52 protein-coding genes and 1 riboswitch (1 of these 53 only partly in view) are annotated in these 56,097 nt (G+C 67.2%); of the genes, 22 read left to right on the plus strand and 30 right to left on the minus strand.

The features are described 5' to 3' along the window. Positions 1-237 (plus strand): transposase (locus AC1D2F_RS08970; RefSeq protein ID WP_476966564.1); only part of this gene is annotated, 237 nt, incomplete at its 5' end. Here the strand turns inward: AC1D2F_RS08970 and AC1D2F_RS08975 are convergent. After that, entirely contained in the window at positions 234-824 is a 591-nt protein-coding gene (locus tag AC1D2F_RS08975; RefSeq protein WP_476966565.1) for a TetR/AcrR family transcriptional regulator, read from the minus strand. The genes AC1D2F_RS08970 and AC1D2F_RS08975 overlap by 4 nt on opposite strands. Before the next feature lie 118 nt (positions 825-942). Between AC1D2F_RS08975 and AC1D2F_RS08980 the strand changes: the two genes are divergently transcribed. Further along, entirely contained in the window at positions 943-2,865 is a 1,923-nt protein-coding gene (locus AC1D2F_RS08980) for a primary-amine oxidase (protein WP_414645565.1), read from the plus strand. Between the two features lie 9 nt (positions 2,866-2,874). After that, complete coding sequence (locus tag AC1D2F_RS08985; RefSeq protein WP_476966566.1) at positions 2,875-3,339, plus strand: hypothetical protein; 465 nt, start codon at positions 2,875-2,877, stop codon at positions 3,337-3,339. A 39-nt stretch (positions 3,340-3,378) separates the two neighbouring features. Here AC1D2F_RS08985 and AC1D2F_RS08990 read toward each other — a convergent pair whose 3' ends face one another. Further along, positions 3,379-6,828 carry a DEAD/DEAH box helicase gene (locus AC1D2F_RS08990; protein WP_476966567.1) on the minus strand — a complete coding sequence of 1,150 codons (3,450 nt, stop codon included), beginning with the start codon at positions 6,826-6,828 and terminating at the stop codon, positions 3,379-3,381. A gap of 196 nt (positions 6,829-7,024) precedes the next feature. Here AC1D2F_RS08990 and AC1D2F_RS08995 point away from each other — a divergent pair, with 196 nt between their 5' ends. Then, positions 7,025-7,936, plus strand: coding sequence for a DMP19 family protein (locus AC1D2F_RS08995; protein ID WP_476966568.1), 912 nt, complete (start codon positions 7,025-7,027; stop codon positions 7,934-7,936). A 114-nt stretch (positions 7,937-8,050) separates the two neighbouring features. Here the strand turns inward: AC1D2F_RS08995 and AC1D2F_RS09000 are convergent, their stop codons facing one another. Further along, entirely contained in the window at positions 8,051-8,578 is a 528-nt protein-coding gene (locus AC1D2F_RS09000; RefSeq protein WP_229994319.1) for a COG4315 family predicted lipoprotein, read from the minus strand. 188 nt (positions 8,579-8,766) lie between these two features. On the opposite strand from AC1D2F_RS09000, the gene AC1D2F_RS09005 reads away from it, so the two are divergent. Together AC1D2F_RS09005 and AC1D2F_RS09010 are read left to right on the plus strand one after the other, a co-directional pair. Continuing rightward, a complete protein-coding gene (locus AC1D2F_RS09005) occupies positions 8,767-9,267 on the plus strand; it encodes a sigma-70 family RNA polymerase sigma factor (RefSeq protein WP_229994318.1) in 501 nt (166 codons plus the stop codon). After that, positions 9,264-9,947 (plus strand): anti-sigma factor family protein, encoded by a 684-nt coding sequence (locus AC1D2F_RS09010; RefSeq protein ID WP_364748593.1) that lies wholly within the window; start codon positions 9,264-9,266, stop codon positions 9,945-9,947. The genes AC1D2F_RS09005 and AC1D2F_RS09010 overlap by 4 nt, the downstream gene beginning before the upstream one ends. A gap of 2 nt (positions 9,948-9,949) precedes the next feature. Here the strand turns inward: AC1D2F_RS09010 and AC1D2F_RS09015 are convergent, their stop codons facing one another. Continuing rightward, positions 9,950-10,756, minus strand: coding sequence for a DUF1206 domain-containing protein (locus AC1D2F_RS09015; RefSeq protein ID WP_364748591.1), 807 nt, complete (start codon positions 10,754-10,756; stop codon positions 9,950-9,952). A gap of 104 nt (positions 10,757-10,860) precedes the next feature. After that, positions 10,861-11,817 carry a tRNA (guanosine(46)-N7)-methyltransferase TrmB gene (trmB, locus tag AC1D2F_RS09020; protein WP_364748588.1) on the minus strand — a complete coding sequence of 319 codons (957 nt, stop codon included), beginning with the start codon at positions 11,815-11,817 and terminating at the stop codon, positions 10,861-10,863. A 103-nt stretch (positions 11,818-11,920) separates the two neighbouring features. On the opposite strand from trmB, the gene AC1D2F_RS09025 reads away from it, so the two are divergent. Further along, the gene (locus AC1D2F_RS09025) at positions 11,921-13,183 is read left to right on the plus strand and encodes an MFS transporter (protein ID WP_476966569.1); all 1,263 of its coding nucleotides are present in this window, start codon (positions 11,921-11,923) and stop codon (positions 13,181-13,183) included. A gap of 110 nt (positions 13,184-13,293) precedes the next feature. Here the strand turns inward: AC1D2F_RS09025 and AC1D2F_RS09030 are convergent, their stop codons facing one another. Both AC1D2F_RS09030 and AC1D2F_RS09035 read right to left on the minus strand, forming a co-directional pair. Further along, complete coding sequence (locus AC1D2F_RS09030) at positions 13,294-14,583, minus strand: MFS transporter (RefSeq protein ID WP_229994069.1); 1,290 nt, start codon at positions 14,581-14,583, stop codon at positions 13,294-13,296. Between the two features lie 23 nt (positions 14,584-14,606). Next, positions 14,607-15,872 (minus strand): M20 metallopeptidase family protein, encoded by a 1,266-nt coding sequence (locus tag AC1D2F_RS09035; protein ID WP_476966570.1) that lies wholly within the window; start codon positions 15,870-15,872, stop codon positions 14,607-14,609. 212 nt (positions 15,873-16,084) lie between these two features. On the opposite strand from AC1D2F_RS09035, the gene AC1D2F_RS09040 reads away from it, so the two are divergent. Further along, positions 16,085-17,116: an Lrp/AsnC family transcriptional regulator gene (locus tag AC1D2F_RS09040; protein ID WP_229994105.1), complete on the plus strand. Its 1,032-nt coding sequence runs from the start codon at positions 16,085-16,087 to the stop codon at positions 17,114-17,116. A gap of 302 nt (positions 17,117-17,418) precedes the next feature. Then, positions 17,419-18,774: an MFS transporter gene (locus AC1D2F_RS09045; RefSeq protein ID WP_476966660.1), complete on the plus strand. Its 1,356-nt coding sequence runs from the start codon at positions 17,419-17,421 to the stop codon at positions 18,772-18,774. A 103-nt stretch (positions 18,775-18,877) separates the two neighbouring features. Here AC1D2F_RS09045 and cycA read toward each other — a convergent pair whose 3' ends face one another. From cycA to AC1D2F_RS09065, 4 genes are all read right to left on the minus strand, one after another. Then, positions 18,878-20,383 carry a D-serine/D-alanine/glycine transporter gene (cycA, locus tag AC1D2F_RS09050; protein ID WP_229994071.1) on the minus strand — a complete coding sequence of 502 codons (1,506 nt, stop codon included), beginning with the start codon at positions 20,381-20,383 and terminating at the stop codon, positions 18,878-18,880. A gap of 514 nt (positions 20,384-20,897) precedes the next feature. Then, the gene (locus AC1D2F_RS09055; RefSeq protein ID WP_229994072.1) at positions 20,898-21,104 is read right to left on the minus strand and encodes a CsbD family protein; all 207 of its coding nucleotides are present in this window, start codon (positions 21,102-21,104) and stop codon (positions 20,898-20,900) included. Positions 21,105-21,306: 202 nt separating this feature from the next. After that, a complete protein-coding gene (locus tag AC1D2F_RS09060; protein ID WP_229994073.1) occupies positions 21,307-22,020 on the minus strand; it encodes a class I SAM-dependent methyltransferase in 714 nt (237 codons plus the stop codon). 17 nt (positions 22,021-22,037) lie between these two features. Beyond that, positions 22,038-23,078: a class I SAM-dependent methyltransferase gene (locus AC1D2F_RS09065; protein ID WP_364748572.1), complete on the minus strand. Its 1,041-nt coding sequence runs from the start codon at positions 23,076-23,078 to the stop codon at positions 22,038-22,040. A 198-nt stretch (positions 23,079-23,276) separates the two neighbouring features. Between AC1D2F_RS09065 and AC1D2F_RS09070 the strand changes: the two genes are divergently transcribed. Beyond that, the gene (locus tag AC1D2F_RS09070; protein WP_229994075.1) at positions 23,277-23,594 is read left to right on the plus strand and encodes a hypothetical protein; all 318 of its coding nucleotides are present in this window, start codon (positions 23,277-23,279) and stop codon (positions 23,592-23,594) included. Between the two features lie 343 nt (positions 23,595-23,937). After that, positions 23,938-25,842, plus strand: coding sequence for a DEAD/DEAH box helicase (locus AC1D2F_RS09075; protein WP_229994076.1), 1,905 nt, complete (start codon positions 23,938-23,940; stop codon positions 25,840-25,842). A 123-nt stretch (positions 25,843-25,965) separates the two neighbouring features. On the opposite strand, the gene AC1D2F_RS09080 is transcribed toward AC1D2F_RS09075, so the two are convergent. The 5 genes from AC1D2F_RS09080 to AC1D2F_RS09100 all read right to left on the minus strand — a co-directional run bounded on the left by AC1D2F_RS09080 (position 25,966) and on the right by AC1D2F_RS09100 (position 29,568). After that, complete coding sequence (locus tag AC1D2F_RS09080) at positions 25,966-26,616, minus strand: MBL fold metallo-hydrolase (protein WP_229994077.1); 651 nt, start codon at positions 26,614-26,616, stop codon at positions 25,966-25,968. Between the two features lie 21 nt (positions 26,617-26,637). Further along, positions 26,638-27,648 (minus strand): aldo/keto reductase, encoded by a 1,011-nt coding sequence (locus AC1D2F_RS09085; RefSeq protein ID WP_476966571.1) that lies wholly within the window; start codon positions 27,646-27,648, stop codon positions 26,638-26,640. A gap of 178 nt (positions 27,649-27,826) precedes the next feature. After that, positions 27,827-28,249 (minus strand): DMT family transporter, encoded by a 423-nt coding sequence (locus AC1D2F_RS09090; RefSeq protein ID WP_229994107.1) that lies wholly within the window; start codon positions 28,247-28,249, stop codon positions 27,827-27,829. Beyond that, complete coding sequence (locus tag AC1D2F_RS09095; RefSeq protein WP_476966572.1) at positions 28,250-28,573, minus strand: DMT family transporter; 324 nt, start codon at positions 28,571-28,573, stop codon at positions 28,250-28,252. A gap of 9 nt (positions 28,574-28,582) precedes the next feature. Then, a riboswitch (guanidine-III (ykkC-III) riboswitch) is annotated at positions 28,583-28,650 on the minus strand. Positions 28,651-28,827: 177 nt separating this feature from the next. Next, on the minus strand, positions 28,828-29,568 hold the full coding sequence (locus tag AC1D2F_RS09100; RefSeq protein ID WP_476966573.1) for a FadR/GntR family transcriptional regulator: 741 nt from the start codon (positions 29,566-29,568) through the stop codon (positions 28,828-28,830). 244 nt (positions 29,569-29,812) lie between these two features. Between AC1D2F_RS09100 and AC1D2F_RS09105 the strand changes: the two genes are divergently transcribed. The 4 genes from AC1D2F_RS09105 (at position 29,813) to AC1D2F_RS09120 (ending at position 33,962) form a co-directional block, all read left to right on the plus strand. Next, positions 29,813-30,928 carry an ABC transporter ATP-binding protein gene (locus AC1D2F_RS09105; RefSeq protein WP_476966574.1) on the plus strand — a complete coding sequence of 372 codons (1,116 nt, stop codon included), beginning with the start codon at positions 29,813-29,815 and terminating at the stop codon, positions 30,926-30,928. A 5-nt stretch (positions 30,929-30,933) separates the two neighbouring features. Then, a complete protein-coding gene (locus AC1D2F_RS09110) occupies positions 30,934-32,121 on the plus strand; it encodes an ABC transporter substrate-binding protein (protein WP_476966575.1) in 1,188 nt (395 codons plus the stop codon). Positions 32,122-32,203: 82 nt separating this feature from the next. Then, entirely contained in the window at positions 32,204-33,121 is a 918-nt protein-coding gene (locus tag AC1D2F_RS09115) for an ABC transporter permease (protein ID WP_476966576.1), read from the plus strand. A 13-nt stretch (positions 33,122-33,134) separates the two neighbouring features. Next, positions 33,135-33,962 carry an ABC transporter permease gene (locus tag AC1D2F_RS09120; protein WP_476966577.1) on the plus strand — a complete coding sequence of 276 codons (828 nt, stop codon included), beginning with the start codon at positions 33,135-33,137 and terminating at the stop codon, positions 33,960-33,962. Here AC1D2F_RS09120 and AC1D2F_RS09125 read toward each other — a convergent pair. After that, the gene (locus AC1D2F_RS09125; protein WP_229994085.1) at positions 33,959-34,651 is read right to left on the minus strand and encodes a HutD/Ves family protein; all 693 of its coding nucleotides are present in this window, start codon (positions 34,649-34,651) and stop codon (positions 33,959-33,961) included. The two genes, AC1D2F_RS09120 and AC1D2F_RS09125, sit on opposite strands and share 4 nt — an antisense overlap. A 169-nt stretch (positions 34,652-34,820) precedes the next feature. On the opposite strand from AC1D2F_RS09125, the gene AC1D2F_RS09130 reads away from it, so the two are divergent. Further along, positions 34,821-35,423, plus strand: coding sequence for a phosphoribosylanthranilate isomerase (locus AC1D2F_RS09130; protein WP_364748560.1), 603 nt, complete (start codon positions 34,821-34,823; stop codon positions 35,421-35,423). 31 nt (positions 35,424-35,454) lie between these two features. On the opposite strand, the gene AC1D2F_RS09135 is transcribed toward AC1D2F_RS09130, so the two are convergent. From AC1D2F_RS09135 to AC1D2F_RS09170, 8 genes are all read right to left on the minus strand, one after another. Further along, positions 35,455-36,183, minus strand: coding sequence for a hypothetical protein (locus AC1D2F_RS09135; RefSeq protein ID WP_364748557.1), 729 nt, complete (start codon positions 36,181-36,183; stop codon positions 35,455-35,457). 71 nt (positions 36,184-36,254) lie between these two features. Beyond that, on the minus strand, positions 36,255-36,434 hold the full coding sequence (locus tag AC1D2F_RS09140; protein WP_364748554.1) for a hypothetical protein: 180 nt from the start codon (positions 36,432-36,434) through the stop codon (positions 36,255-36,257). Next, positions 36,431-36,808: a hypothetical protein gene (locus tag AC1D2F_RS09145; RefSeq protein WP_229994089.1), complete on the minus strand. Its 378-nt coding sequence runs from the start codon at positions 36,806-36,808 to the stop codon at positions 36,431-36,433. The genes AC1D2F_RS09140 and AC1D2F_RS09145 overlap by 4 nt, the downstream gene beginning before the upstream one ends. Then, positions 36,798-38,693: a hypothetical protein gene (locus tag AC1D2F_RS09150; RefSeq protein ID WP_364748549.1), complete on the minus strand. Its 1,896-nt coding sequence runs from the start codon at positions 38,691-38,693 to the stop codon at positions 36,798-36,800. The genes AC1D2F_RS09145 and AC1D2F_RS09150 overlap by 11 nt, the downstream gene beginning before the upstream one ends. Before the next feature lie 8 nt (positions 38,694-38,701). Continuing rightward, positions 38,702-40,792, minus strand: a complete 2,091-nt coding sequence (locus AC1D2F_RS09155; RefSeq protein ID WP_229994091.1) for a glycosyltransferase — start codon at positions 40,790-40,792, stop codon at positions 38,702-38,704. 11 nt (positions 40,793-40,803) lie between these two features. Next, positions 40,804-41,904, minus strand: a complete 1,101-nt coding sequence (locus AC1D2F_RS09160; protein ID WP_229994092.1) for a hypothetical protein — start codon at positions 41,902-41,904, stop codon at positions 40,804-40,806. Between the two features lie 99 nt (positions 41,905-42,003). After that, on the minus strand, positions 42,004-43,002 hold the full coding sequence (locus AC1D2F_RS09165; RefSeq protein ID WP_229994093.1) for a glycosyltransferase family 2 protein: 999 nt from the start codon (positions 43,000-43,002) through the stop codon (positions 42,004-42,006). A 1-nt stretch (position 43,003) separates the two neighbouring features. Then, positions 43,004-43,855, minus strand: coding sequence for a glycosyltransferase family 2 protein (locus tag AC1D2F_RS09170; RefSeq protein WP_229994094.1), 852 nt, complete (start codon positions 43,853-43,855; stop codon positions 43,004-43,006). A 593-nt stretch (positions 43,856-44,448) separates the two neighbouring features. Between AC1D2F_RS09170 and AC1D2F_RS09175 the strand changes: the two genes are divergently transcribed. Further along, on the plus strand, positions 44,449-45,174 hold the full coding sequence (locus AC1D2F_RS09175; RefSeq protein ID WP_229994095.1) for a glycoside hydrolase family 16 protein: 726 nt from the start codon (positions 44,449-44,451) through the stop codon (positions 45,172-45,174). A 58-nt stretch (positions 45,175-45,232) separates the two neighbouring features. Here AC1D2F_RS09175 and AC1D2F_RS09180 read toward each other — a convergent pair whose 3' ends face one another. Further along, positions 45,233-46,354, minus strand: a complete 1,122-nt coding sequence (locus tag AC1D2F_RS09180; protein WP_476966578.1) for a metallophosphoesterase — start codon at positions 46,352-46,354, stop codon at positions 45,233-45,235. A gap of 323 nt (positions 46,355-46,677) precedes the next feature. Between AC1D2F_RS09180 and AC1D2F_RS09185 the strand changes: the two genes are divergently transcribed. The 3 genes from AC1D2F_RS09185 (at position 46,678) to AC1D2F_RS09195 (ending at position 48,329) form a co-directional block, all read left to right on the plus strand. After that, the gene (locus AC1D2F_RS09185) at positions 46,678-47,229 is read left to right on the plus strand and encodes a YceI family protein (RefSeq protein WP_229994097.1); all 552 of its coding nucleotides are present in this window, start codon (positions 46,678-46,680) and stop codon (positions 47,227-47,229) included. A gap of 143 nt (positions 47,230-47,372) precedes the next feature. Continuing rightward, positions 47,373-47,786 (plus strand): YccF domain-containing protein, encoded by a 414-nt coding sequence (locus AC1D2F_RS09190; RefSeq protein WP_229994098.1) that lies wholly within the window; start codon positions 47,373-47,375, stop codon positions 47,784-47,786. Positions 47,787-47,855: 69 nt separating this feature from the next. Then, a complete protein-coding gene (locus AC1D2F_RS09195) occupies positions 47,856-48,329 on the plus strand; it encodes an SRPBCC family protein (RefSeq protein WP_364748535.1) in 474 nt (157 codons plus the stop codon). Between the two features lie 58 nt (positions 48,330-48,387). On the opposite strand, the gene AC1D2F_RS09200 is transcribed toward AC1D2F_RS09195, so the two are convergent. The 3 genes from AC1D2F_RS09200 to AC1D2F_RS09210 all read right to left on the minus strand — a co-directional run bounded on the left by AC1D2F_RS09200 (position 48,388) and on the right by AC1D2F_RS09210 (position 51,418). Then, complete coding sequence (locus AC1D2F_RS09200) at positions 48,388-49,257, minus strand: DUF4031 domain-containing protein (protein WP_229994100.1); 870 nt, start codon at positions 49,255-49,257, stop codon at positions 48,388-48,390. 92 nt (positions 49,258-49,349) lie between these two features. After that, on the minus strand, positions 49,350-50,687 hold the full coding sequence (locus AC1D2F_RS09205) for an FAD-binding oxidoreductase (protein ID WP_229994101.1): 1,338 nt from the start codon (positions 50,685-50,687) through the stop codon (positions 49,350-49,352). Positions 50,688-50,926: 239 nt separating this feature from the next. Next, positions 50,927-51,418, minus strand: a complete 492-nt coding sequence (locus AC1D2F_RS09210) for a carboxymuconolactone decarboxylase family protein (protein ID WP_229994102.1) — start codon at positions 51,416-51,418, stop codon at positions 50,927-50,929. Between the two features lie 818 nt (positions 51,419-52,236). Here AC1D2F_RS09210 and clpB point away from each other — a divergent pair. Next, positions 52,237-54,894: an ATP-dependent chaperone ClpB gene (gene clpB, locus AC1D2F_RS09215; RefSeq protein WP_229994103.1), complete on the plus strand. Its 2,658-nt coding sequence runs from the start codon at positions 52,237-52,239 to the stop codon at positions 54,892-54,894. 140 nt (positions 54,895-55,034) lie between these two features. Here clpB and AC1D2F_RS09220 read toward each other — a convergent pair whose 3' ends face one another. Further along, a complete protein-coding gene (locus AC1D2F_RS09220; protein WP_476966579.1) occupies positions 55,035-55,862 on the minus strand; it encodes a septum formation family protein in 828 nt (275 codons plus the stop codon). Positions 55,863-56,079: 217 nt separating this feature from the next. Here AC1D2F_RS09220 and AC1D2F_RS09225 point away from each other — a divergent pair, with 217 nt between their 5' ends. Next, positions 56,080-56,097: the start of a DUF3073 domain-containing protein gene (locus AC1D2F_RS09225; protein ID WP_018774150.1), read on the plus strand. 216 nt of this gene lie beyond the right edge of the window; only the first 18 of its 234 coding nucleotides appear in the window; its start codon is at positions 56,080-56,082; its stop codon lies beyond the right edge, outside the window.

The following is a 56,097-nucleotide window of genomic DNA, read 5'->3' on the forward strand; positions in this document are numbered from 1 at the left end:
CGCTCCCGCTCCGACCAGGAAGCGAACCGCAAGCGACGGGGCAGCAAGGGCGGAAGACCTGTGGGTCTAGACAAAGATGCCTACAAACGCCGGAACGTCGTCGAAAGGGCCTTCAACGTATTCAAGCAATGGCGCGGGCTCGCCACCCGATACGACAAGCTCGCCCTCACGTACCGCGGCGCCGTCGTCCTTCGCGCGATCACCGTCTGGCTCAAAGTATTAGGAGACACGCCCTAGCAGCCCAGCAAGGTCAGGAAGCCCTCCAGCTGCTCGTTCAGCCCTAGCTCCACCTGGCCTTCGGGGGCGAGTGCCGCCGCGATCTGCGCCCCGAGGAGGAAGTTGAGCAGTTGCCCGGCCAGCGCGGCGTCGGCGACGGCTGTGGTGACGGCGCCGGATTGCCGCGCATGGGCAAGGTGCTGACTGATCGATGCAAGCCACTGCTGCATCGAATCCCGGTGGATCCGGGCCTTGCCGGGATCGTTGATGGCCTTTTGCCAGAAGGGAATGACGATCCGGGCCTCGTTGATCCGCTCCTCATCCAGGGGCAGCACCTCGACACAAAACGACCTCAAAGCCGCCAGGCCGGACTGCCCGGCGGTGACTTTCGCGATGCGTTCGTTGGTGCGGTTGAAGACGTGCCCGAACGCGAACGTCAGCAGGTCATCCTTTGTGGGGAAGTACGGTTTGAGGGCCCCGTTCGCGAAGCCGGCCTCGAGGGCGATTTCGCGCATCGTGGCGCTTTCAATGCCGAGCCGGGCGATGGTCCGCCACGTGGCGTCGACGAGTTCGAGCCGCCGCTGGTCGTGGTCGACAATCTTTGGCACCGGATAGCTCCCCAATTTTCTTGCGTCGGACTCTTGTGGCACAGCTTACATTTCCGTATTCTCTACAACTATAGAAAATAAAGTTCCGACCCGCCAGGGTCCCCGAACGAAGGCCGTCATGATGACCGCACTAACCGACATCCGCACCCCGTGTAGCCCGTACAGTCTGGCCACGAACGCCGAAATCACCGCAGTCCAAAGCATTCTGCGCACCGCGGGCCTGCTGGGCGAGACCAAGCGCATCGCGTACCTCGGCCTCGTGGACCCCACCAGGAACGCGCCGGCGGGAACCGAGGACCGCCGGTTCCGGGTCTTCCTGCACGACATCTCCGGAGGGAGGCCGGCCGACGTGACCGTCTCGGTTTCCAGCGGCGCGGTGATTTCCGCCGTCGAGCTGGACACGGTACTGACCGGCGAGCTTCCTGTCCTGGAGGAGGAGTTCGAAGTCGTCGAACAACTCCTGGCCACGGACCAACGGTGGCTCAAGGCGCTGGCCGGCCGGGGCCTGGACGTCAGCAAGGTCCGCGTCGCCCCGCTGTCCGCCGGGGTGTTCGAGTACCCGGAGGAACGTGGCCGCCGGATCCTGCGTGGCCTGGCCTTCGTGCAGGATTTCCCCGAAGACAGTGCCTGGGCGCACCCCGTGGACGGGCTGGTGGCGTACGTCGACGTCGTCAGCCAGGAAGTCACGCAGGTGCTGGACACCGGCGCCGTCCCGGTTCCCGCCGAACACGGAAATTACACCGATCCGGAACTCACCGGCCCGCTGCGCACCACGCAGAAACCCATCAGCATCACCCAGCCGGACGGACCCAGCTTCACCGTCACCGGCGGCAACCACGTCGAATGGGAAAAGTGGAGCGTCGACGTCGGCTTCGACGTCCGCGAAGGCGTGGTGCTGCACAACCTTGCCTTCCAGGACGGCGACCGCAAACGGCCCATTATCAACCGGGCATCCATCGCCGAAATGGTGGTCCCGTACGGGGACCCGTCGCCGATCCGGTCGTGGCAGAACTACTTCGACACCGGCGAATACCTCGTGGGCCAGTACGCCAACTCGCTGGAACTGGGCTGCGACTGCCTCGGCGAGATCACCTACCTCAGCCCCGTCATCAGCGACGCCTTCGGCAACCCCCGGGAAATCCGCAACGGCATCTGCATGCATGAGGAAGACTGGGGAATCCTGGCCAAGCACAGCGACCTCTGGACCGGGATCAACTACACCCGCCGCAACCGCCGCCTGGTGATCTCCTTCTTCACCACCATCGGCAACTACGACTACGGCTTCTACTGGTACCTCTACCTCGACGGCACCATCGAGTTCGAGGCCAAAGCCACCGGCGTCGTCTTCACCTCCGCCTACCCGGAAGGCGGCTCGGCCAACATCTCCCAACTCGCCCCCGGCCTGGGCGCCCCGTACCACCAGCACCTGTTCAGCGCCCGCCTGGACATGGCGATCGATGGCTTCACCAACCGGGTCGAGGAAGAAGACGTGGTCCGGCAGGCCATGGGCGAGGGCAACGAACGCGGCAATGCCTTCTCCCGGAAACGCACCGTCATTGCCCGCGAAGCCGAGGGCGCGCGTGAGGCCGATGCCCGCAGCGGCCGGACCTGGGTCATCTCCAACCCGCAGTCCCGGAACCGTCTCGGCGACCCCGTGGGATACAAGCTCCACTCCCAGAACCAGCCCACCCTGCTAGCCGACCCGGAGTCCTCCATCGCACGGCGGGCCGCCTTTGCCACGAAGGATCTCTGGGTGACCCGGTTCGCGGAGGAGGAGCGTTACCCCACAGGCGACTTCGTCAACCAGCACGCCGGCGGAGCCGGGCTGCCGCAGTATGTGGCACAGGACAGGGAGCTGGACGGCCAGGACATCGTTCTGTGGCACACTTTCGGCCTGACCCACTTCCCGCGTCCCGAGGACTGGCCCATCATGCCGGTGGACACGGTCGGCTTCAAGCTCCGGCCCGAGGGCTTCTTTGACCGCAGCCCCGTGCTGGATGTGCCCGCGAGTGCACAGCCGGCCGGCCACTGCCACAGCTAGCCCGGCGCCATGAGCGTTGCAGGCGGCGTGGGCGTTGCGGGCGGCGTGGGCCGGCGGGGCGGCATCGTTTTCCATTCGCGGATCTGTTCCGCCGTGACGGCGGCGTCGTGCCTTACCCACCTGGGGCTTGCCGCCGGGAACCAGCACGGGACATGGCTGAACCTGCTCATGCTCGCCATGGTGGCAGTGTGCCTGCCGTGCGTCGTGCACATCTGGCGCCACGGAAGGATCACGGCCCTGCGCCAGGTGATGGCCGCGGCGCTGGCCATGACCGGGGTGCACGCGGTCCTGCTCCTCGGCACCGGATCCGGCGGCTCGGGCCACCTTCACTCCGGAGCGGGAACCGCTGCCGCAGTGGCCGGAGCAGTGCCCGCAGGCTCCGGGGCGCTGCTGGCGGTCATCGCGCTGGAAATGACGACGGCGCTGCTCGCCGCGACTCTCGTGGCCCGGTTCCGCGCACAGGCCCACGACTGAACAGTGTTAGTCGTTGAACAGTGTCAGTCGTGAACCGCGTCAGTCGTTGAACAGCCCCGCGAGGTCTTCCGCCGTCAGTGCGGAGCCGGTGAGCGCATCGCCTTCCATGACGTCGGCGAAGAGCTGGGATTTCTTGGCCTTGAGCGCCATGACCTTCTCCTCGATCGTGTCCTTGGCGACGAGCCGGTAGACCATGACGTTCCGGGCCTGGCCGATCCGGTGGGTCCGGTCCACGGCCTGGGCCTCCGACGCCGGGTTCCACCAGGGGTCCAGCAGGAACACGTAGTCGGCCTCAGTCAGGTTCAGGCCGAAGCCGCCGGCCTTGAGGCTGATGAGGAACACCGGCGCGGCGCCGTTCTTGAACTCGTTCACGACGTCGGTGCGGTTGCGTGTGCCGCCGTCGAGGTAGCAGAACTCGATGTTCTCCTCGACGAGCCGCTCCCGGACCTTGCCCAGGAAACCGGTGAACTGGCTGAAAATCAGGGCCCGGTGTCCTTCGGCCACCAGGTCCGCGAGCTGCTCGAACAGGACATCGAGCTTGCTGGAGCGCACACCGGACAGTGACGGATCGATCAGCGAGGGATCCAGGCTCAGCTGCCGGAGCAGGGTCAGTGACTGGAAGATGGTGAACCGGTTCTTGTTGACATCCTCGATCAGGCCCAGGATCTTTTGGCGCTCCCGCTGCAGGTGCGTCTGGTACACCTTCTGGTGCCGTGGATTCAGCACGACTTCCAGGATCTGCTCCTGCTTGGGCGGCAGATCCCGGATGACCTGCTCCTTGGTGCGCCGCATCATGAGCGGCCGGACCCGCCGCCGGAGCTTGTCCAGCTGCCCCTTGTCGCCGTTCTTCTCCACGGGCTTCTGGTAGTACTCGGCGAACCGTTTGGGGCTGGAAAAGAGTCCGGGGGCCACGATCGAGGTCAGCGCCCAGAACTCCATCAGGTTGTTCTCCAGCGGGGTGCCCGTGATGGCGAGTTTGAAGGCGGCCGGCAGTTTGCGGGCGCACTGGTAGGCCTTGGACTGGTGGTTCTTGACGAACTGCGCCTCGTCCAGGACCAGGCCGGCCCAGGCCTGGGAGGCGTAGGCCTCGTAGTCGATCCGGAACAGGGCATAGGAGGTGATGATGATGTCGGCGCCGGCCATCGCCTCGGCCGGATGCGAGCCGCTCTTGGCGAAGGTTTCGCCGATGGCGCGCACGCTCAGTCCCGGCGCGAACCGTGCCGTCTCCGCCTCCCAGTTGCCCACCACGGAAGTGGGGGCGACGACGAGAAACGGGGCGGTCCCGGCGGAAGGGCCCGCCGAGGATTGGCCGGCAGGGAGTGCGTCGGATTGTGCATCGGGGTCTGCAGCGGTCCCGGCGGCGTCTTTCGCGGCGCAGATCAGGGCCAGGGCCTGCACGGTCTTGCCCAGGCCCATGTCGTCGGCCAGCACGCCGCCGAGGCCGTGGCGGTACAGGAAGCTCAGCCAGTTGAAGCCCTCCAGCTGGTACGGGCGCAGCTCGGCGTTCAGCGTCCCGGGCAGGGGAAGGCCCTTGATGCCGCCTTCGAGTAGGCCACCCACGGACTCGCGCCACGCGGCCGCCTGTTCGTCGACGATGCCGAGGTGAGCCAGCTCGTCCCACAGCCCGGCCTGGAAGCGGCTGATCTGCAGCGGAGCGTCCTTGTCGCCGGGGTTGTCCTGCAGGGAGCGGGCCTCGTCGATCAGCGCCCGCAGCTGGTGCAGCTCTGGCAGGTCCAGCGAGAAGTACGCCCCGCTGGGCAGCAGCATGCGGGTCTGGCCGGCGGCGAGGGCGGAAAACAGCGCCGCGAAGGAAACCGGCTGGCCCTCCAGGGTGATGACGATGCCCAGATCGAACCAGTCGCGGCTGTCCGTCGCCTTTGTGGAGATCGCCACCACCGGGGCTTCTTCGGCTTCGCGGTAGTCAGCAATCTCGCCGGACGTATCCACGGAGACGTCGGGGAGGTCGCGGAGCCGGGGAAGCACGTCCTCGGTGAAGGCTAGCGTGTCCAGTCCGGCCAGTTCTGCCGTGGCTGCCAGGCGCGGCGTGCCCCAGCCGCCGGTCGCGGATTCGCCCAGGGCCGGTACCACGTCCCAAGGTTGCCCGACCCCCTCAAGGATGCGCGCCTCGGCGGGGTCGTCCCGGTAGCCGTGATCGCCCGGATGCCGCCACAGCGGCTGCGCCGTGACGAGGTTCCCGGACGTGTAGTGCCATTCCCAATGCAGCCGGACCCGGTGGTCCGCCCCGTAGTTGGCCAGCAGGGACAGGGTGGGGACCGCAAGGGTTGGCAGTTCCACGGACTCGTCGGAGGCGGTGACCCGGGCGGTCTGCTTGAGCTTGGGGTAAAAGCCGGTCAGGAAGCGGCTTTCGTCCCGTGCGGGGATGTGCAGGGTGGTCCCGCCCGTGACGAAGGTCAGCAATTCCTCGCTGAGGCCGCTTTCCAGCGGGGCAAGGGTGATGACGGGGTCGGCGGGGGCGATGCCGGGCAGGGTGTCGCCGTCGGAGGCCAGGAAGATCCCGTGCGCGGGGCGGCCGATGGTCCCGACCGACGCCGGATCCACCACTTCGCCTTCGACCGTGATGGTCGGCGCGAGCTCGAGCCCGCCGTCGTCGCCGCCGGTGCCGAATCGCGCCAGGTTCAGCCCGACGGCGGCAGGCTGCTCGACGAACCGCACCGCCTCGTCGCCGCGACTGTGGACCAGGGCGACGCCGATCTTCTTGGCCTGGGACAGCAGGCTCCACAGGTTCTTGCCGGCGTAGGTGTTCAGTCCCAGCCACAGTCCGGTGCCGGAGTGCTGGCGGTTCGCCACGGCTGTGTGCGAGGCGAGGAATTCCTGCATCCACTCAACATGTGCCTCGTTGCATTCGCGCCGGTAGTTCAGGTAGCTCAGCGTGCTCCAGGAGACATCACCGCGGATCCACTTGCCCTTGGCCCCCATGATGACGGGGCGTGCCTTGAGTTGGCGGACGCTGCGGAGCGGATCGCGGCGACCCGTGTAGGAGAAGTGGGGGGCGGGTTCCTCGACGTCGAACTGGAGTGCAAGCGGGGTGCCGTTGGCGGACGGCGTGATCCCCGGGTGGGCGATCAGGGGGCCAAGGGCCTGCTCCCAGTCGGCCATTTCCGGCGGCGCGCTCTGGCGGGACAGCCGTGTACCCTCGGCGGGCGCCAGCAACTGCAGCCGGGTTGCTGGGTTGTCTTCGGCCGCGAAGAGCAGGGCCGCCACGTGCTTGCAGTCCTTGCGGACCGGGCAGCTGCAGACGCCCACCGTGCAGCTCCATCCGCCCGCCTTCCGGACAAGCTTCGCCGTCGTGGAATAGGGCACGTCGGAACCGCCCCGCACTTTGCCCAGCAGCAGGCCGGTGGCGGCATCGAAGGAGATCCCCGACACGCGGCTCCCCATGGCGTAGGCGAGTCCGGCCGCGAGGGAGCGGTCGTTGATCGCGGGAGTCTGAATTGCCAGTGCCGCACTCTCGTCCGGATGGGATGGCATGTGCGCGCTACTTTCGGCAGGTGGTCATCTGATCCATCTTACCGAGCCTTCGCAGGCGCTGGAACTTCGCAGGTGGCCGCGGAACCGCCGCTCAAACTTCGCTTGACGTTCAACTGGGGCTCGGCTGCCCGCCGTGAAGACGGACCTACCGTGGAGAGGTCCGGAGTATCAGCAGTGCCAGCAGTAAGGATTCCGCATGACCAACGGTGTGCCCACCAATCAGTCCGCCCACAACTACCCGACCGTGCTGACCACGGAAAGCCTCAAAGGCGGAAGCCAGGACGTTGTCGACGCGAACGTCAACGTGGTCAACGCCATGTTCGAGGAGTTGCTGGACGCGGACGAGATCTCCCCGGCCGCGCTGCGCAGTTACTACGTGGACTTCTACCTGACGCAGGCGCTGGCCCGAGGCTTCGCGCAGTACGTGTTCACGGCGCCCGAACGGGAGGAAGTCGATCCCTACGTCCGCGAAGGCCTGGCGGCCATGGGTGCCGCCGCGCACCTGGATCTCTTCAACCGCACGGTGGCCGCCTTCGGCGCCCTGACCGACACCGACGTCGACACTTACCTCGACGGCGGCAGCGGCTGGGACGCCGGAGGCGACACAGAAGGAGAAGAACCGGGGGACGGAGTCTCCGACGCCGTTCGGCGCATCGAAGAACTGGACGAGGAATTCGAATCGGTCCTCGCAACAGAGGACATCGCGGCGCTGAACGCCGCCTGGCTGCGCGGCCAGGCGGACTTGCTGATCCTTGGCGACGACGACCTCGACGTCCACATTGCCGGGCGGGTGGCCCGGCTTTCCGATCTCGCGGAGCGCCAGGCGGCAGCCGCCGAGGAAGCGCTCCTGGATGCGCCGGAGTTCGAACAGATTATCCGGGAGCTGTGCGACATTGCCGGCCACAGCCTGGAGCGGATCACCATGGGCGATCCGAACTACGAGCACAACGGGGAAACCACCCTGGCCTGGCACTTCACCACGGAACAGGGCGAATTCCTCATGCTCGAAGACGACGTCGAGGCCTTCATGCTCAACCCCCGGACCCAGGAAATCCTCGCGGCCGTCGAGTTCGAAGAAGCCGTGCAGTTTGAAGAGGCAGGCGCGTAAGCGGTCTTCCCCCCGGTACGGCCGGCGCCTGCCCCCAAAAACAGGCGCCGGCAGTACGCCGCCCGGTTCGCCGGGTCAGAAGAGCCGGACTGGACGGATCCGCGGCCTGTGAGCCTACCCTGCGGGCGGTGCGGTGATCATCTCCCCGGAGGGCGCCACGAGGTACCAGACTCCACCGACGCCCTGGCCCGTGATGTCTCCCGCGGCCTTGTCCTTTTCGTAGTAATAGATCGGCATCCCGTTGATGGTCACCTGCATCTTTCCATCGGCCGTGGGGATGGTTCCGACCTTGCCGGTGACGCCGTTAACGGTGGGGGTCGCCGTCGTCGAGGTGACCGGGGGCCACGCCACCAGGCAGTCGCCGGTGCAGGCGCTGGTCCCGGAGTCCTTCGTGTCCTTGGTGAAGTAATAGACACTCAGTCCTTGGCCGGCCACCACGATCTGGCCCGCCTTGGACTCGCCCACCGAGAGCTCCGCAGCGGACATGGACGCGGGGGCCGAAGTCGCCGGTGCGCTGGATTCTGCGGGAGCGGAGGTGGCCGGTGCCGCCGATGTCGGCGTCGTGGTCGTTCCGCCGCCGCAGCCGGACAGTAGCGCGGCAAGGGCGAATGCGGACAAGCCAATGCTGAGGTGCTTCTTCATTTGCTGCTCCTAGGCTCGAGCCAGCCCAACTCGGAGGCCGGCGCTACGAGATACGACGCCATTGAGCGCGGAATGGTTCAAGGCGGAGCTGACATGTTTATGTCGGGGCTGTCCTGGGGGCACACTGAACTATTGGGTGCGCCCGTACGTCGTACAGGGGCAGAACAAGAAATCCCGGGAGGTGGGACATGCCGCTGGACGAAGACGTCGTGGCTGCTATTTACCGCGACCATGGGACGGCCTTGAAGCGCTTCGTCCTTAGCGCCTCCCGGGATCCGCAGCTCGCCGACGACGTCGTCCAGGAGACCGTGCTGCGGGTCTGGCAGCAGGCGCCGCAGATCACCGGCAGCCTGCGCAGTTACCTGTTCCGAACGGCCCGCAACATCATGATCGACAACTACCGCAAGGCCCAACGACGTCCGCAGGAAGCCGGCGAACGCGATGTCCCGGACGTTGCGGACGGCGCCGGGCGCATCGATGACCTGCTCAACAAGGTCCTGATGGAGGAGGCATTGCTGCGGCTCAGCGCGGAGCACCGCGAAGTCCTTGTGGCGCTCCACTACCGCCGCTACACAGTCCAGGAGGCATCCGCCCAATTGAAAGTCCCCAGCGGCACGGTGAAGTCCCGGGCGTTCTACGCCGTGCGGGCCCTACGGACGATCCTCGACGAAATGGGGGTGCAGCGGTGAACGGGACCGAGCTGCATCAACTCCTCGGCGCGTATTTGCTCGGCGGGCTGGAGCCAGCCGAGGCCGCAGCCTTCGAACAGCACCTTGCCGTGTGTGCCGACTGCCGCCAGGAGCTGGACGATCTCGCCAGCCTCCCCGCGCTGCTCGACGCGATCCCGGTGTCCGACGCCATCGCGCTCACCGCGGCGGCTGCGGCTGCCCGCGAGCGGGCACTTGTTCCGCCGGAACCGGTACCTGTCCCGCGCCGGCTCCTGGACGAGCTCGCCGCCCGCCGCCGGCGAGTGCGGCGCCTGTGGGCGACGGCCGTGGCCGCAGCCGCCGCCGCATGCCTGGTGCTGGGGGTCATGGCCGCTCCGCTGCTGAACCAACCCGCCAAACCGGACGCGAGCTATTCCGTTGAGGCCAGCAGCGGACTTGAGGTTACGGTGGGGCTTGTCAAGAAAACCTGGGGCACCGAGCTGGCGGTGGACGGACGGAGCCTGCCCCACGACGGGACCCTCTCGCTGTGGGTGAAGGACCGTGACGGCGGCGAAGACCGTGCCTGCGCGTGGACGGCGACGCCGAGCGGCAGGGTGCGGATCACGGGGGCGACGCCGGTGCAGCTGGCCAGGATAGCCAGTGTCGAGATGCGCGACGAGCAGCAGCAGACCGTAGCTGTTATCGCCGTGCCTCAGGGCTAGCCCTACATCTTCGCGAGCTTGGCGCGCACCGCCATGTAGATGCCGTAGCAGATCAGGCCGACCCCCACGGCGGCCAGCAAATACACACCGAACGGCTGCTCCCGCAGGGCCTTCAGGCTGCCGTCGAGCCCGGTTGATTGTTCGGGGTGCGCCGTCACCGTGGCGATGATGATCAGCAGGCCCACGAGCAGCAGGGCGAAGCCCTTCGCGACGTAGCCGACGACGCCGATGACCGTCACAGCAGTACGCGCCTGCTTCTGGGCCGGCATGCGCAGGTACTTGAGGAAGGACTTCCGGAAGCCGCGGATCGCGTAGACGATCCCCGTGACGGCTACCGCGGCGCCGATGACCATCAGGAGCGCCACGCCGCCCGGGGCCTTCATGAGGTTTACGGTCATATCGGAAGTTGACTCACGGTTATCGGAGCCGGCCCCGGTGGCGACCGACGCCAGCGTGAGCGCGAAAAAGGCGTACACCACGGCCTGCAGGGCTGCCTTGAGTTTCTTGCCGACCTTTTTCTTGGTCGGCAGGTGCCCGAAATCGAAAATCGCGTCGGATGCTTGCCAGATGGCCAGCGCAACGCAGGCGGCAAAAGCGGTCCAGAGCAGCAACGGCCCGGCCGGCTGCGCGGCGAGCTCTTCCACCGCGCCGCTGACGTCGGCCTGGCCCCGGCCACCCATGGCGAGCCGGATCGCGACCAGCCCGATCAGGAAGTGCAGCAACCCGGACACAGCGAAACCGGCCCGTGCTGCGATTTCGAGGGGCTTCGAATTGGTGACGTCCTCGGCGACGTCCGCGGCGTCCTTCATTTCTTCTTTGATGATCGTTTCCTTAGTGCTACCCAGCGTGGTTCGTTCCGTAATCGTGCCACGCCAAGCCGCTCAGGAACAGATGCCTGCGGGGCCCGGGGTGCCTAAATTCTGCGGTAGCTGAGATCGAAGATCAGGCGCCCGGCCTCGTGCGCCTTGTTCTCGAAGCTGGTCAGGATCCGGCCGTGAAACCGCGGCGCCCAGCCGCCGGTTCCGTCGACGCCCTCGTTGGGCCCGGTGTGCTCGGTGCTGACGGGTGCCCGGCCTTCCTTGACGGGCGCCCCGCCCACGCGGGACTCGACGCCGGATTCCCACACCTGGGTCAGGGGGCTGTCAGCACCGGCGCGTTCACCCTCGTGCAGGTTCTCGAACTCCGCCGAGCCCGCCATGACCTCGCGGACGTGAACGGCGTAGTTGGACCAGTCGGTCGCGATCCGGAAGATGCCGCCGGGCTTGATGGCCCGGGCGGCGAGATCCACGAAGTCCGGCTGAATGAGGCGGCGCTTGTGGTGCCGGGACTTGTGCCACGGGTCCGGGAAGAAGACCCATAGTTCCGTGACGGAGCCGGCGGGGAGCATGGTCGCGAGCACCTCGGGGGCGTTCGCCTCCACTACCCGCACGTTGCTCAGTTTGCGGCTGTTGATCTTGATCAGCGTGTTGGCCAGGCCGGGGGTGTAAACCTCCACGGCAAGGAAGTCATTGTCCGGGTTTTCCTCCGCGGCGTGGCATACGGCGTCGCCCAGTCCGGAGCCAATCTCCACAATCAGCGGAGCCGTCCGGCCGAATTCGGCCTCCGCGTCGAACATGTAGTCCGGGTGCACTGAGGTGTTGGCGACATGGCGGGGGACCTCAACCGCCCAGCGGTCCGCGTGCTCCTCCCATGCGGCCTGGCGGCGGCCCTGCAGGCGCGTGCCGCGGCGCACAAAGCTCACCGGACGGCCTCCGTACGTGCCGAACGAGGCCTGGCTGCCGGGGGTCACGGGGCGCGGAAGTCGGGTCTCTTCAGGGGTGCCGGGATCCGGGTCTGCCGGGGTGCCGGGGGATTCTGGGGATTCGCTCATCCCTACCAGAATAGTTGAGTTTGCGGGGCCGGGGCGCCCCCGGGGGGACCCCGCGACCTCCCGGCGAAGGGGCGGCGGGACGGGGCCTGCAAGAATTGGGCGGGTGACTTCAGCTGGGAAAACTGACGAGCAGGACCTTTCGGCCAGCGTTGCTGTCCGGGATGACACACCCGGAGCGCCCCGCGCCCCCGGCCGCCGCATGCTCGCGTACATGGGCCTCTGCCTTGTCCTGATCGGGCTGAATCTCCGCACCGTGTTTTCGAGCTTCGCGGCGGTACTGCCCGAGGTGACGGCCGACGCCGGGCTTCCGGCCTGGGCGGTCGTGCTGCTGACCACTGTGCCGGTGACGCTGCTGGGTGTGTTCGCCCCGCTGGCCCCGTGGCTGGCGCGCCGGTTCGGCGCCGAGCGTGTGCTGCTGGGTGCCATGGCTGTGCTCACGGCCGGGCTGCTGCTGCGGCCCGTGGAGCTGCCCGCGGCCGGCCATCTGCCGGCCCTGCTCGCCGGAACCGCCGCGTGCGGCGCCGCGATTTCGCTGTGCAACGTGCTGCTTCCCGGGGTCGTCAAGCGTGACTTCCCGCACCGCCTGGGCCTCATGGGCGGCCTGTACACCACGGCCATCTGCGCCTCGGCCGCCCTTGGTGCGGGTTTCACGTTCCCGGTTTTCCGCGCAACAGGGCAGTGGACGGCCGCGCTCTGGTTCTGGGCGCTGCCGGCCGGCGTCGTCCTTCTCTTGTTCCTGCCGCCGGCGCTCCGGGCAGGTCCCGGCGGGCCGCCGCGGCCAGCCGGAGGCGTCAGCGTCTGGCGCTCCGCCGTGGCCTGGAACGTGACTGCGTTCATGGTCCTGCAGGCCATGATGTCCTTCAGTGTCTTTGCCTGGCTGGCCCCGATCCTGCGCGAACGCGGCGTGGACGGCGGCACGGCCGGCCTGATCGTCTCGGCCTCGATTGTGCTGCAGATGCTGGGCTCGCTGTTCGCGCCTGCGCTGGCCACGCGGTTCCGGGACCAGCGCGGCATCAACACGGCCGTGGCGCTCATGACCGGGGGAGGGTTCGCTTTGAGCATCTTCGGCCCCCTGGACTTGATCTGGCTGTGGACCGGGCTGCTCGGCCTGGGCCAGGGGAGCCTGACCGCCGCGGCGCTGACCCTGATCATGGTCCGCACCCGCGACGGGCACACCGCGTCCCACCTCTCCGGGATGATGCAGGGCGTGGGCTACGGGCTTGGCTCCAGCGGCACCCTCCTGGTGGGCCAACTCCACCAGTCCACCGGGTCCTTCGCCGCAGCGGGCGTGCTGTTCTTACTGGTGGGCTCGCTCGCCGCCGTGTTCGGGTACAGGGCCGGGCGCGACCGTTTTGTCGGCGGTTGACCGCCCTGCTGCCCCCCAACTGACCCCAAAAACACGTTGAGCTATCAGTTGTTGCTGTCCTGAGCCTTCCAGAACAGCAACAACCGATAGCTCAACCTGGCGGGACAGGATCAGAGGGTGAGGTCCTTGCCCTTCGTTTCCGGGATGGTGAAGACGAACATCGCGGAGATGGCGAGGAGAATCACGGCGTACACGTTGAACAGCTGGGGCATCTGCACGGTGGTGCCGAGCCACTGCTGGAGATAGGGCGCGGTTCCGCCGAACACCGCTACGCAGATGGAGTAGGGGACGCCGACGCCCACCGTGCGGATGCTCGTGGGGAACAGTTCGGCGTACACGGCCGGGACGATCGCCGCGCTGGCGGCGATGAAGATCAGCATGACGGACATGCTGACGGCCAGCTGCCAGGCGGAATCCTTCAGCAGGGCGGTCATCGGAAAGTGCATGACGCCTGCGCCGATTGCACCGGCCCACAGCACTTTCTTGCGTCCGATCCGGTCGGACAGCCTGCCCCAGAACGGCAGCGCCGCGATGAATACGATGTTGCCGATCACCCCGGCCCACAGGGCCTCGCCGCGGTCAATCTTCAGGGCGGTGGTGGCGTAGCTGGGGGCCACGACGCCCCAGATGTAGTAGATGACGGTCAGGCCGACGGTCAGGCCGATCACCTGGAGGGCCTGCTTGCGGTGGCGGACGATCTGCGGCCAGATCGGGGCGCGCTTTTCCGCAGTGGCTTCGCCCTCAAAGACGTCCGTTTCATGCAGCCGTGACCGCATGATCAGCGCGTAGAGACCCATGGCCGCGCCGATCAGGAACGGGATGCGCCAGCCCCACGCGTTCATGACCTCGGTGCTCAGGGTCATGTTCAGCACGGCACCCAGCAGGGTTCCGAACAGGATTCCCACAGTGCCGGACGTGTAGATCAGGGTGGCCCAGAAGCCGCGGTGTTCCTTCGGCGCCATTTCGGACAGGTACGTCTGCGACGACGGCAGCTCGCCGCCATGCGCCAGGCCCTGGATCAGGCGTGCCACCAGGAGCGTGAGCGATGCCCATACGCCGACGGCCGCGAACGTCGGCGCGATGCCGATCATCAGGCTGCCCACCGACGCGAGCCCCACGGCCAGGGTCATGGATGCCTTGCGGCCGATCCGGTCACCGATCCACCCGAACAGGAAGCCGCCGAAAGGGCGGGCAACGAAGCCGACGGCGAAAATTGCCAGCGTGGACAGCACCGCGGACGCAGGATCCGACTTGCTGAAAAGCTGGCTGGCGATGAACGGCGTGAACGTGGCGTAGATGGCCCAGTCGTACCATTCGACAGCGTTGCCGATGCCGGTGCCGATGATCGTCTTACGGGTGGACGTCCGGGTCGCCAGCGGCGTGCTCGCGGTTGTAGTCATGGTCTTCTCCCTCAGGGGGTGGGCTAGGAAAGGGTGGAGGAAGCGGCGGTGTTGGCCGCGGCGGGAGCATCGGCCGCCGCAAGTGCGGCCAGCCTCGAAATGGCGAGTTCCGCATAGAGCGCGGCGCCGTCGGCCAGCACGCCGTCGTCGAACGTGGCGTACGGGGAGTGGTTGAACGCGGATGCGGCGTGGTCGGCGTCCCGGGGGACGGCGCTCAGCCCGATGAACGTGCCGGGGACCTCGGCGAGAACCCTGGAGAAGTCTTCGGAGCCGCTCAGTGGAGTGGCCCAGCGGGCGAGCCGGGAATCGCCGAACAGGCCCTCGATGACGTTTTCCGCGGTGTGCGTTTCGTCCTCGTCCGTGATGGTGAGCGGGTATTCCTGCTGGTAGTCGATGTCGACGTCGAGGCCGTGCGCCGCCGCGATTCCCTTCAGCAGGCGCGGCACGGCGTCCATCATTTTCTGCCGGGATTCCTCGGAGAAGGTCCTGATGGTGGCCTCGATGCGCGCGGTTTCCGGGATGATGTTGCGCTTGGTGCCGGCCTGGAGGACCCCCACGGAGAGGACTACGGGATCGAACATGTTGAACTGGCGGGTGACCATGACCTGGAGGGCGGTGACCATTTCGGCAGCCGCCGTCACGGGGTCCTTGGCAGAGTGCGGGGCAGACCCGTGGCCGCCGGCGCCGAGCACGGTGACCATCAGGCCGTCGGAAGAGCTGAGCATGACGCCGGGCTTGGTGCAGAACGTCCCGTGCGGTTCCAGGGCGGAAAACACGTGCATGCCGTAGGCGGCGTCCACACGCCGGCCGGCGGCATCCAGCACGCCTTCGCGGATCATGTGGCTGGCACCGTCGAAGCCCTCCTCGCCGGGCTGGAACATCAGGACGACGTCGCCGGCCAGCCGGTGCCGGCGTTCGGCCAGGAGCGTGGCGGCCCCTGCCAGCATGGAAGTATGCAGGTCGTGGCCGCAGGCGTGCATGGCGCCGTCGATCCGGGACGTGTAGTCCACGCCTGTTTTCTCCTGGACGGGCAGGCCGTCCATGTCCGCCCGCAGCAGCACGGCCGGGCGGGAGCCGGCGCCGGTTCCGGACGCCTGGCCGCGAAGTACCGCGGTGACCGACGTCGTGTCCTGGCCCAGGGTGATCTCAAAGGGAAGCCCGTCCAGGGCTTTGAGCACCTTTTCCTGGGTGCGGGGCAGCGTCAGGCCGATCTCGGGTTCCCGGTGCAGTTCATGGCGGAGCCGGGCAAGGTCCGCCTGCATTTCCCGGGCATCTGCGGTGATCGGCACGTGTTCTCCTTGTTTGTCGAAATCTTGTTTGTCGAAGTCGCTGGGTTGTGGCACTGGCTTGGGATTTAGATTGTGATTTGGCTTGGTTCGCGTCCGGTGAGGACGTCCTGCGTCTATTCTCAAGTGACATGGTTCACATGCGGTTCAAGGCCAGAAAAAATGCAAAAAAGTGCCGCCACCGCAGGTTTCGTGCACGAATAAAGGGAAGAATGATGGAACTCAGCGAGGACGACCTCGCCCTGATCAACGTCCTGCAGATTGCCCCGCGCCTGAGCTGGGCGGATGCAGCCCAGGTGCTGGGCGTTCACGCCACCACGCTCGCCGCCCGCTGGGAGCGGCTGCTGGCATCTGGCGTTTCCTGGGTCACGGCCCACCTGATCGGCGACCCTCAGCAGATGTGCCTGGCATTCGTCGCCGTGGACTGTGAAATGCACCGGCGCGAGGAAGTCACCGCCAGGCTCGCCGAGATGCCGGAAATCGTCACGGTGGAGGAGGCGGCCAGCAACCGGGATCTCATGCTGACCGTCATTACGCCCTCCCTGGACGATTTCAGCCTGAAGGTCATCTCGCGGCTGAAGGAGATCGACGGCCTCCTCAAATATCAGACCGCCCTGTGCACCAGGTTGCACGCGAGCGGCGGCTCCTGGCGGCTCAATGTGTTGAGCCGCGCACAGCAGGCTGCCGTGCGGGCATTGGCCGGCCACGAGGCCACCGGGGTTGCCCGGGCTGCCGCCCGGGAAGCGCTGCCGGACAGCCACCTGGCGCTCCTGCCGTTCCTGGCCAGGGACGGACGGGCCACGGCGGCGGACATTGCCCGCGGGCTGGGCAGGCACCCCGCCACCGTCCAGCGCCAGCTCAACCGCGTGCTCGCCAGCGGCATCCTGTCCTTCCGGTGCGAGGTGGCCCAGAAGTTCTCGGCCTTCCCCGTGACCTGCCAATGGTTCGTCAATGTCCCCGCGGGGCGGCACGAGGCAGCCGCAGCCGAGCTGAGGACCATGCGGAACGTACGGCTCAGCGCCTCCACCACGGGGCCCACGAACTTCGTGATCATCATGTGGCTGCAGTCCCTGGCGGACGTCATGAACATCGAGGTGGCGCTGCAGCAGAAAGTGCCCGGGATCGTGCTCGTGGAAAGCGTCGTCATGCTGAGCACCGTCAAGCGCGTGGGCTGGATGCTGAACCCGGACTCAAGGGCAAGTGGCGCCGTCGTGGTTCCGGCCCAGGGGTCCGACGCGGCAGGCTGACCGCGGCGTACCCACCGGGGCTGACTGACAGCTGAGAACCGGGGCACGGCGTGCCGCGGTTCCAAGTTGTGGCATGCTTCCCGTAGGCGCCCTGCACCTGCTTCACTTGCTGCGTCAGGAGCCGCGCCGCCAGCCCCGTTCCCGCCCGGACTGGCCTTGACCTCAAGCCGAGTTGAGGTTTTAGGGCTGCGTCCATGTCTACCGATCAGGTCCCGCCCGTGTCCCGAACCGACCCACCATTTCAGAAATCCAGTCCGAAACCCGTCCCGGAATCGGCCGGAATTTTCCACCGCAGCTACCTGATGGTGACACTCGGCGCCTGCGCGCTGGTGTTCCTGGCGGCCTTCGAATCCCTGGCGGTGACCACCATCATGCCGCTCGTCAGCCGGGAACTGGACGGCGCGAGCCTCTACGCATTGGCCTTCGCCGGACCGCTGGCCACCGGGGTGATCGGCATGGTGGCCGCAGGAAGCTGGTCGGACCGCAAGGGGCCGGTGGCGCCGCTCCTGGCCGCGGTGGGCATGTTCGTGCTCGGCCTGCTCATCGCCGGTACCGCCGGAACCATGCCGGTCCTTGTGTCCGGGCGGCTCGTGCAGGGACTCGGCGGGGGCGGGCTCACCGTGGCCCTGTACGTTGTCATTGCCCGGGTCTACCCGCCGGTCCTGCATCCGAAAATCTTCGCCGCCTTCTCCGCGGCCTGGGTCATCCCGTCCCTCGTGGGTCCGTTCGCGGCCGGCGCCGTGGCGCAACTGGCGGGCTGGCCGTGGGTCTTTCTCGGCGTGGTCGGACTCGTGGTCCCTGCCCTGCTCCTGACGGCCCCGGCCCTTCGCGGTCTGAACGGAAGCTCCGGCGCCGCCGCCGAAGATTCCCCGGGAAGCGTGGAGACCGCAGCCGGCGGCCCGCCGGGCGGCCTTGCAAAGCTGGGGCTGGCGGCGCTGGCAGCGCTCGCCGTGCTGGGCCTGAACCTGTCCGCCGCGGTACCGGGGGCCGGCGCGGTGCTGGCGGCGGCCGCCGTCGCCGTCGCACTCCTGGCCGTCCGTCCCCTCATGCCGCGCGGAACGCTGACCGCCCGGCGCGGCCTCCCGAGCGTGATCCTCACCCGCGGGCTCGCGTCCGCCGCCTTCTTCGGCGCCGAGGTGTACCTGCCGTACCTGCTCGTGGAACGCTACGCCTTCGCCCCGACGTTTGCAGGCCTCACGCTCACCGGCGGCGCCATCGCCTGGGCGGCGGCCTCGGCCATCCAGGGCAGGCTGGGGACCCGCCTGGAGCACCGGAGGGCGGTGCGGATCGGCTCGGCCCTCGTCCTTGGCGCCGTCGTCCTGGCCCTCGTGACAACGGTGCTGGCCTGGCCGGCCTCCGTCGCGATCGGGGGCTGGATCTTCGCCGGGGGCGGGATGGGCCTGATGTATCCGCGCCTTAGCGTCATGACCCTGGCCCTCTCCACCAAGGACACCGAGGGCTTCAACAGTTCGGCCATGTCCATTTCGGATTCCCTCGGCGGCGCCCTGGCCCTCGCCGGCACTGGGATCGTGTTCGCCGCATTCGCGACGGCGACTCCGTCGGCCTCGTTTGCCGGAGTCTTCGCGCTCACTGCGGTGATCGGCGTCGCCGCCGTGGCCGTCGCCCCGCGCGTGGCCGCCGTCAGGACAACCATGTAACGGGCACGGCACCATAACGGCACGGCACCGTAACGGCACGGCACGGCAAAGGAGCCCCGGCCGGATGATCCGGCCGGGGCTCCTTGTGTATCAGAAGTAAGGGTCAGGCAGCCGCGCGGGCTTCCTCCTGTGAGCGGACGGCCTTCCATTCCACAATCCGGGCCTGCTGCAACGGGGTTTTCCGGTTGAAGTGCCAGGCCGCACCCAGCAGCAGGAACCACACGGGTGTCACGAAGAGTGCCAGGCGGGTGTCATCGGCCTGCGCCAGCGCCACCAGCATGAAGACGAAGAACGCGAGCACCACGTACGGCATGAAGGCGGAGCCGGGCATCTTGAAGGCCGAAGCCTCGTGCAGTTCCGGCCGCCGGCGGCGGAAGGCGATGTAGCTGATCAGGATCATGGACCACACAAACATGGTCAGCACGGAGGCCACGGAAGTGACGATCGTGAACGCGCCGATTACGGAGTCGCCGGCATAGAGCAGGACCAGACCGGCCAGCAGGAAGATGCAGGAGAACAGCAGCGCGTTCTGCGGTACCTTGCGGATGCTGAGCTTTCCGAATGCCTTGGGCGCGTTCCCGTCCTGGGCCAGGCCGTAGACCATCCGGGACGTTGAGTAGATGCCGGAGTTGGCGCTGGAGGCGGCGGAGGTCAGGACCACAAGGTTGATGACCACTGCGGCGATCCCCAGTCCGGCCAGGGTGAACATGCCGATGAACGGGCTGCTTGCGGGGTCGATGGTGCGCCACGGATTGACCGCCATGATGACCACCAGGGCGCCCACGTAGAAGAGGAGGACGCGGACCGGGATGGAGTTGATAGCCCGCGGCAGGTTCTTCTCCGGGTCCTTGGTTTCGGCGGCGGCTGTGCCCACCAGTTCGATCCCGGCGAAGGCGAAGATGGCGATCTGGAAGCCGAGGACGAAGCCGAACATGCCGTGCGGGAACATGCCGCCGTCGTTCCACATGTTGGCGAGGTTGGCTTCGGCCCCGTTCGGGGACGTGAAATGGGTGGCGATCATGACCGCGCCGGTGATGATCAGGGCCACGATGGCGACCACTTTGATGATGGCAAACCAGAACTCCGCCTCACCGAACGCCTTCACGGTGGGGAGGTTCAGGAGGATCAATACCACGGGCGTGAGCAGCGCCGGGATCCACAGGGGCGTGCCGGGCGCGAGCTTGTCCACGTATCCGGCAATGGCGACGATGTCCGCCACCCCGGTGACTACCCAGAAGAACCAGTAGGACCAGCCGGTGAAGAAGCTGGCCCAGGGGCCGAGCAGGTCGCCGGCGAAGTCACTGAAGGATTTGTAGTTCAGGTTGGAGAGCAGGATCTCGCCCATCGCACGCATCACGAAAAACAGCATGAAGCCGATGATCATGTAGACGAAGATGACGGACGGCCCGGCGAGCGAGATGGTCTTTCCGGAACCCATGAACAGGCCGGTGCCAATTGCGCCGCCGATGGCGAGCAACTGGATGTGGCGGTTGCCGAGGGCGCGGGCGAGGTGCGGCTCGCGGCTCCCGGCGCCGGAGTCACCGTTGGCGGAGGCGGCAGTGTCAGATTCTGAAATGGCCGGAGCGGCCGAGGTGGTGCGTTCAGACATGAGGCTTCTTCCTTGTCACAGGCGGTCGCCCCGGGCGGGGGTTCCGCAGTGCGGGCCGCACAGATCCGTCAGTGTGTGACGGAGGTAACAGTTTTGGCGGGTAAATCAAGGTTAGGGCCGGTATTTCGCGGTCCGTGTTGTCGCGACGGCCCGCGCCGGTGGCCCGGCCGGCCGGTGATCTGCCGTGGCGCTCCCGGCGGAACGGACCTCCCGGAAGGCGCCGGAGCGGGTCCGGAGCCCACATCCTTCGCGGGCCCTAGGGGAATATGCGGCGCCGGCACGGCCCGCCGCCTGCCGGCTCCGGTTTCGCGTTTCCGCAAATCAGCCGCCCGTGGGCAGGTTCGACAACTGTCGATCATCTTAGCTTCAGTTGTCGTCCGCTGTCCTTTGTCACATTTTTGCGCGGCGACAACTGCGACGACGGCGGAAACGGAACGGCCCCGCCTTGGGCGGGGCCGTCCCGTTGCGGGGCCATCCCGTTGCGGGGGTCAGCTGCGGGTTTCAGTAACGCGGCTCAGCTGCGGGTTTCAGTAGCGCGGCTCAGTAGCGCGGTTAAGTAGCGCGGCTCAGCAGGGCAGTTCAGTTGCGCCCGCTTGGGCCGGGCCTGCTCATGCTGGCCATCGCGCTTGAGGTCCTCATTGCCAGTCATCGTGCCGGTACCTTCTTTGGCTGCACCGATGTGGTGGATGACCGTGAGTTTGGCCTTGCCGTCGATTCCCATGATGTTCCCTTCCCCTGATTGCTAGGTCATGCGGTGTTGCTGTACGTCCACAGGGCCAACGGGCGCGGTCAGTTCCAGCCACATTGGGGATTCGGAACAGAACCCGAAGTGGATGGCCCGGCAGTGTATCGATTTCGAGGGTGGGTTCAGCGACGGCGTCCGCGATCCCGGGGGATGCTCCCTCGACCGATTGCCCGGCAGCCTACTGGGCCGCCAGGCGGGTGGCCCGCAGCACGGCATCCGTGAGGGACACTGCCTCGCCCTCGGGCCCGATGGCGCTGCGTTGCCGGCTGTCCAGGGCCGCGACGCGCCACAGCGGCTCCTCGATCCGGAGCTCCCGGGCAAGGTCCTCGGCGGTGAAGAACTTCTCCGGCGTATGGTGCGCGCCCCACGGAGGCAGCCCGTCGGGGTGATGGCCGACGATCAGCAGCGTCCCGCCGGTCCGCACCGCGGCCGCGGCGAGCTGCAGTGCCTGTTGCCACGGCATCTGGGTGGAATGCAGGAACTGTGCCGTGACGAGGTCGAACAGCCGGTCCGGGACCCACGTGGCAAGATCCTGCTGCACCCACTCGATGGAAGCATCCTGGCCGTGTTCCCGGGCGTGGACGGCCGCACGCTCCAGGGCGACGGCGGAAACGTCCAGGCCCGTCACGGTCCAGCCGCGGGCAGCGAGCCAAATGGCGTCCGCACCTTCGCCGCACCCCAGATCCAGGGCGTCGCCGGGAGGCAGGTCCGCCACCTCCGCGACGAGTTGCGGGTTCGGATCCCCGCTCCACATCTTGGGGCGGCTGCTGTACTTTTCATCCCATATCCTGGCCGCGGTGCCGGGCGCCGCATGCTCGGCGGCGTCGTGCTCGTGGCTGGGGGTGTGGCTGTTTCCTTGCCTGTGGCTCTGGCTCTGGCTGCGTTTTGTCATGGTTTCCCCTCATCTCGTTAGTCCGACGGGTTTGGCTGGCGGTCTTCCTGCGGGCCGTGGCCGGCACCGGGCGCCACGGCGGGCGCCACGACGGCGGTGACGAACCCGGCCGGCGCGGACCGCCGTCGGGTCTCCCGGCCGAAATTCCGGTGCTCCTCCAGGACCAGCCCGAAGGACCCAACAAAGTCCGCGGCGCTTTTCCTCGCCGGGGGAGTGTTGTCGATGCCAAAGGTCAGCGGCTCGCCGACGAATCTCGCCGCAGCCCGGGCGTACCGCATGTAGGGCGAACGCGAGGCGATGGTTTCCCTGGAGAAGTAGTCAAAGGCCACGACGCTGCCCGGGGCGGTGCCGGCGATCCTGCGCAGTGTTGCCTCGACCGAGTCGCGGTCCAAATACATGGTCACCGCTTCCCACAGGAACAGTGCTGGCCTGCCGGGGTCGAAACCCGACGCCACGAGCTTGTCCATCCAGTCCTCGGTCTCGAAATCGGCGGACACGTAGGTGGCCAGGCGTGCCGACAGGCCCGCTTTCTCGAGCATCGCGAGTTTGTAGGCCTGCGTCCTTGGCAGGTCGATTTCAAAGCAGCGCACACGGTCCTTTGATGACAGCCTGAACGCCCGGGTGTCGAATCCCGCACCGAGGACCACCAGTTGGTCAACTTCGGCCAGATGCCGCTGGAGGGCAGCATCGTAGTAGCTGGTCCGTGCTGTCGACTGATGGCGCATCGGTGCCCGCCCTTGGTACGGATAGCGGTAGATCCTGGGAACGAATCCCGTCAGCAGGTGTCCCACGAGCGTGGGGGCCGTCTCCAGCCGGAACCCTTCCTGGGACACATTCGGCATGACCGCCATGAGCCGGGCCGCAGGCTCATCCGCCCTCGTCCCCAGCCGGTGCTGCATGTAGCGCGTGTAGAGGGAGGCGAACAGTGTGGCCGAAACGCCCGCACGCCGGCTGTAGTTAAGCAGTCGGGGGACTGATGCGGCATAGCCGGCCGCCCCTAGGGGCAGCAGCGCCACTTGGATGACCCGAAAGAAGCCAGCGGCGAGAATTCCCGGCATCGTGCCCCGTCTCCTCTCGTCGCCTTGCCCGCCCACCATGCTCCTCCGGGACGCAATGGTGGTCAATACACGCTCTGGGCTTGCCTTAGAACGACATGAAGGCGGAGGGACACGTAGAAATCACCCCCCGGAAACGAATCCGAAACCTGTGTCGTGAATGCTGGGCACAAGACATTGAACACTGGGGAGGCAATGATCATGGACGTTGATGAAGCACGGAAAATCCGCAGCTCCGCTGAATTGAACGTAGGGGACCAGATCGAGGCTTGGCACAACGGGAAGCTCTTCCACCGGGGCGCGGTAACCCAGACCGTCACGGGCGTGGACCTGTTTTGGATCCTGGATGCCCGGACGGGATCCCGCCGGCTCATCGACGCCGAGGCGCTCGTGATCCTGCGGCCCGCTGGACCCGGCTCGGCCGAGGCGCCGTCACGGGCACCCGCCCACACTTCCGCCCGCACGCCCACCGAGACGTCCCACATGCCGCTGTTCCAAGCCCCCAGCCTGGCCGGCTAGGAGCCGAGCCGATGGCCCCGGATACGGGACCCTGCCCCGCCAGATGGTAGACTACTAAAACTTGATGTGCAGTGATGCCCACTTTGATTCGGTTGACCGACTTCGGTCCGTCAACGGGATCCCTGCCGGTTTCCTTCGGGAATCCACACGCAGGCAGTGGGATTTTTTCATGTGAGAGGCACATCCTGCGTCGATGAACGCGTTCCATTTGGTCCCGGCGGCCGCTTGCTGAAGTTTGGCAACAGCCCGGTTGATCACCTGACTTTTCTTCGGCGAACCCTTGAGCCAACCGGCATCGGGGGCCGATATCCGCACGGATACCGCCTGAAAGACTTTGAAACACATGACTACATTTGCTGCCCTCGGCACGCCCAAAGCACTTGCCGACACCCTGACCGCCCAGGGGATCGTGGAGCCCTTCCCGATCCAGGTCAAGACCCTCCCTGACACCCTGTCCGGACGCGACGTCCTGGGCCGCGGCCGCACCGGCTCCGGCAAGACCATCGCATTCGCCATCCCGCTTGTGGCACGCCTCGCCGAGCGGGAAGCCAAGCACTTCCGCAAGCCCGGCCGCCCGATGGGCCTGGTCCTGGCCCCGACCCGCGAGCTGGCCACGCAGATCAACGCGACCATCGAGCCGATGGCCAAGGCCATGGGCCTGACCACCACCGTGATCTACGGCGGCATCTCCCAGGCCCGCCAGGAAAAGGCCCTGCGCGCCGGCGTCGACATCGTCATCGCCTGCCCGGGCCGCCTGGAGGACCTGATCCGCCAGCGCATCCTGACCCTCGAAGCAGTCGAAATCACCGTGCTGGACGAGGCCGACCACATGGCCGACCTTGGCTTCCTCCCGGTGGTCAAGAAGCTCATGGACATGACCCCCACCCAGGGCCAGCGCCTGCTGTTCTCCGCCACCTTGGACAACGGTGTGGACAAGATCGTCCAGCGCTACCTGTCCAACCCGCTGACCCACTCCGTGGACGACCCGCAGGCCGCGGTGACCACCATGGAACACCACGTGCTGGTGGTCAACGACCAGACCGTCAAGAAGCAGCTGATCGTCGAGCTCGCCTCCGGTGCAGGCCGCCGCGTGCTCTTCATGCGCACCAAGCACCACGCCCGGAAGCTGGCCAAGACCCTGACCGACGCCGGCATCCCCGCCGTCGATCTCCACGGCAACCTCTCGCAGAACGCCCGTGACCGCAACCTGGCCGAGTTCTCCTCCGGCGACGTCCGCGTCCTGGTGGCCACCGACGTCGCGGCCCGCGGCGTCCACGTCGACGACGTCGAGCTGGTCATCCACGTGGATCCGCCCACGGAGCACAAGGCGTACCTGCACCGCTCAGGCCGTACTGCCCGCGCCGGTTCCGACGGCACCGTGGTCACGCTGACCCTGCCCGAGCAGCAGTCCGACGTCAAGAAGCTGATGAAGGCTGCCGGCGTCGAGGTCAACTTCGAGCGCGTCACGGCCAACTCCCCGCTGGTTGCTGAACTGGTCGGCGAAATGGCCGACAAGATCGATCCGCGTACCCGCGCCGCGCTGCTGGCCGCCAAGGCCGCGCAGCACGGCGGCGGCACCTCCACCGGTGCCAACGCCGAGCGCAAGCGCGCCCGCCGCACCACCCAGGCAGCACCCACCGCGGGTGGCCGGGGCGGCCGTGGCGGACGTGGACGCGTCGGAGCCGAGGCTCCCCGGACCGATCTGCCGCGCGCCGAGCGCCGCGCCGTCGCCTACGAAGGCAAGGCCGCTGCCCGCAACGCCGCCGACCGTGTCGCCGAGCAGAACCAGGACCGTGCCGATGCCGAGCGCGCCGAGCGCCGGAATGCGCGTGGCCGTGGCCGCGTGACCGCCTACGGGCACCACAACGATGTCCCGGCTGCCGGCGGCCGTGCCGCGGCCGGCCGCGGTTCGGACGGACGCGCCGCCGAGGGACGCAGCGACGCCCGGGGCGCTTCGGCTCCCCGCAGCGGAGCACCCCGCACGGGAGGCGCTCCCCGCACGGGCGCTTCGGCCGGCGGCCAGCGCGGCGGACGTCCGGCAACCGGGCAGCGTGCAGCTGCTGGCGCCAAGTCGGCTGGGAGCAAATCCGGAGGCAGCGCGGCTGTCTGGTCCTCCAACACCGGTGGCACCTCCGGCGGATCCTACGCCGGCGGCGGCAACGGCCGCTCCGGTGAGGGACGTCCGGCCCGCGGCGCCGGCCCGCGCCGCGCGTCGGCTCCGGCCTCGAACGAACGCCGCAGCCGCTAAGGTTCCGGGTTTCCGCCGGCCACAATAGCCGGCGCTACGCAAACGGAAGGCCGCTACGGGGATGCCTATAGCGGCCTTCCGAAAGCGCGGCGGCCGTCCGAAAGCGCGGCGCAAAGCTGAGACTTACCAGCCGCGGGCGCGCCACTCTTCCAGATGCGGGCGTTCCGCACCCAGGGTGGTTGGCTTGCCGTGGCCCGGGTGCACCACGGTGTCATCCGGATACACGTCGAACAACCGCTCGCTGACATCGGTGATCAGCTGGGCAAACCGCGCCGGGTCCTTCTGCGTGTTGCCTACTCCTCCCGGGAACAGCGAATCGCCGGAAAAGATGTGCGCAGGGCCCGCGGGGTCCTGGTACACAAGGGCGATCGAACCCGGTGTGTGGCCGCGCAGATGCACAGCCGTCACGTCGAAGCCGTCGAAGTTGCCGACGTCCCCGTGATCCAGCAGTACATCCACCGGCACCGGAAGCTCCGGGGCATCCTCTGTCCCGGCCGCCGTTTTCACACCCGTGGCTTCCACCAGGGACGGCAGCGCCCGCACGTGGTCCCAGTGCTGGTGGGTGGTGGCAATCAGCGCCAGCTTCGGCGTCGCGGAAGTATCCGCGGCGGCGTCCGTGAGCAGCGCCTGGATGGCGGCCAGATCATCGGCCGCATCGATCAGGAGCTGCGCGCCGGACGCCTTGGCCGTGAGCAGGTACACGTTGTTGTCCATCTCGCTGACCGAAATCCGGCGGATGGTGATGTCGCGTAAAGAGTGAATAAGCGAGTCCATGGGCTTCAGTCTACGGAGGGGCTATTCACGGCCCTGGGACACCCAGTTGGGATCCGCGGAGCGGGAGCCGACGACGGCGTCCGCGGCGGCGTCGAGCGTCTTCAGTTGCGCTGCGGTGAAGACGAGTGCCAGGGCGCCCAGGTTTTCGTCGATCCGGTCCGCCTTGCGCGTGCCGGGGATGGGGACCACGGGGAGCCCCAGTTTCCGGCCCTGCGCGAGCAGCCAGGCCAGTGCCACCTGGGCGGGAGTTGCAGCCCGCCCGGCAACGCTCAGTTCCGCAGCGACCGCCCGCACGGCGTCCACCACACCCTGGTTGGCGCCGGCAGCGTCCGCGGCGAAACGCGGGATATTGCGGCGGAAGTCGTTGCTGCCCAGCGTCGAGGCGTCCACGGTGCCGGTGAGGAATCCCCGGCCCAGCGGCGAATAGGGCACAAAACCCACCCCGAGTTCGGCGGCGGTGGGAACCACGTTGCGTTCCACGTCGCGGCTCCAGATGGACCATTCGCTCTGGACCGCGGCGATCGGGTGGACGCTGCTGGCCTCGCGCAGCTCCTCGGCCGTCACCTCTGACAGGCCCAGATGCCGCACCTTGCCGGCCTGCACCAGCCCCGCCATGGCCTCCACGGTTTCCACTATCGGAACGCGGAGGTCACGGCGGTGCATGTAGTACAGGTCGATCGAGTCGGTGCCCAGCCGTTGCAGGCTGCGGTCCACCGCCTGTTTCACGTAGGCGGCGTCGCCGCGGATGTCGGTGTAGCCCGCCGAGGGGGTGCCCACAAGGCCGAACTTGGTGGCCAGCTGGACTTCGCCGCGGCGTTCCTTGAGCAGCCGGGCGATCAGCTCCTCGTTGCTGCCGCCGCCGTAGATGTCCGCTGTGTCGATGAAGCTGACGCCTGCGTCCACCGCGTGATGCAGGGTACGCAGGGCCTCGGCCGGGTCCACCTCGCCGTACACAGGGGTTAGGGCCATGCCGCCGAACCCCAGGGGGCTGACCGTGAGGCCGTCGCCGAGCTGGACTGTTGCTGCCGTCATCTGTTTCTCCGTTCGCGCACTGAGTGGTTCCGTCCCTGCCAAGAACCCCGGGGCGCGCGCGGCTATTCCGGCTCACGCTTGTTGACCGGTCGGTTGGCCGGGCCGACGATTCTCCCCACCTTTGACCGTGGCGTGGCCAGTACGACGGCGTGTCGTGGGGACGCGCCGTCGTACTGGCTCATACGTGGGGAGATTGCGCGGGGGACGGTGACTGCTCTGCCTCTTTCGCCGCCCGTTTCTCGGCCGGCAGGAGCTTCAGGCCTGCGGCGCAGCCGACGATCCCGGCGATGAACAGCAGCTTGAGCGGGCTGGCCGGTTCGACGCCGGTGGCCATCGCCCAGCCCACCGTCAGTGCCGCGCCGATCCCCACCCAGACGGCGTAGGCGGTGCCGAGCGGGATGCGCGTTACTGCCATGCCGAGCCCAACCATGCTCAGGGTGAACGTCACCGCGAACACGAGGGTGGACAGCGGGCGGGTGAACCCGTCGGACAGGCCCAGCGCCGTGGCCCAGACCGCCTCCAGCACGGCGGAGGCGAGCAGGATGATCCACGCGAGGGCCGGAGTTGAACGGTTTTCCTGGGGGTAGTTGGCGGCCATCATTTACGCCACCAGCTTCAGGCCGACGACACTCGCGGCAATCCCGCCAAGCAGCAGGATGCGGGACGCCGTCGCGCGCTCAACTTTGGCGATCATCGCGTAGCCGGAGGTCAGGACGACGCCGACCCCCACCCACACGGCGTAGGCCGTTCCGGTGGGGATGGACTGCATGGCGACGGCGAGCCCGCCCGTGCTCGCAATGACGGAGACGAGGAAGACCACGCCCGGGACCAGCCGGCGCCGGCCGGTGGCCTGCGACGTGCGGTGCAGGGCGGCGGCCCAGACGGCCTCCAGCGCTCCGGAAAGAATGAGAATTAACCACGACATGACGGCTCCTGTGGCCAGTCTTGTCGCGTGCCGGGTACTGAACCGTCGTCCGGAGGCCCGGAAGAAGGGGCCTTGGCCTCCAAGTCTAGCAAATCCGCGTCACAGCCGGTCTGACTTACGGACCGACCGCGTCGCTCCAGAGCGTGAATGTTGCGCCGCACGGGGTAGTGCACGCACGGCTCGTCCGGCGAGATAAGGTCTCCGGGCGGTCAAAGGCAGGCGGTCAAGATCGTGGCTCAAAGGTGCGGTGTCGGTCAATAGCGTTTGGCCTGCTCGGTCAGCAGCCAGTCGGTGGTGGCCGAGATGAGGGCCTTGACCCCCGTTTCGGCGGCGCCTGGATCGTGGGCCTCGATGGCGGCTGCCACGTCCTCGAGGATTACCGTGGTGTATCCGCGGTACCCGTCGTCCGTGCAGGGCAGCAGCGTGAGGGTGCCAAGATCGGCCTGGAGCCGGATGAGCTCGCGGGCGAGCCGGGCGGAGCGGGCAATGGCCGCGACTTCCAGCAGGAACTCCGAGAGGGCCAGACGCCAGCTCAGGGAGTCATCGTCGGCTGATGGGATGAACGAGCGCAGCGTGGCGATGTCGGCGGCGTCCGAGCGCCGGGCCGCCACCCCCGCGCAGGCCGCGGCGATCGCCTGGTAGTGCAGCGCGAGGTCCCTGATCTGCAGCCGGCTCAATTCGTGCAGTTGCGCCAGTGCCCGTTCCCGGGAGGGCAGGACGTTGTCGGCGATGAAGCTTCCGCCGCTGCGGCCGCGTGCGGTCCGGATGATTCCCGAGGCACGCAGTTGGGAAAGGGCCTCCCGCGCCGTTACCGCGGACACTCCGAGAGCCGCGGCAAGCTCGGTTTCGTTCGGCAGCCGCTGGCCGCTGGTCAGCAGTCCGGTTTCCACCGCCTGTTCGATCCGGCCGCACACTTCATCGACGAGCCCGCGTGATTTGATCGGCGTGAACACCGCAGCCAGGCTCCGGGAGGCGCCATTCGGCGACAACAACATCCGGGCCTCCCTTCCCTTCGGCGGTATCCGCCCCCGCCCCGTCCGGGGCGTCCGTGCAGCTTCCGCGGGCGGCGCCGCCGCGCGTCGCCGGGGCTGATGTCATCCTAATGCGGGCTTTGCCGGAGGGTCTATGCATAAAACCTATGAAGTAATAGCATTTGGCCAAGCAGCCCGTGTGGACTGGCTCGCATTGCGCTGTGTGGCTCTCTGGTGGACGATCCGGCAACGGAGTAAGGCGCACCCCATGACCGAAACACTGGCCGCCGGCAGCTCGACCGGAACCGAAGAGGTTCCGGCGATCCGCCTGCGTAAGCTCACCAAGGTCTTCGGGGATACCGTCGCGGTAAATGGCGTGGACCTGGACATCCGCCACGGGGAGTTCTTCTCCATGCTTGGCCCGTCCGGCTCCGGCAAGACCACGGTCCTGCGCTTGATCGCCGGCTTCGAGCTGCCCACCTCCGGCAGCATTGAACTCGACGGCAAGGACGTCACGGCGATGGCACCGTTCCAGCGGGACGTCAACACCGTTTTTCAGGACTACGCCCTGTTCCCGCACATGTCGCTCGTGGACAACGTCGCCTATGGGCTGCGGGTGCGCGGCATGCCCGGAAGCCAGCGCCGGCAGCGGGCCAGGGAAGCCCTGGACCGCGTTCAGCTCGGGAAGTTCCTCGGCCGCAAACCCGCCCAGCTCTCCGGCGGCCAGCGGCAGCGGGTTGCCCTGGCCCGGGCGCTCGTGGTCGAGCCGAAGGTCCTCCTGCTGGACGAGCCACTCGGCGCCCTGGACCTCAAGCTCCGGCAACAGATGCAGGTCGAACTCAAGGAATTGCAGCGCTCGCTGGGCATCACCTTCATCTTTGTCACCCACGACCAGGAGGAAGCCCTGACCATGAGCGACAGGATTGGCGTCTTCAACAACGGCAGCATCGAACAGATCGGTACCGCGCACGAAATCTACGAGCGGCCCGGTGGCATCTTTGTGGCCACCTTCGTCGGCACCTCCAACATTTTCGACGCCGCCCAGGCCCAGGCGGTCTATGGCCGGCCAGATCCCTTTTGCATCCGTCCCGAGCGGCTGCGCGTCGCCTGGACCGGGGAACCCGAGCACCGTTCCGGCACCACCTCCCGGCCCGGGACGGTGACGTCGTTCGTCTACGTCGGGCACGCCACCCAGGTGCGGGTGCAGCTCGACGGCGGGCCCGCCGTCGTCGCCCTTGTGCCGGAAAAGCTGCCCGGCAGCGACGCGGAGCTGGTGAACGGGCCTGTCACGGTCAGCTGGGACGACGACGCCGTCGTTTGGCTTCCGGCCAGCGGCTCCCACCCCGATTCACCGCACACCGATTCACCGCAGATCGAAAGGTAAGGATCATGGCTCCTAGAACAAAGGCCTCCCTCGTGGTCGGGGTGGTCGCGGCGGCAACCCTCGCGCTGTCAGCCTGCGGAACGAGCGGCGGATCGGGTACCTCAGCGTCGGCGCAAGCTACCAAGACTGAGATCGGCACCGGTGAGGGCCAGCTGTCCATCCTCGGGTGGCCCGGGTACGCCGAGGACGGCAGCAACGATCCGGCGGTGGACTGGGTGCATCCGTTCGAACAAGAGACCGGGTGCAAGGTCAGCTTTAAGCCGTTCGGCACCTCGGACGAGGCGGTGACGCTCATGCGCACCGGTCAGTACGACGTCGTCTCGGCCTCCGGGGATGCCTCGCTGCGCCTGATCGCTGGCCAGGATGTGCAGCCGGTCAACATGAGCCTGCTGAAGAACTATCCGGACATCTATCCGTTCCTGAAGGACAAGGCCTGGAACACCGTCAACGGTGTGAACTACGGGATGCCCCACGGCTGGGGCGCCAACCTGCTGATGTACACCACGGACAAGGTCACCCCGGCGCCCACCTCCTGGAGCGCGGTGTTTGACGATGCTGCCCAGAACACCGGCAAGGTCACGGCCTACGATTCGCCGATCTACATCGCCGACGCCGCCGTCTACCTCATGGCGCACAAGCCGGACCTGGGTATCAAGAACCCTTATGCCCTCGACAAGGACCAGCTGGCCGCCGCCGTCGACCTGCTCAAGCAGCAGCGCGCGCACATCGGCGAGTACTGGAGCGACGTCCTCAAGGAAGTCCAGGCCTTCACGTCCGGGAGCACCGTGGTCGGCACCACCTGGCAGGTGGGGGCCAACATCGCGACGGCCGACGGCGCCAAGGTCGCAACCCTCGTCCCTGACGAGGGTGCCACCGGCTGGTCGGACACCTGGATGATCGGGTCCAAGACCAAGAACGTGAACTGCGCCTACAAGTGGCTTGACTACATCGCCAGCCCCAAGCCGAATGCCCAGGTGGCCGAGTACTTTGGCGAATCCCCGGCCAATGCGAAAAGCTGCGAGCTGACCACTGACCCTAAGCACTGCGAGACGTACCACTCCGGTGATACGGCCTACGCCGAGAAGATCTGGTACTGGACCACCCCGGTCGCCCAGTGCCTCGATGGCCGCAAGGACGTCAAGTGCACCGACTATTCGGAATGGACCAAATCCTGGACGGAAATCAAGGGCTGATTCCGGACATCGGGCCGCAAGGGATCCGGAAGAAACGGCCGGCCCGAGGGTCGGCAGAAACTAAGGCGAGATGGCACAACAAATGCAAAAGCTTCCGCCCGGCTCACCCCAGAGTGCCGCGGCTGTACCCCGGGCGAAAGCCAATGCCTTCTCGGCGCTGCTGCACCGCTCGCCCAGGCTGCGGCTTGCCGGGCTGCTCACGGCCCCGGCGCTCTGGCTGGTCCTTGTCTATGTCGCGGCCCTGGCGGCACTGCTGATCACGGCGTTCTGGACCGTGGACACCTTCACCGGAGAGGTGTCCACGGAGTGGACCACTGAAAACATCGTCACGGTCCTGACGGATCCGGTGTACCAGCGGATCACTCTGCGGACAGTGTGGATTGCCGTGGCGGTCACCGTGATCGACATGATCCTTGCCCTGCCCATCGCGTTCTTCATCGCCAAGGTGGCTCCGGCCCGCTGGGAGAAACTGCTCGTGGTGGCCGTGCTGATGCCGCTGTGGGCAAGCTACCTGGTCAAGGCCTACGCCTGGCGGAATGTCCTTTCCGAGGGTGGCCTGCTGGAGTGGCTGGGGGCGCCGATCGGCCTGTCGTCGCCGGGCTACGGCGAGACCGCCGTCATCGTGACCCTGTCCTACATCTGGCTGCCGTACATGATCCTGCCGATCTACGCGGGCTTTGACCGGGTGCCCGACTCCCTGCTTGAGGCATCCGGGGATCTTGGCGCGAAGCCGCTGACCACCATGCGCCTTGTCATGCTTCCGCTGCTGGTCCCTTCGATTATCGCGGGCACGATCTTCACGTTCTCCCTGTCCCTGGGCGACTACATCACCGCGCAGATCGTCGGCGGGACCACCCAGATGCTGGGCACCGTGGTTTACGCAAACGTCGGGGCGGCGAACAACCTGCCGTTCGCCGCCGCGGTCTCGCTGGTTCCGATCGCCATCATCATGTTCTATCTCTTCATCGTCCGGCGTACCGGCGCCCTGAACAGCCTGTAGCGGAAGGCGACTCATGAGACTTTCCCGTAGCGCCAAAGTGGTCCTGGGCGTCATAACCGGGCTGGTGCTGTTGTTCATCTACACGCCGCTGCTGCTGGTGGTGGTGAACTCGTTCAACGCGGACCGGACGTTCGGCTGGCCGCCCAAGGGCTTCACGCTGGAATGGTGGGGCAAGGCTTTCGACTCTCCCGGCGTACGGGATGCCGTCGTGTCCTCCGTGTGGGTGGCATTGGTCTCGACCATCGTCTCGCTGGTGCTGGGAACGCTGCTGGCGATCTCACTGCAGCGCTATGAGTTCTTCGGCCGCGACGTCATCAGCCTCCTGGTGATCTTGCCCATCGCATTGCCCGGCGTTGTCACGGGCATCGCCCTGAACAACATGTTCACCACCATCCTGGGGGTCCCGCTGAGCCTGTGGACAGTGGTGATCGCCCACGCGACCTTCTGCATGGTGACCGTGTTCAACAACGCGATTGCACGGCTCCGCCGCACCAGCGCCGGCCTGGAGGAAGCGTCGTCCGATCTCGGCGCCGGCGTCTTCACTACATTCGGCTTGGTGACCTTCCCGCAATTGCGCTCTGCCCTGCTGGCCGGCGGCCTGCTGGCCTTCGCGCTGAGCTTCGACGAAATCATCGTCACGACGTTCACGATCGGGGCCGGGGAGACCACGCTGCCGATCTGGATCCTGCAGAACCTCTTCCGCCCGAATCAGGCGCCCGTGGTCAATGTCGTGGCCGTCGTGCTGATCGTGGTCTCGATCGTCCCCATCTGGCTCGCCCAGCGCTTGTCGGGGGACTCGGTGGGCGTCAGCGAGGCCAGGGTGAAGGAGGACGGGCGCTAGTCCGAGCCGGCCTCCGCCGCCGGATCGATGGAAACGACCGCCAGGAAGCCACGGCCCAGGATTTCCGGCGTGGCGGTATCAGCGCCGACGACGGCGTCATAACGGTTCAGCTCGACGCGCTCCGGCTCAGCAGCGACGGCGCCCGTCGGCGCTGTGGGGATCGGCGCCGTGGGGACCGGCTCTGTGCCCGTGTCGGCTGCGGGCGCGGGGCGGCCCGCAGTCCCGGGGCTGACGGTCCCTTGGCCCTGCAGGAGGATGCCGAACTGGCCTTCGAACACCGGATGGGCGCGTTTCTTGGACAGCTCGATGATTGACGTGTAGCCCTTGAAGGCGCCGTTGCGGGTGATGACGTTCAGATCCCGGATGTCGCCCGTGGGCAGTGCCCCGGCCGAGGCCGCGTCGCCGGAGAACCGGAATGGCCGGTACTTCTCCAGCGGGTGCTCGGCGCCGTCTACGCTCAGGAGCAACAACTCGCCGTCAATGACCGTCAACACGCGGTCCATTCCGGCGAAAGCGGAGAAGGGGCCGGCCTTGGATACCTCGGCAATGCTGACTCGCCAGTCCCATGCGTTTTCCTGCGCGGCGGTTTGCGCGGACGAGGCCCGCGGATGGCGTGCCACTTCGCGCGTCACCCCGCCGCCGTTGCGCCAGGGGTGGGCTTTGAGCTCGGCATAGCGGATGATCTCCATGGCCCCAGCCTATCGGCCCGGCTCTGGGCCCCGGCCGCCGTGGCTCCTGCCGGCGCCGCCGCCGATGCCGATGCCGACGGCGATGCTCCTGCCGGCGCCGACGCGAAGTCGGCGGCGGCGGTCCGGTCTTGCTAACGTCAGAGGCAGGAAGCATGCGGAAGGAGCCTGAATGTTTGTCAAAGTGTGCGGTCTTAGCACCGCGGATGCGGTCCGCGTCGCGGCAGGTGCCGGCGCGGACGCTGTCGGCTTCGTCCTGACCCGCAGCCCCCGGGAGGTCACGCCGGAACAGGTCAGGAACCTCCTCGCCCACGTCCCGAACGGGTTGCCCGCGGTGGGCGTGTTCCGGCACGAACCGGCCGCCGACGCCGTCGCCGTCGCCCGTGAGGCGGGCCTGGTCTGGGTCCAGCTCCACGGCGACCGTTCACCGGCGGACGTCCGGACGGTGCACGACGCCGGGATGAAGCTGATCCGGGGCGTCACCATGGCTGCCCCTGCGGAAGCCTTCGACCATTGGGGTGAGGAGCTGCTCCTGATCGACGCCGCTGTCCCCGGCTCCGGGGAAGCCTGGGACTACGGCTCCGTCCGGGCCAAGGCACTGGCCGGACGCAAGTGGCTGCTCGCCGGTGGCCTGGATCCCGCCAACGTGGCCCGGGCAGCGGCGGAGGCCGGGGCCTGGGGCGTCGATGTGTCTTCCGGTGTCGAGTCGGCGCGCGGCATCAAGGACCTTGCCAAAATTGGGGACTTCGTGCGGGCGGCCAAGGAGTCCGAATGAGTCCGGACCGCCCGCCCACTATCGGAGGGAGCTAGGAGCGTTTGATGATGACGTCATCGATGTATTCGTCGCCCTTTTGCCGGTTGTGCTCGGCCCCGAGCTGAACTTTGCTCAGGCTGCTCCCCAGCATTTTGACGCTCGAGCTGCTGTATCGCTGCACGCCGTCGAACCATACCTGGATTGTTGAGGCGCTGCCGTTGGCGGTCACCCGCATGCTGACATGGTGCCAGGCGCCAAGGGAGATGCTCCCTGAGATCAGTTTCGTATAGACAAAGGTGCCGCTCGGTGAGGTGACGCGGAGCCACAGCTGCCCGTTGCTGTTGTAGCGGTAGATGTCCGCGACGCGGGTGGAGCCAGAGAAGAAGCGGAAGTACGGGACGTCATTGCCGGAAACGCCGGCCACAGTGATGTTGAACCAGCCGTCTGCGTACGAGGTCTTGGTCCCCGAGGTGAAAGCCGGGGCGGAAAGGTTTGCGAGCGAACCGGAATCCGTGGTCACGTGCAGCTTGGCTGAATGCGTCCCGGTATGCCCCCGCGAACTGGAAATCGTTGCCGTGCCGGTGCCCGACACTTTGGGGATGAGGCCGCAAAAGCCGCCCGCTTCAAAACTCGTGGCGAGCACAATGGTGCCGGGATAGGAGTTTTTCGGCGCGGGGCTGCACGTTGCGGCGGTAGCAGCCTGGGCGGAACCGAAGACAAGGGAACCGGCTACGAGCAATCCGAGCGTCCCAACCATGCTGAGGGTTCTTAGTTTTCTCATTGAAGATACTTTCCGTGATTGGTTCGACTTGTTGTGCCCTTAGTGCCGCGGCACCGGGAGGGCGGCTTCTGTCATGCAAGCTGCGCCAGATGCACCAACTGCACGACCGCCGCGACGCCGACTATGGCCAGCAGGGCTGCGGTGATGATCACCACGGCGCGCGGCAGTGCCTTGTCCGGCTTCAACACGCGCAGCACTTCGCAACTCACGAGTGCCGTCACTGTGGCCAGCCCTGTCAGGAAAATAATCATTTCGCACGCACCAGGGCCCGCTTTGGCCTTTTGAGCTCAAGGCCCAGGAAGGCGAGCGTTACCAACGACAGGACGCAGACGCCTGCCGGGGGCGACCAGAGCCGTGCATAGATCATCGCCGTCGCCACGAGGGTGGACATCGCGAGGCTGAAAGCAATTGCGATGGCGATGCTGAGGGGCAGCGCTCCAGTGGCCTGGGCTGAGCGCGGGGGGTCGAAGCGGAGGAGCAGCACCAGCGCGGTTCCAGGCCCGGCCAGCATCAAGAGGCCGATCACCGCCAGGCGCAGGCCCTCGGGACCGACAAACGAGAGCGGTACGGCGGCTAGGGCGACGGCTGCCGTCGCATAGCTCACGTAGCTGCGTTCAGTTGCCATTGCTAACTCCTTCGATGTGAAAAATCACGCCGCCGGCGTTTTCATAAACCTTCGTCCAGCCAGGACTGGTGGCGCATATGGCGGTAAAACGTTGAAGATCGCCGATGGGAGTCGAGCCGCGAAGTTCGCCTGCCTCCTTCTGGCTTTCGGTCACGATGAGGTACGCGCCCGCTTTGTGGGCGATCTGGTTGACCGCGTCACAGCTGAGCGGCGCGGCGTTAGGAATGGGCTCGGCAGCAACGAGCGCCCGGTAGTCATAGTCCGCGTAGTGCTGGTATCTCCACGGGGTGTTGCGAACTGCTTCAATGAGGACGGCGCCGGTGGGCGCAGTCGAATAGAGGCGGTTCACTACGGCGATTTCGTCGTCGTTGAAGCTCTCCATGCCGTCGTTTCCGTAGCGGGAAACGACCGTGGCCGTGGCCAGTACCGCGCCCATCAGCAGCAGCCCAAGGGCTCGGCGCAGGCTCAGCCCGGCAGTGTTTTCTGACATCAGCGGCAGGACCGCCAGGCACACGGCAAACGGGAGGCTGAACAGGTACAGGCGCAGGAGCAGTTCGCCGCCATATGGCTGGAGGGGAATCAGGACCAGCGGCGCAAGCGCTGCGGCCGCGGCCGCCAGCCACGGTGCCTTCCGGCGGTAGCCCACGATGGCACCGGCAACGGCGAGGATCCAGACCAGCGCCACCTCGGCCATGCGCGTGTAGACGACGAACACGTGGGCATCGCTGCCTGAGACCCTGGTGCTCAGCGCACCGAGGCTGTTCGCGCCGATGTCACCGAGCGAGCCGAGCAGCTGGCCGAAGTGCCCCTCCAGGAATGTTGAAGCCGCAAAGAGCAGCCAGCCCATGGGCAGCACCACGGCCAGGACTGGCAAGAAGCGCAGCCGGAGACGGCCGGTCAGCAGCAGTACGGCGAGGATGGGGATCACGGCGAAGGGGCTGAGCTGATGCGAAGCCGTCATGGCCAGCAGGAGCAGCGCGCAGACCACGACGAGCACCGCCGTGTCCGCCCGGAGCGGCTCCACGGCGCCGTACCGCGGGACTGAGCTGTCCAGCTTGCTGACATTCCGGGCCAGCCACCGGGAGAACTTGGTGCGCTCCGTGGGCCAGGCCCAGCCGCCGAAGACGCTGAGCAGGCAGGCAATTAGGGTGAGCAGGAGGACGAACGAATATGCCTGCGGCGACAGATAGTCCTGCCCAATCCAGCTGGCCAGGTAGAAGATCCAGACAGCCGCCCACGCCTGGCGCGGATTTGCCGTCAACCGCCGTGCCAGGGCCAGCAGCGGGGCGAGCAGGAGGATGTTGATTCCCACCGGCGCCCACGTTGCGATGCCGAAAAGGTCCTTGGCGCCCGTTGCGCCGGAGAGCATTCCCAGCAGGTTGAAGAATCCGGGCCAGTTGAAGTACGCGTCCAGGGTCGGATCCAGCTGGCCCGATTGGCTAATGGTGTCGGCAATGCCCATATGCCGGAAACTCGCCTCGAGCCGGGGCAAGCCATGGATGATCGGGTCAGCGCCATCGAGGAGAACCACCGTGACTATGAGCTGCCAGGTCAGAAGTGCCGGAACCAGGCGGCGGAGGCTCAACGAGGCGACAAATCCGGCCAGGCTGAGCGCGAGCGCAACGAAATAGGCGGGCGGGAGGGCGCCAATGAGCCCGGCACCGCCGATCCGAAGGGGATCGACCTGGGTCATGCTCCAGACGCCGAGGGCGAGGGCAGCCGCGGCCGCCGCGGCCAGGGCACCGATGTGCCACGACGGCGTCAGTCCGAGGTTGCGGTGGGTGGGCGGTTTGGCGCCGCCGACATGTGCATGCGCATGCGCCTGCGCCTCGTGCCGGTGGGCGGTGCGCACCGGGAGACTTGTTGCCGTTTCGTGTGTCATCATTTCTCGATTCAGGTCGGCTGGTGGCGCGCCGCTGAAGGAATCTCGCCTGCGGTGGTGGCGGGCTTCACTCGGGTCAGGGTGATCAGTCGCCAAGCGGCAGCCAGCGCAGCCGTCGCTTGGGCAATGGCCCAGAGGACGGAGACGCCGGTGAGGCCAAATTGCTGCGCCACGGCCGCGGCGGGTGCCACGACCAGGATGGCGGCAAGGATGGCGACTGCCGTGGATTCGAAAAGCCGCCCTTGGGCCCGGCACAACCCGTAGTAGACCTGGGTCACGCAACTCAGGAGGAGTGCCGGAACGAGTACAGGAAGAAGGACCCAAGCGGACGCGTACTGCGGCCCGAGGAAGCCCAGAAGCAGTGGCCCGGCCAGCATCAGTATCAGCCCGGCCAGGAGAGTCAACAGGAAGCTGGCCCGCAGCGCGGAGGCGAGGAGGCCCGGCCGTGCCCGCGTCCCCGCGAGGGCCGTTTGCAGGGTAAATCCGGCCGACTGCGGCACGAAGAACACCGCCGAGGCCATCATCCACACCACGTACCAGGCGGCAGTCGGGGCGGGGCCCAACGTAGCTGCAACGATGAGCGGAAGCAGGTAGCCGGGCGCGCGGTCGGCGAGCGTGAGGGCGTGGTTGGGGAGTCCCGGCTTCAGGAGTTTTAGGGCCGGGCGCGGCCGGAGGCCATGCCTCCAGTCCGGGGACACATGGGCCCGGCCAAGCTGGCGCAGGCCTACGAGGACGCTGGCCAGCGCGCCGGCGGCAACGGCGCCCACAATCACCGCCAGGTCACGGAGTCCGACGGCGAGCGCGGCGGCCAGGAAGACGAGCTGCACGAGGCTCTGCGCGAGGCTTCTGACCAGCGTACGGTCGGCCCGTTCCTGGGCTACGCCCACGTGGTCAAGCTGGTAGGCGGTGGCGGCGAGCAGGGCAGTGGCCAGGAATAGGACCGTGACCAGGGGGTCGACCCAGGCTTCGCCCACACCTGTGCCGAGCCAATAAGTGATGGCAACCAGCAGGCCAGCGCCCAGCAGGGAGAACGTGGCGACGGTAAGCAGACTGGTGGCGATGAGGCGCCGGCCGCCATCAGTTTCCGCGGGAAGAAGCGTAAGGGTGGCGGGCCCGACGCCGAGCATCCCCAGCTGCACGGTCAAGAGCGCGGCCGAGACCACCGCGGAGCCAAGACCTATTTGCTCCGGCGGGAGCGCGATGGCCGCGAGGGCCCAGAACAGGAAGCCCGCCACCATGGGGGCGATCCTCGCAGCAGCCAGCCATGCGGCGTTCCCTCCAACCGAGATGGGTTTGTGGGCCGGCCGCAGGAGCTCGCCGGCCATGGCGCGGTAGTTGTAGAGCAGGAAGCCCATCCAATACGGCAGGAAGCGGGGTGCGCGGACCAGGGACAGGCCCACGCCCCGCACAGTGGCCAGCAGGGGTAGGATCACCAGCCAGATGTGGCCCGTGTGCTTGCGGACGGTCCGGGCCATCCCGGCCCCGTCCTGGAGCCACTGGTCGCGGGCGTAATCGAACGTGTCGTCGAACCGGTGCCTGACCACTACGGAGTCGGAGACGCCGAGCCGGTACCCTGCCTGCTCCAGCCTGATCCTGAGCTCCACATCTTCCCCGGAGCGGAACTCGTCGTCGAACCCGACATCGAGCAGCACGTCGCGGCGCATCAGCGTGGCGCTGACGCCGAACCACTTGCGCACCCGGCTGTGGTTGTGGTGCCAGGCCAGCGCGGCCCCCCAGTACCCGGGCCCGTCGGCTTCGCTGGCGAGCCCGAATTGCAGGCCGTCGTAACCGCCGGCCTCGAATTCGGTCAGCAGCCGGGGCAGGCTCTTCGACGGAAGGACGACGTCGGCGTCGATCAGGGCGACTACCTCCCCGGTGGCGCTTCGGGCGCCGAGCATCCTTGCGGCGGGCAGGCCGCGTCCCTCATCGGAGATGACAGTTGCCCCGCAGTCGCGGGCGATTGCGGCCGTGTCATCCGTCGAGCAGCCATCGACCACGATCATCTCGTGTGGCTGTTGGCTGCGGATCGACTCCAGGCACTCGCCCAGCCAGGCTGCGGCATTGCGTGCCGGAACGACAACCGACACCTTCAGATCGCTCACGTGGCCTCGCCTCACTCATCCAGTTTTGAACGAACCAGATTCGCGATGAAGTCAGAGGCCTGGTCCGCTGACCAGGCGGCGGGCAGCCGGAGCAGCCAGCAGGGAACGTCCTCCAGCGCCCGGCGCACCACGGCCGCCTTCTGCCCAAAATGCTCCTCCAGGGGGACCAGGCTGGTGGCGCCGAGGGCCTCGACGAGCCGCCGCGAGACCATGGGTAGTTCCGAATGGAAGTTGCCGACGATCCGGGACGTCATCCACTCCGCACTTCGTGCCTCCAACCGCGCGTCCGCGCCGTCGAAACGTTCAAGGAAGATGGCCAGCTGTGCCGGCGCCGCGGACGAAATCCGCTGCGCCCCGAAGACATGCTCCGGCTGCACCATGCGGTGCTCGGGGGACCAGCGCCGGGTGAAGGCGGCTGTTTTCGGATAGCGGACAATCACCGGATGGACCGCCGTGGCCAGGTGGGCGACGGGCGTCGTCAGCCATCCAGGGGCTAAGGGCTTGCGCGTCCCGCGGAACATGTCCGGGTAGATGGCGCGGTGGTGGGGCTTGATGAACATCGGTTTGGCGTAGCCCATGAGCATTCCGCCTGCGCCCATGAAGGCCCAGTCGTCCGCCATGAACCGCACGTCGCGCATGGCCACCAGCTTCGCCACCGTGCTGGTTTTTCCGACCCCGCCCCAGGCCGGGAGGAGAACCCCGGAGCCGCGGAAGTCCACAACCGCTGCATGGATCATCGCCGTCTCCTCCTGGACGCACAGCCGGTCCAGCAACGGAATCACAGAGGTCAGGAGCTCGCCGGCGCCTTCGATCCGGTACCCGTCCTTCGTCTCGATAATCTGGACGCGGTCAGCCGGAATATAGAGGGACTCCCCGGTGAACCGGTAGGCATCCTCCGCATGCGACTGGCTGGAAATGGGCGATATCGTGGCGCCGATGGTGATCCGCCGTGGCGCGCCGGAGTTCCCCAGGAACGGGGCGAGCATGTCCCTCAGTTGCGGTTCCCCCGGCGTCCCGGCCTCGACATCGATGCCCACGATCCCGTGGACATCGAAGGAGGCTCCGGCAGAGGCGCCAATCGGCTGTTTCACGTCGCGTTCAGGTTGGCTCATGATCCAAGCTTTCTGGGGTCGGGTTCCTGCGGTCAGGTGGTTCCGCGTGCAGGGGCTGCACGGGGCGGTGTACGGGGACGGGCACGTAAATTGCGCGGTTCACTGGACTTCCCTCCAAGGCTCTTCCGTCGACACCGCGGCAGCTTTCAGCGGCGAGGGCGCGGCGGGCAGGCGGCGGCCGCGTACATAGCCGGTCGCGGTGGCCGCGAGAACGGCGAGGATGGTTGCCGCCCGGGCGAGACCGGCGCGGTCCCCGCCGCTGAGCCAGCCGCGGATTCCGGCAAACACTGCACGTGGCAGGACCTGCCGGACATAGCGCCGTTCGGGGCCGAGCGCCCGTTTGTGGCCGACCACCCTGCTGACCTGCGCCTTGGAAATCCCTTCGCCCCAGGAGCGTGCAAGGATGTAGCGCAGGGTGCCGCGTTCGACCGGAACGTGATGGTGCACCAGGGCCGCGGGCTCATAAACCACCCGGGATCCGGGAGCTCCGATCACCGCGCGGATGCACAGTTCGGTCTCTTCGCAGCCCAGCGGGAGGGCGTCCTGGCGTCCAAGGGCTGTGTTGAAACCGCCGACCCGGTCCAGGACCTCGGCGCGGAAGGACATGTTCGCGCCAATGACATTGCGGACCTCGGCGGCGACTTTGGGCATCCCCCGGTACGTGCAGCCGACAATCCAGTCGAGCTCCTTGGCGAAGTGGCCCGGGCGCCCGGCTTCCCAGAGCGGCTCTACCCGGCCGCCAACAGCCAGAACATCGGGATCGTCGTACAGGGCCGCGAGCCGCTCGAGCCAATCCGGCTCGGCTTCGGCGTCGTCATCGAGGAAGGCCACGATCTCCGCCTTGGCGATGCCCGCTCCGGTGTTGCGGGCGCCGGAGAGGCCCTTGGGCCCGGTGTTCTCGACAATTACGGCGTCCGGGACGGTGAAGATGAGGCGCTTGTACAAGTCGACGTTGTAGTCGACGACGACGATCGTCTGCTTGGGTGGGACGGTCTGGGTGCGGACCGAGTCCAAGGCGCCCATCAGCCTGTCCCACCGGTCCTCCGAGTAGGAGCAGATGACCACGGATACTGCCGGGAAGCTGGAGTCTTCGGACATCCTATTCGCCTGCCCGTACGCCCAGAACGCTGCTGGGATCGGTGGGAACGTGCGGGAACATTTCGCTGGGGTACTTGTACTTGACTCGACGCAGGGCTTCGGGACGGGCTCCGGCGGTCGGGGCCTCCCAACTCACGCGCTCGCGGGCAAGGGTGCGCAGGACCCGCCAGCCGTCCCGGAACGTGTGAAGATTCGACTGGCCCGAGATGCGGGACAGTTCATGGCTGGGAACCTCGGCGATGCGGAGTCCGGCCCTTGAGGCCCGCACAATCAGTTCAGTTTCGATCTCGAACCCGTCCGACTCCAGCTCCAGAATGTCAACGCATTCGCGTCGCAGGGCGATGTAGCCGTAGCAAAGGTCTGAGTAGTCGCTGTGGAGAACGGCGTTGGCGAGCCCGGTGAGCATCTTGTTTCCCCCGCTGCGCAGCCACGTGAGATCGTCCGAGCCGCCGCCAGTCACATAGCGGGAGCCTTTGACGAAGTCGTATTCATGCTGGAGCGGAGTCACCAGCCAACCGATCTCCTGGGGGTCCATGCTGCCGTCACCGTCCAGCATGACGATGATGTCGCCGGAGGCCGCGGCAAATCCGGCCCGCACGGCGTTTCCTTTCCCGGGGCGGGGTTCTGCCACCACCACGACGTCCAGGCGCAAGGCCCGGGCCACATCGACTGTGCCGTCCAAGGAACGGCCATCAACAATTACCACCTCATCTACGTAGGAGGGCATGCGCCGCAGCACCCACGGCAGGTTCATTGCCTCGTTCAAGGTGGGGATCACCACACTGACTGAGGGATTTGCCGGCGGGGGCGTCGTTTGGGGGCGCACGTTTGGCTTGAGATTCGGGATGGACACTGGCCTCACCACTCAATAACGTATTCTGCTCGTCTCAACTGCAGCGCTTTTCCGACTCCTCCAACCGGAAAATAGACCCATCGCTGACGCTGAACAGTTGTGGACAACTTAGTGATATACCCCAGGGTTAAAGTCTGCTCACGGCACCTTGCATTAACCTTGGATTAACTTGATGATTCAAGTAAAAATGTAGGAATTCTGTTGATGGAGGGTTACCTCCATGCGACACTGGGCGGATGCGGACGCGCGTTATAAGGGGGCGCGTACCGGCAAGCCGCCGGCGTCTCCTCACCTTCCGGTTCATGGCGGTTCCCGCCATGGTCCTGGGCCCAGTCCTGGCCCTGGCGGCCTGCGTCGCGGATGGTGCTCCACGGAGCGAGCGGCCGCTCTTCACGTCCATTTCGGCGTCGCCGGCCGGACCGTCAGGCGCCACGGACACTGGCTCCACGGGCACAGGCGTCACGCCGGGGGCGCCGACGGGAGCTCCGGAAAGTGGTGCCGTGACTGGGCCCGCCCCGTCGCCGGGAAGTCCGCCCGCGCCCCAATCCGCACCCGGCCCGGCACAGCTTCCGGTCCCGACCACGGATGTGACAATGACAGGTGACCTGCCCGGCTGGAAGCAGGTCTTTGTCGAGGATTTCTCCGCCGGCGACGTCCCGCTGGGCCGCTTCCCCGGCCCGCTCTACAACGCACGGTGGAGCGCCGGGTACAAGGACGGGACGCCGGATACTGCCGGACAACGCAGCGGTGGAACTTCCGGCTACTACCCGTCCAAGGTGCTTAGTGTCCGCAATGGCTCGCTGGACTGGTACCTGCACTCGGAGAACGGGATCTCGATGGGGGCGGCGCCGACGCCCAAAATCCCCAACGCCAGCTCCAACCCGCCGCGCGCCAACAGTCTCCTCCATGGCCGGTACTCGGTCCGCTACCGGGCTGATGCGCTGCCCGGATTCAAGACGGCATGGCTGCTGTGGCCGGACAGCGGCGTCTGGCCCCGGGACGGCGAAGTGGACTTCCCCGAAGGGGACCTGGCCGCAATCATTTACGGCGCTGTCCACTATGACCGGAACGGCGCGGACGCCTTCGAGAAATTCGATTCGGACCAGTCCGTGACATCGTGGCATATAGCCACGATGGAATGGAGTCCCGGGCGGGTCGAGTTCTTCCTCGACGGGCGTTCTCTGGGCGTCAGCACCAAGGCGCCGACATCGCCCATGCACCTGATCCTGCAGACCGAGTCCTGCCTGACCGGCTGCCCGGCCCCGGCAACCCAAGGCCATGTCTCGCTCGACTGGATCAGCGTCTGGGTGCCGGCTTGAGACTCAGTCCCCGGCGGATTACACGGCAGATTACCGGTGGCCGAATGCTTGTGGCGGATCACTTGCGCCGGAGCGTGAAGGAATCCGAGAAGGTGTAGCCGTCCGCAGGAACGAACCGGGCGGCAAGTTGATCCACGGTGGCCTTGACGTCCAGGGTCCCAAAGGCCGGTTCCCGGTTCTTGCCGGATGTGCTGGCGAAATAGCGCATTTCCGGGTCATCGGATCTGACGTTGTAGAGTCCCACGCCGCCAACGCCAACGGTGGCGAACACGGTCCCCGAGCCCTGGACCATAGTGCCATCGGTATCGGCCAGGCATCCGGAGGTGAAGCTGGCGGGAACGAGTTCCGCGCAGCTTCCGCCCGTGGCCAGCTGATGCGTCCGCTGATAGACGTGGTCGTGGCCGGACAGGACCAAATCCACGTCCTTTTCGATCAGCATGTTGGTGAAGTCCTGCCCCGCCTGGCAGTCATAGTTGCCGACGCTCAGGCACGGGGTATGCATGCCCACCACGGTCCAGGGGATGTTCTGCGATTTGGCCTCGTCGATGGCGTTCGCGGTCCAGCGCCAGCGCTCGCTGCCCCTTGAGTAGTCCAGCGGCTCCCCGCCCCGGAACTCGATGCCGGGGGAGACAAGAATGAAGCGGACAACGGGATTCTGCTCGGGGACATCGACGCGCCACTGGGTGCCGTATTCGCCCTGCAGGCCGGGCAGCTTGTTGGGCAGGCACTGGACAAATTTCTCGATGTCGCCGTCATGGCCGTCACTCTCGTGGTTGCCGGTCACCAGCTGGTAGGGGAATTCGTTGCCGAGGCGGTCAGTGACCATGTCGCAGAACTGCTGTTCGAGCCCGGCTTTGTAGGTGAAGTCACCGAGGGCGAGGTTCAGGTGGGGATCGAGGCCGGCAACGACGTCGAGCACCTTTTTAGCGCCCGCGCCCACGCCGATGTCCCCCTGGGCGGTGAAGTGCACGGGCTCGCCAGCTGGTGGCGCGGCAGGCGACGACGGCGGCGGTGCGGACGACGGCGGTGCGGACGACGGCGGTGCGGACGACGGCGTGCCCGGGCTCGGGCGCGGTGCGGGTTCGGGCGGGCCGGGCAGGCAGGCCGAAAGCAGCAGGCCCAGGCTCAGCAAGCAAGCGCCGATGCCCGCCTTGCCACGTTTCCCCAGGGACCCGGCCACGATTCCTCACATCACTTGGTTGATCAGGACTGTGCGAATAGTTCTGCGAAATTCGGTGATTGCCCGGCATTTATAGGCCAGAGTAACCCGGCCGCGGAGCGAAGGCCAGAGAACGCGTCGGTCCCGGAAAGCGGAATCCGCCGTCGGAAATCCGGAAGTCCCAAGGCAGCGTGCCCGCTGGCGTGTCGCGAGTCGCGTGTCCCGCATCTAAGGCCGGTCGGACCCTAGCCCGGGGCGGGCTTCCTCGTTAGCATGCAAAGTGGGGAAACCCCTCCCATCACCCCCGGCGGGACAGACCCCGCCACCGCTCGAAGGAGACCGTTGTGACTCTGCCCGAAGGTTTGACCCCCGGTGTGTGGACGCTGGACATGTCCCACAGCGAAATCGGCTTCAGCGTCCGCCATGCGGGCATCAGCAAGGTCCGCGGCCGGTTCAACGAGGCCTCCGCCGAGGCGCGGGTGCGCGAGTCGCTGGCGGACGCCAGCCTGCACGCCACAGTCAAGACCGCCAGTTTCGATTCGGGGGACGCCAACCGTGATGGCCACGTCCGCGGCCCCGACTTCTTCGATGTCGAGACGTACCCCGACATGACGTTTCGGGCCACAGGGATCCGGGGCGACGGGGATGACTACGTGCTGACCGGCGAGCTCACCATCCGCGGTGTTACCAAGCTCGTGGAACTCGAAGTCGAGTACACCGGCGTGGCGGTGGACCCCTTCGGCGCCACCCGGGCCGGATTCAGTGCTGAGGCGGACATCAGCCGGAAGGAATTCGGCCTGACCTGGAATGCCGCCCTCGAAGCGGGCGGGCTGCTGGTCAGCGACAAGGTCAAGATCAACGTTGAGGCCGCCATGGTCAAGCAGGCCGAGACGTAAGCGCCAAAGAGGCCGGGCGCAACCAGGAGCCGGGAGATGGAAGCCGGTTGCCAGGTGCCGGACACGGGCCGGGCGCGAAAGTCAGGGATTTTTCCGGGTGAACCACTAATCCGAATGTCACTCCTACGGGCGAGAATGAATCCATGAAGACACTCCTGAACATCATCTGGCTGTTCTTTGGCGGCTTGTGGCTGGCCCTTGGATATTTCCTGGCGGGCGTCGTCTGCTGCGTGCTGGTGGTCACCATTCCGTGGGGGGTCGCCTCGTTCCGCATCGCGTCCTATGCCCTGTGGCCCTTCGGCCGCATGGTGGTGGACAAGCCGGGCGGAAACGGCGTGTTTGCCCTGCTGGGAAACGTCATCTGGCTGTTGGTGGCAGGCATCTGGATCGCGATCGCGCACGTCGTCACGGCCTTCGCCATGGCCATCACGATTGTCGGCATCCCGCTGGCGATCGCGAACCTCAAGCTCATCCCTGTCTCGCTGATGCCGCTCGGCAAACAGATCGTTCCGAGCAATTCGCGCTATGTGGTCGCCTACAGCCCCAGCCGACGCTAGGGCGGCAGCGCAGCCAGGGGGCCGAGGGGCACTTCCCCTGTCAGTCCAAGCAATCCGAGGGAGAAGACCATGAGCGAACCGGCGTCCGGGGACACGGACCTCATGCTTGTCATTGTCCGCGAGTTCAGGGCCCCGATCCGGGGCGTGTGGTCCGCGTTGACGGACCCGGACCAGGCTCCGCAGTGGTGGGGTCCGCGCGGCTTCCATGTCCCGCGTGAGAGCGTCGACGCGGACCTCGAAGTCGGCGGCCTGTACCGCGCCTGCATGATCCAGGACAGTACCGGGCAGCAATTCTGGTGGAGCGGGGTGCATACGGATGTTGAGCCGCCGCACCTGTTCGTGTTCACCCATGCCTGGGACAGGCCGGACGGCACCCGCGGCTTCGAGACCGAGGTGACCATCCGGTTGGAGGAGATCGACGGCGGCACGCAGATGACATTCACCCAGGGTCCGTTTGACTCCGCGGCCAGCCGCGACCGCCACGGCGAAGGGTGGCGCGAGTCGTTCGACCGGCTGGCGAATCACCTCAGCGTTGCCGCCTGAGCCTCACCGGCTGCGGTTGGGCTGCCGGGTGCCTGCCGGTGGCCCGCCGGTGACACCGTCAAGCGAGCTCGCCCTGCAGGTTACGGCGGGCTGGCTCCAGCCACAGACCGCGGGCGCGGTCAGTGTGGAAGAGCGGATCAAGCTGCAGCAACCGGCGGACGACGGCGGCGCGGCCGGCGGCGAAGTCGGCGTCGCCGATATGCGCGAAGTCTTCCCGAACGGCGGCGAGGTACCGGGCGTAGGCCTCCGGTTCCCCGCCGAGGACGGAGAGATCGGCGTCGCTGAGCAAGGCGCCGCCGTCGTCCCCGGGCTCCGGACGGTGGTCTGCCGTCATCAGCACCAGGCGCACCACTTCGTCCACCTCGGCGGCCGGGAGACCGGCATGCCGGAGCCGGTCTTCGGCCAGCCGCGCCGATTCTTCCTCGTCCTGTCCCGCCACGCCGCGGTAGACGGCGTCGTGGAACCAGGCGGCCAGCACCACGGTCCGGGGCGGATCGGCCGGATCGCACAGCAGGTCCAAGGCCTCCAGCACCGCCAGCAGATGGGTGCGGCCGTGGTACTTCCGGTGCTCCTCGCCCCAGCGGTCCAACAGGTCCAGGAATAGGGCGTCGTGGCCCGGCAGCGCCTGATTCCAGCGGTTCAGGAGCGGGACCCGGAGGGCCTTGCCGCGCCGGCGGGCCGGGATCCGCAGCCCGCTGTCGATCAGTTTGCGGACCAGGACCCGGCCCTCCACTGGAATGGCACCGGCTGAGACCAGGTCCTTGTACCGGTCCTCGGCGACGTCGTAGTGGTCGCCGTCGAACGCGCGCCCGGAGATGCCGGCGGCCGCGGCGAACGTGTGCAGCTCCTCGAGCGAGGTGTCCGAAACGAGGTGGGAAAAGTGGGTTCCGTGGGCAGGCCAGAGGGGCGGATCGACGTAGACGGCCATGGTGGCATTCTAGCCCCGTCCGCGGGCACGAACTCGGCGCCGGCGCGGGCGGGGACGTGCCCCGGCCGGCGTCGGACGGGCGCGGGCCGGGGTCACACCGCGACGGCGGGGCGAATGTTCTGGTTGCCGCGGAAAACGTTCCCGGGGTCAAACTCGCGTTTTACTTCTGCCAGCCGGTTGTAGTTTTCGTCGCCGTAGGCCGCGCGGATCCGGGCTTGTCCTTCGTCGCCGATGAAGTTCAGCCAGACGCCTCCGGTGGCGTAGGGGGATATGTCCCGCCGGAAGCGTTTGACCCATGCCTTCGCTTCCTGCCCGCCCTGCGGGGTGTCGCCCAGGCCGAACGGGTGGCTCACCCAGCTGGCACTCCGGTTCAGGAGCGGCGTCGCCGATGCTGCAGGCCCGCTCACCGCCCCGCCCCAATGGGCTATCAGTTGCTGGGAACTTGGCCCGGGGAGGTTCCGCGCCGATTCGATGATGACATCCAAGGCGTCGTCGGAGAGTTCGTCGTGATAGTCAGCGCTCCAGTAGTTGTACTTGCCCGGCGGGTCGTCGAGGGAGCACTGGAAATCTGCGTAGCCAGTATCCTCCACCAGGTCCACAACAGGGCCAAGCTCCCGGTAGGCCTTGGCATGTTCTTTGCCTTCCTCGGCGTCCCCGGCGAAGACATACACGACATACACCGCCATCTTGCCCACCATGTTCGGGGGCACGAAGGGTTCCGCCGGCGCAATCCCGTAGATGAGGGTGGCGGACTCTTCGTTGGGGGCCGCGACGGCCAAGTCCCGGTAGCCCCGGCTGAGTTCCGGCGCCGCGTCCCCCGGCCACATCAGCACTCCGGCATGTACTTTTGGCCCGAGCTGGTGCAGGCCGAAGGTGAACGACGTGGCGACGCCGAAGTTCCCACCGCCTCCGTGCAGGGCCCAGAACAACTCGGGATTCTCCCGGGCGCTGGCCGTCACGTGCTCACCGGCGGCCGTGACCAGATCCACGGAGACGAGGTCGTCGCACGCGAAGCCGAAGGCACGCTCGAGCCAGCCTGACCCGCCCCCAAGCGTGAAACCGGCGAGACCTGTCGTGGAGACCCGCCCGCCGGTGAGTGCCAGGCCATATTCCTGAGTGGCGCGGTCAAACTCGCCGCAGGTGAGCCCTGCACCCACCGTGGCAGTGCGGGCCTCCGGGTCCACCCGGGCGGATTTCATCGGACGAACATCGATCACAAGGCCGCCGTCGTTCATCGACACGCCGGCCACGGAATGGCCGCCGGCGCGGACGGCGACATCGAGGCCGTGCGTCCGCGCATACGCCAACGCGTCGGCCACCCCTTCCGCGTCGGCACATGGGGCAATGACGGCCGGATGACGGTCGATCATGGCGTTGAAGAGTCGTCGTGTTTCGTCGTATTCCGGGTGACCCGGCCTGACCCACCTCATGGCAGTGCTCCCTCGGTGACCGCGGCTCCGCCCCACTTTCCGAGCTTACGACCGTGCGCCAGCTGTGGCTACCGCCAGTTGTTTGGCCAGCCGCACCTCGTTGATGACCATGGCATCTCGGACGCTCGGATGCGCGCCGACCGGGCGTCCTGCAGGGGTGTTCTGGCGGTTAGCCGCGGGCGGGTCAGCCTGCTGGCGGGTTCGAAACGGCGGCGCGGACCGGGTCAGTCGCGGGCGGGTCAGTCGCGGGCGGCGCGGACCGGGTGCTGGCTGACAATCGAGACGCGGTTGAACGCGTTCATCGTGATCGCCAGCCAACTGACGGCGGAAAACTCTTCGGCCGTCAGGTGCCGTCGGGCCTGTGCGCCTTCGTGGTCGCGGGTTTGGGCGTCAGAGATGGTGGTGATGGCCTCGGCCAGCGTCAGGGCTGCGCGTTCCTTTTCGGAGAAAAGAGTGGTGTCGCGCCATGCGGAGAGCACGGCCAGGCGCTGGGCCGACTCACCGTTCTTGATGGCATCGCCCACGTGCATGTCAAGGCAGTAGGCGCAGCCGTTGATCTGCGAAATGCGGACATTGAGCAACTCGATCAGCGTCCCGTCCAGCCCGGCTTCCCCGGCGGCTTCCTTGACTTTCAAGCCCAGCCCGTTGAGTGCGCGCCAGGCAGCAGGGTGCGCTTTGTCGAGGAATACACTCCGCTGATCGGGATTCTGCGGTGCCGCCGTCTCATTCATGGATTCCACAATACCGATGAGCTTGGGTACGGCCGGGAGCGGCGTGTGACAATCCTGTCAAACATGTGACAAGCTTTGGGGGTGGGGGTGTTTGGTTCGGTGGCCGGCTCCTTGGGGGACCCAGCCACCGGACCGCCCGTTCCGACCTGGCCTTGTCACGGCGGCCAGGCTGCGCCCCGCTGAGCCGCGCCAGGCCGAGCCGAGCCTCGCTGAACTCCGCCGGGCTGAGCCTCGCCCCTCTGAACTCCGCCAGATCTAACTGGGGACATGTCCAGCTGTGCGTGCCAGCAGAGGGCATGTCCCGTGGCCACATCCAGCAGCGTGGGACATGTCCAGTCGTCGGGCCTAAGAGTGGGCATATGGGGAGTATGCCCACCGGTGCGTGCCAACGGAGGGCATGTCCGGCGGTCGCTTCTGGCGGCGGGGGGCATGTCCTGCTGTGTGTGCCAGCAGAGGGCATGTCCAGTGGTCGCGCCCAGGTCGAGGGGACACGCCCATCGTTCGCGACCAGGTCGAGGGGACATGCCCATCGTTCGAGACCAGGTCGAGGGGACATGCCCAGCCCTGGACCCGGGCTGTGGACATATTGGGACTATGTCCAGTCCTTGGGCCGACAGGAGGGCATGTCCCTTCCGGGCCGGGGCCTTCCGGGCCGGAGCGGGCCGAGGAGGGATGCCCGCGGACCGCCCCGGCCCGCGGGCATTCGGCCCCTAGACAGGCGTTTCGCTCTCGGCAAACATGGAGCCAGCGTCCCTCATGGCAAAGTTGAGCGATGTAGACTCAACTTTGACACAGGACCATTCCGGAAGGAGCCCTCTTTGGACGCCAAATTCACCACCAAGAGCCAGGAGGCTCTCGCTGCCGCCGCCATGAACGCCTCGACCGCGGGTAATCCGCAGCTCGAGCCCGCCCACCTGCTCAAAGCGCTCATGGACCAGCGGGAGGGCGTCGCCGTCGCACTGCTCCGGGCCACCGGCGCAGATCCGGACGCCGTCAGCGTCCAGGCGAGCACCGCCATCAAGGCGCTTCCGTCGTCGTCCGGGAGCAGCGTGCAGCAGGCGCAGTTGTCCCGGGCCGGGCTGCAGACGATCAAGAATGCCCAGAACGAGGCCGAGCGCCTCGGGGACACTTTCGTCTCCACCGAACATTTGCTGCTGGGCCTTGCTGCCGGGAGCGACGGCGTCGGGAAGCTCCTGCGCGAGGCCGGCGCCTCCCATGAGGCGCTGCTGGCCGCCCTGCCGGGCGTCCGTGGCGACCGCAAAGTGGACAACGCGGACCCGGAGAACGCGTTCCAGGCGCTGGAGAAGTACGGCACGGACCTCACGGCGGTGGCCCGCTCGGGCAAGCTGGACCCGGTGATTGGCCGCGATGCCGAGATCCGGCGCATCATCCAGGTCCTGAGCCGCCGCACCAAGAACAACCCCGTTATTATCGGCGAGCCCGGCGTCGGCAAGACCGCCGTCGTCGAGGGCCTCGCCCAGCGGATCGTGGAAGGCGACGTGCCCGAAAGCCTGCGCGGCAAGACCCTGATCGCGCTGGACCTCGCCTCGATGGTGGCCGGGGCGAAGTACCGCGGCGAATTCGAGGAGCGGCTCAAGGCTGTCCTGGAGGAAATCAAGGGCTCCGAGGGGCAGATCGTCACGTTCATCGACGAACTCCACACGGTGGTGGGCGCCGGAGCCACGGGGGACAGCTCCATGGACGCCGGCAACATGCTCAAACCCATGCTGGCCCGCGGCGAGCTGCGGCTGATCGGGGCGACCACGCTGGACGAGTACCGCGAGAACATCGAAAAGGACCCCGCCCTGGAGCGCCGGTTCCAGCAGGTCTACGTGGGCGAGCCCAGCGTTGAGGACACCATCGGCATTCTGCGTGGCCTCAAGGAACGCTACGAGGCCCACCACAAGGTGTCCATCTCCGACTCCGCCCTCGTGGCGGCCGCGACCCTCTCCAACCGGTACATCTCCGGCCGGCAGCTGCCGGATAAGGCCATCGACCTCGTGGACGAGGCCGCGTCCCGGCTGCGCATGGAAATCGATTCCGCCCCGGAGGAGATCGACCAGCTGCGCCGACAGGTGGACCGCCTGACCATGGAGGAACTGGCCCTTGCCGGCGAGACCGACCCCGCCTCGGTGGAACGCCTTGCGGCCCTGCGCGCGGACATGGCGGACAAGAAGGAGGAGCTCGCGGGCCTGAACGCCCGCTGGGAGGCCGAGAAAGCGGGCCTGAACCGGGTGGGCGACCTGCGGGCCAAGCTCGACGAGTTCCGCTCCGCCGCCGACAAAGCCCAGCGCGAGGGGGACCTGGAGACGGCGTCCAGAATCCTCTACGGCGAGATCCCGTCCCTGGAGCGGGAACTGAACGCCGCCGCCGAGGCCGAGGCGGCCGTGCCCGATAAATCGAGGCAGATGGTGGCCGATGAGGTCACCGCCGATGACATCGCGGAGGTTATTTCGGCCTGGACCGGCATCCCCGCGGGGCGCATGCTGCAGGGCGAGAGCCAGAAGCTGCTGAACATGGAGCACGTCCTGGGTGAGCGGCTGATCGGCCAGCAGAAGGCCGTCGCCGCGGTCTCCGACGCCGTACGCCGCGCCCGCGCCGGGATCAGCGACCCCAACCGGCCCACCGGCTCGTTCCTGTTCCTCGGCCCCACCGGCGTCGGCAAGACCGAGCTCGCCAAGTCCCTCGCGGACTTCCTCTTCGACGACGAGCGCGCAATGGTGCGGATCGACATGTCCGAATATTCGGAGAAGCACTCCGTGGCCCGGCTCGTCGGGGCGCCCCCCGGGTACGTCGGCTACGAGGAGGGCGGCCAGCTCACCGAGGCCGTGCGGCGGCGCCCGTACTCGGTCCTGCTGCTGGATGAGGTGGAAAAGGCGCACCCGGAGGTCTTCGACATCCTCCTTCAGGTGCTCGACGATGGACGGCTCACCGACGGTCAGGGCCGCACCGTCGACTTCCGCAACGTGATCCTGGTGCTCACCTCGAACCTGGGCAGCCAGTTCCTGGTGGACCCCGGCCTCGACGCCGCGGCCAAGAAGAACGCCGTCATGGCCATGGTGAACGCCTCCTTCAAACCGGAATTCCTGAACCGGCTCGATGAGGTGGTGCTGTTCGATCCCCTGACCGTGGAGGAACTGTCCCAGATCGTGGAACTGCAGGTCAAGGAGCTCGGCGAGCGGCTCAAGGGCCGCCGGCTGAACCTCGAAGTGACCGAGGGCGCCCGCGCCTGGCTGGCCGTGTCCGGCTTCGATCCCGCGTACGGCGCCCGGCCGCTGCGCCGCTTGGTGCAGCGCGAGATCGGCGACCGGCTGGCAAAGGCCATCCTGGCCGGCGAAATCACCGACGGCGACACCGTCCTGGTGGACACCGCGCCGGACCTGATGGAACTCACCATGGGCGGGCTGGAGGGCAGTGGTCTGCCCGACGGCGGCGCGGCCACCGGCACCGGGCTCTCGGTCCGGCGCAAGGAATAGGCGCCGGCGGCTAGAGCGCGCTAAGTGCCGCCGGCAGCCGGGCCCGTCCCGGCTGCCGGCGGGCTAACTGGTCTAAAGCCGTGCGCCATGCCGGCGGGCTACGGCCATGCGCTAATCCAGTGCAGTAAAGCCGGGCAAGGTTAGGGCAGCAGGGACTCCATGATGACGTTTCCGGTGTCCGTCACGGCGTAGCAGTCGACCCGGCGGTCGCCCTTGTCCCAGCTGCGCGAGCTCGGGTAGGCCAGCTTGTAGCTCAGGTCGTAATCTCCCGCCTTGTCCGTCAGCGGTGCTTCCTTGCAGGCATTGCGCGCTTTCTGCTTGAGCTGTTCCCGGCCGGGGTAGGACTCATCTGCCCCGTACTTCTCCACGGCGACCAGCTGCGCCGAGTGACCTGTGGCGCAGTCCACGACGGTGGACTGTTGCGCATCCGGATCGAAGTCCTTGAAGCAATCCCGCAACTGGAAATCCATGGGGCTGACGCCTTCCAGCGGCAAGGCACCGCGGCTGGCCGGGGCCGGGGCCGGGGCCGGGGCCGACGCCGACGAAGCTGCCGGGGCCGGGCTGCCGCTTTCCGGGGAGGGCTGGCCGTTGCCTGCAAATGCGGCCACCGCCCACCAGACCAAAAGCCCAAGCGCGACGAGTACGGCCGCGGCCACGCCGAGCCGCATGGGCCCTTGCAGGCGGATCCGGCGCGCCAGGGGACGCGCTCGCCGGGAGAGCACGCTCACGATGCCGGCGTAGGTGAGGCCCGTGGGCTTCGCCGCAGCAGGTGCCGCCGAGCGATTCGTGGCCCGTGCGGGGTCGGCGGTAATGACGGGCAGGGTGGACGTCGGCGGCCTCGAAGGCGGCGGCGGGATGGACCCGGCGTCGTATCTTGGATTCTCTTCAGTCACTGAGAAATTCACCACTTCCGTGCGTCTTTGCCGGAGCTGGAAGTCCGGCGTCGCGGCCCTTTTCTGGGCGCACATCACGAAACTCTATCGAAGATGCGCGGCACGGCGCATGTGCCGGTGGGCGCGGCCGCCGTTCCGGGACGCGCCACACTGTCCACAAGGCGCACGCCGGCGAGCAGTTGACGCCGAAAGCATGTAATCTAGGTGTACGACAAATTGACCAAACATTCCGGGGCCTCACCGATCGCCAAAGGTGACCACCTCCGGTCCAAGTACAAAAGGGGGTCACGCCATGGGGCGCGGCCGTCAA

It is taken from the genome of Arthrobacter sp. P1_B3, assembly GCF_056406615.1.

Coding starts and splice junctions, on each gene's coding strand:
- AC1D2F_RS08980 (WP_414645565.1), top strand. CDS start 943: ATGATGACCGCACTAACCGACATCCGCACCCCGTGTAGCCCGTACAGT.
- AC1D2F_RS08985 (WP_476966566.1), top strand. CDS start 2,875: ATGAGCGTTGCAGGCGGCGTGGGCGTTGCGGGCGGCGTGGGCCGGCGG.
- AC1D2F_RS08990 (WP_476966567.1), bottom strand. CDS start 6,828: ATGCCATCCCATCCGGACGAGAGTGCGGCACTGGCAATTCAGACTCCC.
- AC1D2F_RS08995 (WP_476966568.1), top strand. CDS start 7,025: ATGACCAACGGTGTGCCCACCAATCAGTCCGCCCACAACTACCCGACC.
- AC1D2F_RS09000 (WP_229994319.1), bottom strand. CDS start 8,578: ATGAAGAAGCACCTCAGCATTGGCTTGTCCGCATTCGCCCTTGCCGCG.
- AC1D2F_RS09005 (WP_229994318.1), top strand. CDS start 8,767: ATGCCGCTGGACGAAGACGTCGTGGCTGCTATTTACCGCGACCATGGG.
- AC1D2F_RS09015 (WP_364748591.1), bottom strand. CDS start 10,756: ATGAAGGACGCCGCGGACGTCGCCGAGGACGTCACCAATTCGAAGCCC.
- trmB (WP_364748588.1), bottom strand. CDS start 11,817: ATGAGCGAATCCCCAGAATCCCCCGGCACCCCGGCAGACCCGGATCCC.
- AC1D2F_RS09030 (WP_229994069.1), bottom strand. CDS start 14,583: ATGACTACAACCGCGAGCACGCCGCTGGCGACCCGGACGTCCACCCGT.
- AC1D2F_RS09040 (WP_229994105.1), top strand. CDS start 16,085: ATGGAACTCAGCGAGGACGACCTCGCCCTGATCAACGTCCTGCAGATT.
- AC1D2F_RS09045 (WP_476966660.1), top strand. CDS start 17,419: ATGGTGACACTCGGCGCCTGCGCGCTGGTGTTCCTGGCGGCCTTCGAA.
- cycA (WP_229994071.1), bottom strand. CDS start 20,383: ATGTCTGAACGCACCACCTCGGCCGCTCCGGCCATTTCAGAATCTGAC.
- AC1D2F_RS09055 (WP_229994072.1), bottom strand. CDS start 21,104: ATGGGAATCGACGGCAAGGCCAAACTCACGGTCATCCACCACATCGGT.
- AC1D2F_RS09060 (WP_229994073.1), bottom strand. CDS start 22,020: ATGACAAAACGCAGCCAGAGCCAGAGCCACAGGCAAGGAAACAGCCAC.
- AC1D2F_RS09065 (WP_364748572.1), bottom strand. CDS start 23,078: ATGCCGGGAATTCTCGCCGCTGGCTTCTTTCGGGTCATCCAAGTGGCG.
- AC1D2F_RS09070 (WP_229994075.1), top strand. CDS start 23,277: ATGGACGTTGATGAAGCACGGAAAATCCGCAGCTCCGCTGAATTGAAC.
- AC1D2F_RS09075 (WP_229994076.1), top strand. CDS start 23,938: ATGACTACATTTGCTGCCCTCGGCACGCCCAAAGCACTTGCCGACACC.
- AC1D2F_RS09080 (WP_229994077.1), bottom strand. CDS start 26,616: ATGGACTCGCTTATTCACTCTTTACGCGACATCACCATCCGCCGGATT.
- AC1D2F_RS09085 (WP_476966571.1), bottom strand. CDS start 27,648: ATGACGGCAGCAACAGTCCAGCTCGGCGACGGCCTCACGGTCAGCCCC.
- AC1D2F_RS09090 (WP_229994107.1), bottom strand. CDS start 28,249: ATGATGGCCGCCAACTACCCCCAGGAAAACCGTTCAACTCCGGCCCTC.
- AC1D2F_RS09095 (WP_476966572.1), bottom strand. CDS start 28,573: ATGTCGTGGTTAATTCTCATTCTTTCCGGAGCGCTGGAGGCCGTCTGG.
- AC1D2F_RS09100 (WP_476966573.1), bottom strand. CDS start 29,568: ATGTTGTTGTCGCCGAATGGCGCCTCCCGGAGCCTGGCTGCGGTGTTC.
- AC1D2F_RS09105 (WP_476966574.1), top strand. CDS start 29,813: ATGACCGAAACACTGGCCGCCGGCAGCTCGACCGGAACCGAAGAGGTT.
- AC1D2F_RS09110 (WP_476966575.1), top strand. CDS start 30,934: ATGGCTCCTAGAACAAAGGCCTCCCTCGTGGTCGGGGTGGTCGCGGCG.
- AC1D2F_RS09115 (WP_476966576.1), top strand. CDS start 32,204: ATGCAAAAGCTTCCGCCCGGCTCACCCCAGAGTGCCGCGGCTGTACCC.
- AC1D2F_RS09120 (WP_476966577.1), top strand. CDS start 33,135: ATGAGACTTTCCCGTAGCGCCAAAGTGGTCCTGGGCGTCATAACCGGG.
- AC1D2F_RS09125 (WP_229994085.1), bottom strand. CDS start 34,651: ATGGAGATCATCCGCTATGCCGAGCTCAAAGCCCACCCCTGGCGCAAC.
- AC1D2F_RS09130 (WP_364748560.1), top strand. CDS start 34,821: ATGTTTGTCAAAGTGTGCGGTCTTAGCACCGCGGATGCGGTCCGCGTC.
- AC1D2F_RS09135 (WP_364748557.1), bottom strand. CDS start 36,183: ATGAGAAAACTAAGAACCCTCAGCATGGTTGGGACGCTCGGATTGCTC.
- AC1D2F_RS09140 (WP_364748554.1), bottom strand. CDS start 36,434: ATGATTATTTTCCTGACAGGGCTGGCCACAGTGACGGCACTCGTGAGT.
- AC1D2F_RS09145 (WP_229994089.1), bottom strand. CDS start 36,808: ATGGCAACTGAACGCAGCTACGTGAGCTATGCGACGGCAGCCGTCGCC.
- AC1D2F_RS09150 (WP_364748549.1), bottom strand. CDS start 38,693: ATGATGACACACGAAACGGCAACAAGTCTCCCGGTGCGCACCGCCCAC.
- AC1D2F_RS09160 (WP_229994092.1), bottom strand. CDS start 41,904: ATGAGCCAACCTGAACGCGACGTGAAACAGCCGATTGGCGCCTCTGCC.
- AC1D2F_RS09165 (WP_229994093.1), bottom strand. CDS start 43,002: ATGTCCGAAGACTCCAGCTTCCCGGCAGTATCCGTGGTCATCTGCTCC.
- AC1D2F_RS09175 (WP_229994095.1), top strand. CDS start 44,449: ATGACAGGTGACCTGCCCGGCTGGAAGCAGGTCTTTGTCGAGGATTTC.
- AC1D2F_RS09190 (WP_229994098.1), top strand. CDS start 47,373: ATGAAGACACTCCTGAACATCATCTGGCTGTTCTTTGGCGGCTTGTGG.
- AC1D2F_RS09195 (WP_364748535.1), top strand. CDS start 47,856: ATGAGCGAACCGGCGTCCGGGGACACGGACCTCATGCTTGTCATTGTC.
- AC1D2F_RS09200 (WP_229994100.1), bottom strand. CDS start 49,257: ATGGCCGTCTACGTCGATCCGCCCCTCTGGCCTGCCCACGGAACCCAC.
- AC1D2F_RS09205 (WP_229994101.1), bottom strand. CDS start 50,687: ATGAGGTGGGTCAGGCCGGGTCACCCGGAATACGACGAAACACGACGA.
- AC1D2F_RS09210 (WP_229994102.1), bottom strand. CDS start 51,418: ATGAATGAGACGGCGGCACCGCAGAATCCCGATCAGCGGAGTGTATTC.
- AC1D2F_RS09220 (WP_476966579.1), bottom strand. CDS start 55,862: ATGTGCGCCCAGAAAAGGGCCGCGACGCCGGACTTCCAGCTCCGGCAA.